The sequence below is a fragment of the Paenibacillus sp. FSL K6-2862 genome, from assembly GCF_038005125.1.
Lineage (GTDB): Bacteria > Bacillota > Bacilli > Paenibacillales > Paenibacillaceae > Paenibacillus > Paenibacillus illinoisensis_A.
Genome location: NZ_JBBOSN010000002.1, coordinates 173,014 through 230,684 on the forward strand (window position 1 = coordinate 173,014; position 57,671 = coordinate 230,684).

Consider the following 57,671-nt stretch of genomic DNA (forward strand, 5'->3'; position numbering starts at 1 on the left):
CACTTTATGGTGGGCAATGACAGTTTTAGTGAAAAGCAGCTTCCAACGCTTAATCGTATTCTGCAGGAACCGGAGAGTATTATGGTAACTGATTGATCTTGAAAGTATCGAGAATGGGGATCGGTTAATATGTAACAATGAAGGTGCTGACAAAATCAGCACCTTTCTTATCTTTGTCCAACCACACCTCCTAATTTACGTCATTTTGGATGTAGATGTAAAATACGAGTGTAACCAAAGCGTTAATCGTTTCAGATATACGGGAGGTAGTGAAGTATGCCAAGAGGAAGGAAAGTAAGACGTATTGATTATGGTAGAGAAGAAATGAGGAAAATAAGTGGAGATATTTCAAAACCGACATTCGATAGCTATATAAAGAAGTTTTACGATCTATATGGTTTTAAAGATACTGATTTCAGAGTAGGTAAATCAGAGAATGCGGACTACTACTTCCCTGCTGATTTTGCAGAGCTTCTTGCTTTGCTTTTAAGAAACAGCAGTAACCACCCTTTCAGTAGAGCGAATCATGTCAAAGGGAATGTGACAGCATCACAAATCCAGGAGTACTATCAACAGATATGCGACAGTATCGAAAATGAGTTACCTTCAGTATTCCGAGATTTGATCTACACCATACCTTCGCATCTTCAGTCAGTCATGCTTAGAGACTTAACTTCAGTTTTGGTGGAACGCCTGACGTTGTTTATTGTGAATATCACCAAATTGGATCATCAAGGTATGGGTGATGCTGTTAGTTGGCTATGTAGAGAATTAGATAGAGCGAATTTCAATTTATTCAGGGGTAACTATTTTAATAAATTAGCTCACGAATCTAATGAAGCCTACAGCAATGATCATCATAAAGAGCTTATAGAGAAACTATACGGACCTAAGAATGAGAAGGTCGATGACATAGATAGACGAATGGCAGCGACAAACAATAGTATCGACTATACAGTTTCTTTGCTAATAAAACGTATTTTGCAAGATTCAGATGACCTGTATGAAGGAGAGGGATCGGAATTTCTAGACCTTGGAAATAAACCATTGCTCCACCTATTAGGGTTAGAGGTAGTTCCAGTAGATAAAAGCAACTTGGATGGTCAGGAAAGTCTTTTAACAGAGCGAACTCTTTTTTATCACAAGTTGTCCAAAGAGGTAAACCAAGGAAGAGTCGAAATTGCTGAGTCAGTATTAGAGGGGTATAAAGAAAAACTACTGACAAGAAAATCAATTGTTGAACAGATTAAGGATAAAAGTTTTCGTGAGCCAGGCAATATGAGCGTTGAGAAGAAGAAGGAAATACTAGAAAGTCAGATAAAATTAATGCAAGCTGAATTAGCCAAATTAGAGGAAGAAGTCAGAGAACCACAGGATGACTCCGTAGACAGTTTCGTGGCTGAGATGCAAAGAGAGTATGTGGCGTACTATGAGAAGGCAAATCAAGATTCAAAAGAGTTGAAACCGATAGTGGATCACTTTGTAGGGCAAGTCCTTATAAACTTCATGAACACCAGTGGAATAAAGTAAAGGGAATTTTTATTTGCTTTACTTTATGCGCACTGCCCTATTCATCGTAATACAATTGGGACATCCCCAGTAAAGGAAGGTGCATCAAATGAGTTTAGAGTTGCCGATTAGTCATAAAGACCAATTCAGGTGTGGAAGTTGTGGCGCTAAAATCAGCCATACTTTCACTATCCAAGATCTCGAGTACGAGAGCAGCGATGAAAGAGGTATGGGCGATGAGACTCAGTACAGCTTTACGGAAGAGGTACCTTGCCCCCATTGTTGTCACCCAAATGAAGTCACCTGGGAAGTATGGGAATATCCCGAAGGAGCGGTAAATCTCGTTCAGTTAACCTAATTACGAGCAAATGGAGATGGTGTTCATAATTGGCACCATCTTTATCATTCATATTGCTCCTAAGCAAATGCAACTCATTTTCTCTGAGAGGGGTTATACGATTTGCTTTTATTTTTCGTTTGTGAAGTCTGTGGTCAAAAAGAAACTCTAACTCCCGACCAAGCGTTTTCCAAGGGCTGGGACTATCCACCAAAGATCGGTTCTTACGGTGTAGTATCTCCCCGCACCTGCGGCTCCTGCCCGATAACCGGAAGTTTATGGTGGGCAATGACTATGGAGGGTAAGCAGATCGCTGATCTCTCGGATCGGCAGCTCGAAACGCTCCATCGTATCTTGAACGAGCCACATTCTATTGCAGCACCTAATTGACCGAAGGAGATGACAGTCCATGTTTAAAGATGTGCAACTCGCTAACTCGTTACAATCCGCAAAGTATGTAATTCAAAATGCGAGAGGGTTCGATACCTTTGTCTTTAGGATGGGGTTCAAAGAAGAGACCTCTCTCTCGGATGCTAAGAAGGATCAGATTCTGTCCTACTTAGAGGAACACGTAAGCAGGAATGATCCTCTCTACATTAAAGCCAAGGCATATATCGACCAAAGCGAGATGTCGAGCGACTACTTTCATAACCATCCAAGGAAGTTTCGAGGCGCTTATTATCCTGTCGTAATGCAGTTCATCGCAGGTCTTATGGCTAACTCCATGATTTTATGAATTACCCTCTGATATCCGGTAATCTTAGTAAACAAGTTTCCTGTAGATTATTGCTTAAAAACAGGCTATGGTAGGTTTGAAAGAAGATGTGTGAGAAAGGGTAAGGAATCGTGATATAAGGATTTCAAAGGGTGCTTGGTCAGCCTATGTGTTGATCCTTGCAACGAACTGATTAGAAAAAATTGCATTTAACTTTATGCTACCCAGTAATTTACCCGCTCACCCAACCTTGGAACCTGATTTTCTCGCCCTCGTATTGACTTGTGAACCCCTCCCGAGCTACGGTATCATCATTATTCAAACTGCTAAGCGAGGTGAGGTGAAATGTCGCAAAACTACTGCAGCAGGACATAAAGAGTCAACTGTAGAATAATTTAGAAAACTGGGGTATCGATGGTAATACACCGATCCAATCGCTCCTTGAGAAGCGATGGAGCGACTTGCTTATCCTATGCTAATTTTTGTTGGTCAAATTAGAATATACTTCAAGGAGGGAAAGCATGAACATCATCGACCTACAGATAGATCCGAGTTATTTGGAAAAAGCCATGGTAGAATTGAACTTATCTGATTTTCCTTCAACCGAAATTATCGGTAAAATGTTTGATGCTATGGGTGGGACATTAGGGCATACGCAGAAGATGCAGTCCATGATCAATTGGATTGATCTTCTCGAAAAGAAATATCGGGAGGCCATAACGAGTATCATTTATGGACTAGCGCACCAGTATAAGCAACAAGAAGATAGGGCGTACTCGCCAAACCAACCGTTTTTTAATCCTCCAACATCATACTTTACGGAGAATGCGGTCTCTCGAGCATTCTCTTTGGTCGAGAAGCTCGCACAATTACTCAACGTGTTTGAGGACCTGGGGATTAAGGAACAAGGGTCTTCGAGGGAAGCTGTTTCTTTTGGAAAGATTCAAGCCTTGTCTAAAACAACTGATCTAGCGGCCTTGGAAAGAAGTCTTAAAACCCTTAGTCCAGAACGTCATGCACACACTCACGGTATGACGCCTGAGATGACTCGCCATAATATTTCCTCGGTATCCGCAGGAAGTATTAATGGCGAACGTCCAATGGAAGTGATAGTGCACTCTATCGATGAATCGAAATTACCAGTAACACCGTATCAGCAGTTATTACGTTGTAAAAATGTAATGGAGAACTTCACTGTCGTTATTTCGAAGGTATTCGAAGTGATAGATAATGATTTGGATATTTAGAATTAACGGGCGCAAGTTCTAAGCATTGAACTGGTATCTTCGTAACACGAGAGGAATTGGTCATAAGTGTAGCCGCTTGTTGCCTTCCGGGGTATCGAGCGGTTTTTCTGTTTCCAGATATATGACAAAGAAGGAATGCCTCGATCTCTAGGCTTTCTTTCCTTCTCAAGAGTACTGTAAAAGACATTACGATTATATTGGACAAAATCGGCACCTTTCTGCATGCCGTAGGATCATTCCCCATGCCTGAAAGTACAAATCCGATTTTTCTCCTACTTCAAGAATCTCCAGACGAAACGGGTTATAGAATTAATTTTCAACTGTAGAATATGCCGCCCTGATAGAAAAGCTGTCTAAATCACCGCTCCTTCTTTCATGGATAGATCGACTATTCATATTGTCAAAACTTATCTGCAAATGTTTGCAACAATCTGGCTAATTGCCGCTATAGTTAGCGTGCAAGTCAACGATTCTCATTTTTTATATTGGGCTGTCGATGACATAAGTAGGTAACAAAGAAGTGGAGAGCCAAGATTGGCATGTAAAAATCAAAGCAACCCGCAGCGAAGGTATTCGCGGGGCTGCTTTTTCTATTCTGGTTACAAGTTATAATCAATGCCTTCGCCAGCACCTGTGCGGGCGTTAATGTATACTTGAGAAACGCCTTCGATCCCAGTGATGGGAAATGCATATATGAGCTTGTCGTTGTGGATTTTCAGTTTTGGCTTACCCGAGACGTTTACGTTTGGACCGAGCTTCTCGGAGGCTTGCTCTGCTGTCAGCTTCGGGTGAAGGGGGAAGGTTTTATTGTAATTAGAAAAATAATTAAACGCATTAAAGCTCTTCAATGCACCGGTACGGCGATCAAATTTCCATACGACTTTCATCTGCGGAATAGGAACTTGCTCACGAACCGGAATATACGTGAGATAAATGGATGTTTCTTTTATCTCTTTTGCTACTAATGTCAGACGTTCGTCAGACCAGCGAGCCATCCAGATGTCTGCAACCGCGATAGCCTGCTTTAAGTCCATAGATTGCTCTTCAGCTTCTTTTTCGGAGATCGAGCCCTTGTGTGTTACTTGGAGTACGTGTCCGCTTTTACTTAGCGTTGCAACATAGGAGCTGTTCGATTTTCCTTCGGTGTCCGATAACTTGAAATCCATGACTTCTCCGAACTCGGCACTGCTCCCGCCTGAGATGTGGATGATTTGCTTACCAGCTCCTTTATTCCAAGCCTCGCCCATGAAAATTTCTGCTTTGGCCGCAAGCTCCGTAGCCGTATACTTGGTTTCACCGGCGAAAACGGTTCCTGGCTTCGGAGGTATGTAAGGATTCAGGTTGTACAGGAACTCGTTAAAGGCTTTATTACCATACGTGGAGACCGAGTCAAGTTCAGACAAAGCTTTTTCCATTTCAGTTAATATCTGTTGTATATCTGATGTAGAGGAAATAGCAGCTTTCTTTTTCATCTGATCAAGATACGGTAGGGCGGTCTTTGAGAATATTCTCAAACGCTCAATTTGTTCTAATTGGTCTGGGTTAAGCGAGTTATCTTTCTCATTGGCAGGATAGGCCAAGTAGCGGCTGCCGTCTGAGATAAACGTCTCATATGACCAAGTTTGAAAGTTCATTGTAACGGATCCGATCCTTACATATTCCAAGATGAGATTAGCATTTTCTATCGCAGATTGAAGTGCTGCTTGGCGATCTGCAATCGTAGAGGCCGCAAGGGACTCCGCAAGCGCATAGTCGAAATCGCGCAGGTAGAACGATTGCATATGCGACCAGTACTGCGTATTGCGCTGTTGTTGCTGCTCCCATTGTTGATTCTTCTGATGCTCCGTATAACTGAAATACGTGCCCGCTAATGTTGTCACACAAAGCAAGCCAATGATGAATTTGGTGCGAACGTTCATGTCAATTAAAACTCCCGTCTATGTCTTCATAATGTTTATCCACTTTAACAAAGACGAGAACTTAGTTTAATGAGTAAATATTACCAATCCGAAGTCCATTGCACCAACTCTGCATGCATGAGGCTGATGAAAAGTACATAAGAGGTGGGAATAGTAACATTAAGTTAATAAATTTCTATTTTTAAATGATCTCTTCAGGAACGCCTACAGTGATGACTTCAAGTGTCTCATAGTTAATGAGGAGGAACACTTCTGTATCCTTATCTTCTACTAAATGTCCGTATAGCCCAACGTCCGTCCCGAGATCGGGAGGATTTAACTTGTGGCGAGTAAATTCAACATTGAGACCGTATTTTTCTTTAAAGTGTGTTATCCCTGCTTCTATAGCCTTGCTGAACACTTGATTATTTTCGCGTGAATCAGACAAGAAGCTACAGCCTCCTAAGATTAGGACAAAACAAACAAAAATGAATGCATTAAAAGACTTACTTTTACGTATCATGTCCACCCCTTAGATCTATCTTGATATGGGTATATTACTATATTTTGTGTTTATGCGTACATAGAGGAGACGGATGCGACCCCTTACACGTCTGCAATGATTCACCGGCGGTATGACCTAACATCTTCTGCGTCACGAACAATTCGCTTTAAACGTTCGATTAGAACAATAAAGGTCTCTGCGGACCCAATACATTTATGGGGATCGGAGTCTTTTAGAATCAACATGTGAAGGGTTTTAATTCATAGGGCTTGTGGATGTGAAGAAACTTCCTCCTCGCATTGTTATCATTCATTTTGTGCAGAAGCTTCATAAAGATTGTACCTGAAGACGAGTAGACTCATCTCGTGACGCGACGGGGCAATCGCAAACCAACACTCCTAACATTTTACAAAAAAGATAATTTATTTTGGTATAATAGAGACTTGCTTGTTCATTACCATGTTCAAAGGAGAGTAATAATGAAGTTACAATGGAAAGTTGCCTTTTATGTCGCCGTGTTCCTGCTTGTCATATTTATGAGCTTAAATGGGTATTCGAAAATCCTGACTATAGGGGTTGGTATGGGTGTAGCTCTTATTGCGTTTATCATCCACTATTTTTATCCGTTAGCCCTTGAAAAGCGTTTGGATCGTGTGGAGTCCTTTTTACTTATTCAGAAAAGTACGCCTGAACTTTATATGAATTATGTGCTTGCGAATAGATTCGAGGATGAATCAAGAATGGTTATGGAGCAGATTATGAGTAAGCATAGGAGTGAAAAGGCACAAGCAGTGTACAAAGCAGCTTATGGGGTTTATCGCAAGGATATGAATGATGTTCGGAAAGCCGTGCCGCATATCCGCTTTTCGGATTACCGTACCTATTACGAAACCATATTGTTGTCGGAAGATGAGAAAAGTACTGAGGCAAGAGAACGTCTGAAGTCAATCAAAAAGCGTTGGATGAGATCTGCGTTACTCGCCGAAATAGAAATCAAAGCAGGATACCGTGAAAAGGCCATCCAGCATGCTAGGAAAGCAATTGATGCTTCAAGAGGTGTCCATCGTTATGTCTTACATAAAGAATACGAGAGAATATTGCCGGAAGCTGTTGAGTCTATATGATAAACGCAAAACGTTTAGCCAGCACTATTATGTGCTTCGATGATTTAACCATGCAAAATAGAAATTACTTTCTGGAGGGCCTTATAATGACCAAAGAAAAAGTAATACAACAGCTTGAACAAGTGGGTCTAAAAGAATACAGCAATGCTATCGCTAACTGGATTTTCCCGACGGCTCAATTATTCCTGGATCCTATGTCTGATTCCGATATTTCATTGGGAAAAAGTAAGGTAGGCGGTAATCCAGATCTTCCAGAAGACCTAGCATGGCCAAAATGGAAAGACTATGATATGACTTTTATCTCGCAAATTAATTTGTCAGATTGCCCACAACACATGTCTCTTCCTACGAGTGGACTCCTATCCTTTTTCTACGCTGTAAAACCTATGTATGAAGATATGGAATTTCATCATGATCCTACCACATGCCGAGTGTTCTACTTCGACTCTGACCGTCTCGAAAAATTAGTACGAAGAGACACGCCCGATGGTTTAACTGACCTCGAAAAAATGAAGCCGAACCAAATTGTATTTGAGCCCAATTTCTCAGTACCAGCCTCTGAGTCAGCTTATCTGGAGAGCTTGGGGCTCGGTTGGAACGGGAACATCGAGGATTTTGAGAAGTATTGGAGATTATTTTTACCGAATTGGAGTACTAAAGGATACATTAACCGACTTATGGGCCATCCGGATCAAATTCAGGGAGACATGCAAGTTAGCTGTGAGTTAACTTATGGACCACATAAGTGGATTGAAAGCAATAACCCAGAGATTCGAAATCAGGTTACACATTCTGCACTTAAGTGGCGTTTACTTCTCCAAATTGATTCGGAAGAAGAAAAGACGGGGATGATGTGGGGAGATGTTGGTAGAATTTATTTTTGGATCCATGAAGATGATCTTGCGAATTTATGTTTCGAACGAGTAATTTGTGTGATGCAATGTACGTAAGGATATTAAAGCTCAATATTATAATGGGGTAGTCGTGTAACTCGATCGGTGTTTTTTATGCGGCAAACATGGGGAGGAGAAGCATATGAATGAACGAATTCTACTGTTCTTGAATAAAACATATCCTATTCATTTTTATGCAGTAGAAACCATTACTAATGAAATGTACCGTTGCCAATCAAACAAGGGGAATTTCTTTCTTCGAATAACGAACTATAAGACATTTCAAGAACAATTGGAAGAAGTGACGTGGACCCATTTTTTATTTACCCAAGGTGTAGGGGTACCAGAGGTCATATCATCTAACAACGATCTACTAATTGAAAAGATAACAATAGATGAAGAGAAGTTGGCCGTTTTATTTCAGTCTGCATCGGGAATTCACCTGCCACGCTCAAAATGGGACCAAACTGCATTTAGACTTCTTGGACAACAAATGGGGAAAATGCACCGAGTGAGTAAAGGATATTTAATGTCTGAAAAGGCAGTACATATAAATCATTGGTACGAAAGTGATGAATATGATTTTCTTAAGTATATTCCAGCAGAAGAGAAGTCCATACAGGAGATTGCACATGACGTGGTAAAGCGTGTAAAGGAACTACCACAGGGTCATTCAACTTATGGTTTGATACATGGAGACCTTTGGCTAGAAAATATCCTAATAGACAATGAATCTAAACTAACTATGATTGATTTTCAAGATTGTGAGAAGCATTTTTATGCATACGATTTAGCCGTTCCAATCTATTCAGCACTTGAGTTCTCGTACTCTGGGGGAGGGAACATACGAGATTATGAACAATCCATTACCAAAGCGCTAATCGAAGGATATAAGGAAGAGAATGATCTCTCTTCTGAAGTGCTCATGCAATTACCACTATTTCTAAAACTTAAAGAATTATTTGAATATAACTTAATGCATATGTATTGGAATTTTGAAGAGCTCAGCGAGGAACAAGTTCGAATCTTGAATTTATATAGAATTAGGATTGAAAACATGCATGCTTGAGCTAACGGTGGATAATTCTCAAAAAACTGTATTTGAACAATTTCAGAGACAGTTGGCTGTTGTAGCAGCTACTCCTTTCTTATTAAACCTATTAGGCAGTACATTTCTATAATCAAAAATGGGGTGCTCCGAACTTGCTACACGCAATACAACGGCAACACACTTACTAAAAAAATGCATAACAGTTAACGAAGAGGAAAGAAGGTAAAACCATGTTTCCCGATCGCATCACCGGTCCCCGGAAGATATGCAGACAGGCAATACCGAACGGCTCCTTTTGACCGGAATTCATATTCACGGGAATATGGAAATCTTGGTAGCACAAATTGACAGCAACATGGGTATCGATATCACATTTGAGGGTACGGCTACCGATTTAGAATTCGTAGAACAGTTCCCGGAGTACAGGGCTTGATTCTAACCGGCTTGATCAGAAAACCAATCAAAGGAATTTTAATGAGAAAAAAATTTCCTATTATAGATGAAATATAACTTATAGGAGTGGAAAAATGACTAGAAAGCTTTTAAAGAACACACCGATATGGTATCTAATTACCTGTATAGTGGTATTCATTCTTCTCGTTATCAACTTCTTTAAACTGGATACTGGTATTAATGCGGTTGCACTTATCATCCTTAGTATCGCCAATGCAATTAGAAATTGGAAGAACCAGCGTTCTCTAGCAATGCTATTTTTAATTTCAGCAGCTTTATGTTTATTTGTATTACTGCAATATTTGTATAGGTTCTATTCTTGACCGTCATTATTCGGCGGTCGTTTTCATTTCCAAAAAGTGAGCAAAAATTTCAAGATATCTGGCCTGCTGGTATGACGACTGCTAAGCCGGAACAAATGAGTGGACCTAAACGGAGAGAAATGTTTTGTTCGCCAGCTGACTATCATCGACATGCGTCGTTGCTACAATAATTAAGGAAATTGAATTAGGTTGAGAAGTACCATTTTACAGACTAAAAATCTAAAGGAGGGGATCGTGATCAAAAGAAAGATTCCAATTTGGTCCTGGTGTATCTGGATAGTGGTATTGATTATGATTGGAATCAGCCTGTTTAAAGTAGATTCTAATATAAGTTTGATTGGATTAGTCATCCTTAATGTCGCTAATGCTATTAGGATCTGGAAGGATCAACGTAATCTAGCGATATTATTTTTATTTGTTGCTGTGCTGGCCTTGGCCTCATTAATAATGAATTCACTTTAATAGTCTACCTTATGACCGTCATTATCGGCGGTAGTTACTGTTATGAATAGCACAAATATTACAAGGGGTGATCTTATAAACTGGACAGTATTTGTAGGCTTAGGTTTATATTTTTACATTGTTATATTAGTGAGTTTCCGGTTGATAAAAAAAGAGACAACAAAACACCATATATCGAACATATCATTACTAATAGTCTCTATTATTTGCATAAACGCGATAGATTCTGTAAATATAATTAGACCGATAATTATGCTGGTTACGTTTGTGATTTTAGTTATATATGTATCTATTTTAATTTTAAAAATTATTAAGAAGAGGTCGGATTAATAAATCGGTCTCTTTTGTTATCTGAAAAAGAATCTTTCTAATCAGTCATAAATGTTTTGTTTCTTCTTTGGCTCGTCAGATCCGCGAAAAGTTACTGTTGTGGTTGGATGGAATTTTAAGTACCAAATGGGACACGATGCCCTCACCTCGATTCTCAAAACCTGCTCAGTGAGAGGGTTTTTAATTATAATAAAAATTATAAACCAAATGTAGACATCAGATTTTTATAATAAATTTATGAGATGCTTTGTAGACATAATGTCTACAATTAATTTTACTATAGAAGCAAGGTCACTTAGGTATATGGTTAAAAAGAATGAAGCCTTCATTTCGGTTTTAGGATCTGAGGAAACGTAACGGAAGTCACACACAAGATGCTTAAATCTATCGCAATCCTATTCGCAGTAGCTAAAGCATCCCTTATTCTTACGCAACATTAGGTGATTCACAAGAAGATTTAATTAATACCTGAATATTATTGCTCCTTAACGCCCGCCTTCTCGGCCTACTTTATTCAGCTTCACCCAGCATCGAGGGGGCAAAACAAAAGTCATATTATCGTGAAATTGCCGCACAGGATTTGATGATATTACCGTATTGAAATCGGATTCGGAAAGCCGCTTGAAGTTTTTCTAAACGAAGCTTTGGTTTTATATACGGATAACACTGTTAAAAAGTAAATTTCTTGTAATAATTTCGCTTCCCTCTTACAATAAACAAAATAGCATTTGAAGTTTATATATTTGGGGAGGGATTTTTGATGAAACGAACCGGAATGAAGAGATCTTTAGACCGCCTTGGACGTATTGTTCTTCCAAAAGAGATGCGAGATACCATGGGTATTCATATCGGTGATCCGCTTGAGTTTTTCACAGAAGGAAAAGAGTTGATTTTAAGAAAGTATAAGTCAACGTTATGTGTGTTCTGCGGAGATCTGAATACAGAGACGTATTTTAAAGAGCAGTTCATTTGCCGAACCTGTGCAAAAGATTTAAAAAATCAAGATGACATTCCTCAAGAGTTCGTTCCTCCAATCATCGAAACTCCCGCATCCTCGGAGCGTACGATTATTCCTGCCTCTAAACAAGATACTTCTAACGAGACTATTAAGAGAGCCAGTAGTGAATATCCGCAGGTAAGGCAAAAAACGGCCATTAAACTTCAACAGTTGAAAGAACTTATGGAACAGCAGCCGGATCTGGCTCAGCAGCAAATTGCAGTTCAATTGGGAATTAGTCAAGGTCGGATCTCTCAATTAAAGAAACTTCTATAATATACGTAAGAAAGGCAGGCCATGTGAAGCAATCATGATTACGAAGGATCAGCGCAATCAGGTGCAGCAGTTCTATGCGGAGGGCTCATTTACCCAACTGACGAAACTATTTGATTCCTATACGGCGGTAGAATGGCTGGATTTTGCCGATCAAGCAGGTAGGGTCATTCATATGGAAGTACTTTCTCTATACATAGAAGCGTCTTTGCATATCGGTAACATCCACAGAGTAGAGTGTGACCTGATTCCCTGTTTGAAGAGGATATTCACGACACAGACGGAATCTAGTGAAAATGAAAGCTTCGTTCGGCAGTTGCTTGATATCACCGAAGGAATGGTTTTGGTATTTCAAGAACCCTGTGATAGTTATGCAGTTATAGGGAAAATTGGCTCGTGGCTAGACAGAGGACAACTTGTAACGGAATTACGCTTTAAAGCACTCTACACAGTGGCTCTTGCTAATCTACGTGAAGGCAACCTGCTTGATGCGCAAGCTAAATTACATGAGTGGCCAACTTATGGTAGCTCATACTGGGATACAAAGCTGAAGGAGATGGAGACATCCTTAGGTGAGTGTAGTTTGCTCTACACAGATGCGGTGCAGTCTCCTTCCCGGAAACGTGCGGCTTTATTGGAATTAACTCGAATGGACTCCTGGATAGGAGATCTAGCAATTAGCCCAGATGGATCCATGGGAGCGATCATGGGTTACTCAGGACAGTTGAAATTGATCCGAATACAGGATGGCACGGAACTAAAGGTATTGACTGATTATAAATCGCTCTTTTCCGAAGAAAAGGCGATGGAGGTCCGGTTAGTATTCAGTCCAGATGGGAGTTCCATTGCTGTAGGGATGGCTGTGGGGCTTGTGGCTGTTGTGGATCTGCAGCGCCTGGAGTTCGTCAGAGAGTTTAAATATCCGGGCCTGGATTGGGAGGAGTTGGTCCGTAATGCTTATTACGAAGAATACACTCATGTTTTGTTTAGTACTTCGGGCAAGTATCTTCTGATCATACCTACAGCAAAACAATATGATCCTCAGGGTGATAACGGATATTCCATACCAGCTGAATACGGAACCTTCTATATTCTGGATTTTGTTACTGGTGAAGTAATCCTTAAACATACCTATGTGGATCGAAAGATTATCGCTAGCGTCATCAGTCCGGATGAACGATTTCTCGCTATCGGCATGGAAGGCAAGGAAATGGAAATCTGGGATCTAGTAAAAAACCAGCCGGTGACTTCGCGTAATGATTTTGTGTGGCTTGCACGGGCTGACCGTGTGGGATCGACTCAAACCATGGCCTTCACAGCTAACAGTGAATGGTTGTTGTATGCAGCACAGAATAGTGAGGTACATGCTGTCCATGTGGAGAGCCACCATCCGGACAGGTTATGTCATTTGGAAAAGCCGCATACTTGCTGTGCAGTTGCAATCGACTCGAAAGATCGAGTCCTCATTGCGGTGCTTGATTCTAAGGAGTCTCTTATGTATCAATGGAAGATCACTGACGGTCGGGCTAAGGCCATATTTGATACACAATATTTAAACGATGTCCATCAGATCATGATTGATGAAGAGAGGGATCGTTTATGGCTGATCGATCGCACTGTAGCAGAGTTGTATCACTATTCAAGTGGTAAGAGAGTTCAGTCATGGAATCCGCACAGCTGGTCATATTCCTATGGTGTAGTCTATAACCGGTATGCGATACATAACCCAAATGGTCAAATACTTATTGGGTACGAAGATCAGGTAAGAATTGGGTTTCTAGAACAGCGACAAGAATGGAATGAATGACTTGGAGTAAACTACATATTTTCGACCTTTAAAGAGTGGCATTTTAATATTGCTCGATTTGTTAGTGATCATCATAAATTTTCCATGAGAGTCGCTAAATTAGCGGCTTTTTTTGTATTAATTCTAAATCAACAAATACACAAGATGTGTATACGTCGAAAAGGATTTAAAACGAATACATTCAACAACACGACATGAAATGTTTCCTGTCTGAGATTTTGACGCAAATTTATAAGAAGAATTAATAAGATGCAATGTACTGTATTTGCTTTAATTAACTATGAAATCTTAGCCAAGGACAAAAATGTCTTAGAAGGTCGATGCCTCTTAGTTTTAGGTGGAGTCTAACACTGTTAGTATCTGAGACTCTTAGAAGACTTTATATACTAACAGTACTATTTTTACAATATACATAGTTGTTATTCTGGGCATAATATCTATAGTACGAGAAATAAGTAATAAAAATCGGAGTTAGGCATCTAATAGAATGGTGGGGTTGATATTTTATGAAGAATCTTGAAGGGTAAGATTCATTTGAACTTGAGGACTTACCCCTTCTTTAGCTTAGTGACCCTTGATATCTTTAAACTATAGAGTTGAGTTAGAGCTAGACAATTGAGATAAAACAGTACTTTCTGAGAGTGTCAATAAGTTTGTTAGAGAAACGCTATCTCCAACTGAAACCTCAGCGTATATAGTCGCTGCAGATAAGAGAGAAGCGCAAATGTAATGCTTAGTGCTAGTATTGTAGTAGCAATCCTTGTTCTCATTTTAATCCGCCAACTTTAGCTAAGTATGACTACAGTATGTATATGTAAGTTTGTTAAACGCCTTTCTAACGAGAGCGGAGGCAAACCAAGAAATATATAGGATAGAATTTATATTTACATAAGGATAAATGTGAGAAAATTAATGAGCTGTAGGCGATGATTGTAACTTTTTTTCTATCGATTGTTGAAATTGAATAAATTGTCGATATAACAGTATGGGACATTTTCCCTATAACATACATAAAGGAGTTGCAAAGAATTGAAAAGATTTAAAGGTGTGCTTTTCCTGATTCTTACAGTAGCCATTGGATTCATGTTGACTGCTAATGAGACTCATGCTGCATCAAAGAAGGTGTCTTTAAAGCTTTCGAGCGGAGCTATATATTATGGGGAAGTAAAGAATGGCAAGCCTCATGGAAAAGGGACAGCTCGATGGGGCAAGAACAAAACCTATTCAGGAGATTGGGTAAATGGTAAACGATCAGGATCAGGTAAGTATGTATTGAAAGATGATGTAACTTATGGAGACGTAGTGGAAATCATTACTTATACTGGGTCATGGAAGAATGATAAACAAAACGGACAAGGTACTTTGACTCGTAAAATTGATGAATCGGAGACCATCACGGGAAGATCTTCTATAGAGAAAGGAACTTTTGCTAATAACCAGTTCAAAAAGGGGACTAGCTTAAGTGTTATTTATGATTATTATATGTTTTCGTATGAAGACGACACAAAGTATGTTCATTTAATAACCTTTGAAGAGAATCTAAATAAAGTACTGAGTGGTAAAACTGGGAAGGACCTAATCACATCTGTTTCGTATTATAAGAAGAAATCAAATGGCTTGTATGAAGGGTATAGTTATGGTTATGAACCTGAATCATCAGGCGCAAACTACTCAACCGGAACATATAGAAAGTTAGTTGAGCCTGAGTACAGCTATTATACTCTGTATGATGGAGTATATAATACGGCATCTGAAGGGGACTATTACACTCAAGAAAAATATACTAGTGGAAAGGTGTCAAAATCAGATTCAATCTATGACCCTGATAAATTTTATAATACGTTAAATAATAATCTGGCTAAGCGCCTACCGGATATAAAACCATTTCTAAAAACATTTGCTACAGTGAAAAAGGAGATTAAGTAGTTTGATAAATTACGAGATCTGAGTTTATAGGAAATTGAAAATAATTCATCATATTTTCATATTGAAAAGAAGGGAGAGAATGGAACGAATATCCGCAAATGTGTCGGAATTCTGCGTTTCTTCTTCTCGCTTTTGTATTTCTATTGAAAAATAATAACTTGCCGATATAATACTGTGGGGGATATTTTTCCTGTAACATACATAAAGGAGATGTAGTGATTTGAAAGGATTACGGAAATTATTTTGCTTAGCTTTAACTATGGCCATTGGATTTACGATGGTAAATGAGGCACACGCAGCAACCAAAAAAGTTTCTATGAAACTTTCAAGCGGAGCAACATACTACGGAGAAGTCAAAAATGGCAAGCCTCATGGAAAAGGGACTGCCCGTTGGGGCAAGGAGAAAACTTATTCCGGGGATTGGGTTACTGGTAAAAGAAGTGGTCAAGGAAAGTATGTATATTACACGCACTCCAAAGAAGATTTAAGTGAGGATATGATATATGAGCAAGCTACTTCCTTAACTTATACAGGATCATGGGAAAATGATAAGTATCATGGCGAGGGTAAAGAGTTTTATCAATCTATTATTAAAGAGTCATTATATGAAAATGGGTCGTATAGAGAGACGTTCAGTGATCCAATTAACAGAATAACAGAAGGATACTTTTCAAATGGAAAGTTCAAATCAGGATATTCGGCTACGACCAGTAGGGAATTCAATAATTTAAGTTTTGTTAGTGATAAAGTCGAAATTCAGTTAAACGACTTTGGACATGGATCAAAGATAAAAGAGTTGGGAACCTATTCGATACCTGATGTTGAATACAAGATTAAGAAGAATAATGTAATTAATGTTGTGGGAATCAGCCAAAGTTACACATACAAAGGCACGACTCAAGGTGATAAATTTACAGGAGTTAAGTATGTTAAGGATAAATTTAATTGGGATACGAGAATGGACGATTTTAGTGAAATAAGAGTAGTTAAAGATTTAGAAACCAGTTCAAAGAATATTGACTACAATAATTTTGAGAAAAAAAGCCGAGAAATGCTAAAATCTATTCTAAAATCAATAGATCCTCATATCCCTCGATTGGAGAAAATTTCGAAGGAATTACTACAACTTCGTGCTATTATTTAAAGGTTAATTTAACAAGGAAAAGACAGGAATGGTTATAGGAAATCTTCCTTTACAGAGGAGACTATGGAAGCTCTTGAAGAAGAAATAGAAGAATATAATACTTTTTTAAAAGAGAAAACAATCAATGTTAGACCATTTGAATAAGAAAGAACCCATTGAAGTAGGCATGAAGTTGAGACATCCTAGGTGGGATATTGGTGAAGTAATTTCGGTTAAAGGTGGGGCTTTGGAAAAAGAAAAAAATTTAGAATTTCCCAGACCAGCCGGAAGAAAACGCGAGTTGCTCCATTAGAAAGAGTCGAATAACTTGTTGTAAAGGAAGCGCCAAACTTGGCGCTTTTTCTTTGCTCTTATATGACAGAATATGAGCAGTTCTGAGCGTTTGCATGTGTCAGTCCGTTGACTAACAGAGAACAGCAACTGAATGAGACTGAGTATGCATAGGATGAAGTCCAAAACGTGGAAGCCAGATTAACTTAATTTGAAGAAGTAGACGACAATCCTTAGAATCTGAACCATAAGGAACATGTGATTATCAATGCACTCATAGTGATTATTTATTAGCTCCTATGTGCGAGGGCTATCTCGTCGCTGCTCAACGACCAAATTTGCTTCAACAGTGCATTGCTCCTAAATTGTGGTAGCCATTCAAGTAGTGCAATGGTATGATTATTGGGTTATTTAGGACTAATAGTCTATGAGAGAGGTGCCGAAAAAGATGTACTGTACAAACTGTGGGAAGAAATTAAACCCTAAAAACATGTTTTGTAGCGAATGTGGACAAAAGAAAAACCTATCTGAACCTGCAGATCCTCAACAGCAAAGTGGAATTGAATTATCCAATGCTCAAAAGGAATTGGTCCCAACCAGTGATAAGAAAGGATTAAGACTTAAGGTATCAAAGAGATTATTATTATCCATTGCAACAGTACTTCTTATTGGAGGAGCAGCAGGGCTATGGTATTGGAACTCGGTAAACGGGCCTTTCAATATACAGGTGACTGTTAACTCAAATGGAGGGTCAAATACAAAAATGGATCAAGGTGTCTCTGTATCTCCTGAACCAATAAGTACAGCAAATGAGTCATCTAACCCTGCAATAAAACCTGCATATATCCAAGTGAATCAAGTGGATTCCTCTAATTATGACGATGGAGAGGTCGATATTTACTTTTCTCTATTTTCCGATGCTGAATTTCTGGATCCAATAGATTCTGCAAGCTTGACCCAAGACATGTTCAAAGTTAATGGCTCACCTGTTAACTATGTTTCACAAGTGAATGAAGTTGATACCGTAAGTGTTGATCTTGTGTTAGACAAAAGCGGTAGTATGATGGATCCGCCAAATGGTCTGATGAATCAATCAAAAATGGAATTAGTTCGAAATGCAGCGATAGAGTTTCTTGAGAATGTCCCCTATGATGCGAAAGGGAAATTTGGATTGTTAACCTTCTCTAGCTTTGCACCTGAGGTTGCAGACATTGCATTTAACTCAGATCGACAACACATTGCCTCTTATTTAAGCACCTTGGAGTCCGACAATGGAAGAACGGCATTATACGATTCATTAACTAAAGCGCTGTACGATACAAATGTGCAAATTGGACCTAAATACATTATCGCTTTTACGGATGGAATAGACTCAGAAGATTCAGACTATGGATCGTCTGCACAATCTGTGATAGACCTATCAAAACAACTGGGTATACCCATCTATACGATTGGCTTTGGAGATGCTTCAACAGAGTTGCAATGGATTTCTGAGGAAACAGGTGGAAACTACTTTTCAATTCATGAAGAGGATGACTTGCAACTAGAGTTACAAACTATATATGAGAATGTTTTTCAAAAATACGTCAAGCAATACAAATTAACATATCGTCCAGAGCAAAATGTCAGTCCCGGAGAGGAATTCCCAATTGCGCTCAAAATGGAATCCGACGATTATTCAGCTCAAACATCATCACTGGAATTTACCCGTAAGATTGAAACTACTTCTATCCAAGCTATGAACGGACTGTTTGAATACCAAGTCAATTATGCTAATGCAGTAAATAATCTTGATTTCAGTCTTGTCAGCAACAATGTGAATAGGGATTCAGACTTCTATAATAATCTGAAAATTCGAATAGAAAAAGACTACGTTAGTTCAAATAAGCAGGGGAATCCCAAGATAATAGATCCGTTAGAAAATTATCGTACTGAATCTATCGTGCAACAAGCAGATGGAAGTTACAAAATTGAATTTTTCAAACTGTTTCCTTTAGAGCTGAATCAGGAAAAGGTATTCGAAGCAGACTTAAACACGTACACTTTAAAGGAAGATCCATATTCCGGAAAATGGCAGGTCAGCAATTTTGGGAGAAGTGAATGTTCAATTTACAAAAGTGAATCTGATCCAGGATCTTCATGCAAAAATGTAAATGGAACAACCAAATTGTACAGTCAAAATCCATGGGCAAGATATTAAATATGAAGTACTCATACAAAAATAGAGAATTTTCAGGGTGATTTGTTGATATGAAATTAGTAGCACTAGGTTTTCTGTTGAGTTTTATTATACTTACAACCGCCTGTAGCTCAGACGATTACAAGCCAGTTAGTGTAACTCCTGAGGTAGTGAAGAGTAAAGAAACGATCTCTTCTGAAGTGACAGGTACGGAGATATCCAGTAATCAGGTTCCGTTAGGCAATGAGAAATTTGCAGAGGAGATGGACAAAGTTAAAAGACCTCTCATTTGCATTGAAGCAGGTCATCAAGAAAAAGCAAATTTGAACATGGAGCCAACTGCACCTGGCAGCAAAGCAATGAAGGAAAAAGTAAGAGGCGGAACACAAGGGGTTCAAACAAAAAAGCCAGAGTATCAATTAAACTTAGAAGTTGCAAGTAAACTGGAAAATGCTCTCGCAGAAGATTTTGATGTCGTAATGGTGCGTGAAACTAACGATGTCGATATTTCAAACAGCGAACGAGCAATGATATGCAATGATGCACAAGCAGATGTGATGATTCGCTTACATGCGGACGGAAATGAGAATAGTCAAGTAAAAGGAATGACTTTTTTCTATCCATCCATTGAAAACAAGTACACAACGTCTATTGCAGAGAAAAGCAAAGATATTTTAGAGGCTGTTGCCGAAAACACTATTAGTGAAACTGGTGCAAAGTCACGTGGTATTATCCCCCGGGGTGACTTAACTGGGTTCAACTGGTTAAAAGTACCGTCGATTCTTATTGAAATGGGATTTATGACAAATAAAGAAGAAGACGTTTTACTTAGTAACCCTGATTATCAAGAGAAAATTGTCACCGGCATAAAAAAAGGATTAACTGCTTACTACTTTCAGAACTAATTATCTACATTAAATACTTGCCTTCAAATTAATAAAAAAGGATGGTAGCTATGTCTAATAATTTTCAAAATATAATAGGAGAAGGCTTATCCAAGCTTCAAGGAGGTATTGAGCAAGGAAAGCAGAAACTACAAACTGCTCAAGAAATAAATGAATTGAACAAGCATGCTAATGATCTTAATCAGAAAAAAAGTAAAATTTTATTGGATCTTGGCCAGTTGGCTTATTACAAGATAAGAACCGGTCAGATTTCCGATATAGAGATGACCGAATTAACAAAAGATGTACTTCAATTAGATCAACAAATATATGGTTCTCTTAGACAACTTTCTCAGTTGAATAACTCAAAACAACAGGGTACTACATGCGAAAAATGTGGGAATTTGACTGATGGAATTGATAAATATTGTGGAAGCTGTGGTTCGAAAGTAGAAGTTCAACAAGTCATCGTTAACCAAGGTGATTTGGAATGTCTGAGTTGTGGTGAACTTGCTCCCCTAAATGCAAATCATTGTCCTTGCTGCGGCATGAGAATGAGTAACTAAACAACCGAGAAAGAGGAAGTGAGAGGATGTATTGCAAGCATTGTGGTACTAAAACAGTGGACGGTGCATTATACTGTCAAAATGATGGAAGCCCCTTAACACCATTATATGAAGGGTTCCGATTAAAAAAAGATTCAAGTACTCTGTTCTGTAGTCATTGTAGTTGTGAGAATAGTAAGGAAAGCTTATATTGCATATCTTGCGGAGCTGCTATGGAGAAATTAACGGAGAAGTCTAATCGGATTCAAAACTTAGGGCCTGTGGAAGCTGCGTCGAATAAAGAAATTAGACCCGCTCTATATACAAAACAAAAGACAGACAGCCAATTTAAACTAAGTACTTCATTGATATTTGCCTTGGTTCCACTATTTGTTTCCTTTATTCTGTCTTGGTCTATCAGTGCTGGATTAAATAATAAGATTAAGAGTTTGATTTGGGCAGAAACCAACTTTGACTTCACTGACTTTTCAGCCAGAATTGTTGACAAGATTAATCTTATTTCATCTACAGATGTATTCATGCTTTCGCACTTGGTTAGCTTAAAATTAAATGCAGATACTTCTTTCTTTGGGGTGAATGTAGGGACTAGTGGTGGGGTGCTTCTACTCATGACTATACCAATGATCACCTTAATCAGCGCTGGATACTGGTTTGGACGGAAAACACCTACCAAATCTGCTAATGAACGACTAGCTTCTTCTGTCCCTATAGCTATCATCTACTCTATTGTATTTGCATGTATTTCTCTTTTCTCGGGCCAGACAACGGATGAGCCTGGATTGAGGGGGTCAATCTCAATAGAAACAACCTATAGTTTTGGTAATGCATTCCTACATAGTCTTATAATCAGCTTTGTTTTCACTTCCGTAGGCTCTTTACTAAGTTTGCCTAGAGCATTAAAAGGGCCTGGTTCTAACCGAATGTACGGAATCTCTATCAAAAGAGCGCTTACAACAACTATTTCAGGCATGATTATTTGTATAGCTATTGTTTGTGGATATCTATTCTCAGAGAAAGAATTCGCTAGTGAAGACTGGTCTGGTTCGACTAAACTTGCTATTGCAACTCAAATTGGTGGTTATACTTGGAACTTATCAAACTTAAATAGTATCCACGCAAACTTAGCTATCCAAGAATATGATACAGATAATTATGGTCGCTTAAGTTATTCCTTTATTACTGGGATAAAGGCCATAAGTCTGTTTGGGTACTCGTCGTCAGGTGCAGCTTCTTCTGGAGAGCAATGGATAGATAATAAATATAATATTGATTCCACCTGGATAATACTCTTTGTAGCAGTAGCTTTAATTCTGCACGCTTGGTCAGGAAATGTACTAAGAAGAGCAAGTAGTGCGAACATCTTATACGAATTGATTGCTTACGGGGTAGCGTTTGGCATTGCAAATGTTATGCTTGGCTACATTTTGAAAATATCTTTTGAGACTGATTTAATGGAAATTATGAGTATTAGTCTAAAATTTCCAATCTTACAAACATTTATTGTGAGTGCGCTTATTGCTCTTGTTGGTGCATCTATAGGATGGATCTTATCAAATAAATTCACTAAAACAAGCAATAAAGTATCTATCTGATAAGTACTCTTAGTGAAATAGAAGAAGTATGTAATCAGATAACAACAATATTCAAATTAAAGTCGCTACTATAGCGACTTTTTTTGTAAGCTTTTAATGAGTGTTATGAGTCGTGACCTGACTAAAAAGGCAGCAGCACACTTCAAACCAGGCTGCACTACACAAGGCCTCTGTTGTAGTAGACACCTAACGAACTATCTAGACCATATACATGCAGGATCAGAAGATCTTTTATCGAAATATAGTGGTTAGTAGCTGAGTACTCAATAGCCCTAGTGCCAATTTATTCATTTTTTTGGAGGATAACTATGAAATTTGAACGTGTTACAGATGCAGTTTGGACCGCAGTGGCCATTATGACGTATAACCAATACTATCGCATTATGGGTAACTGTTTACTCCATAGTACAGATTTTTATTTTAATCAGACAGATATCATAAAAGAGGCACAATTTATCTGTAACAAAGATGTTCAAAACGCACGGGTATCGCAATGGTACACGGCTGACCATCCTCAGCGTACATATAACTTTTTACGTGCTAAAGGATCACTCAGAAGGTTAACTTTTGGAAATGAGTATGACGGAGATAAGGAAATCCCCGATACCTTAGATCGCGAAGTTGAAGTAAGTACTGTTAAAGGAATGAAAACGATCTCCGAACTAATTGAGTTTGTTCATACTACCTATGCGGAGCTAATAAAGGGAAAGGACCATACAATGAAAACTAATATTCAAATCACAGAAATTCTGGACTTTCTTTGGTACCATGGAAAAGCATCCTACCAAGCACCAGAAAAATCAGAGAACGAAGAACAAAAAAACAAAATGCTTAAACTTCGGGATCTGGGAAAAAGAACTGGTATTGAATTTGCAACGATAGGAGAATATTTCACTTCAGTGGGTTATGTTTTTAATAAATCTTCTGCCAGTAAGTGGCTAGATGGTAGTGGGAACGGTATTCGTGATTATTTTTGGATAGAACTTAAGCTACCCGAAAAGGATATGTTCCCTACAAGTATTTCTATTTTTGCTGAGAAGAAAAATGATGAAGTCAATTATAGAATTTCACTAGAAATCAAGGACAGTAAAAGCGAAGTAGAAGACTACAACCGACATTTTAAATTCCTAAATAATCTCCAGCCAGAGGAAACTGATTTTGAGTATTTCTTAACCCCAAAAGGTGGTCTTGATCTAGAAGTGGTTTCAAAAGATAACATTCAATCTGCGATTGATAAGGTTAAAAACCGAGAATTCCATAAGTTACAAATCGGTAAGCGAATTACATATGAACAAGCTCGGGAGATGGATAGTGATCAATTTTTTAATTATATCTCTGACGTTGTAGGGGCACTGGATCCTTACTATCGAATCGCTGTAGAACAGGACAGTAAAGAAGAGCAAGTGAATTATTCCAATCCAGAACATACATCTGAAAATGGAGAGAATGCCATGAAAGATAAAAACGTTATTCTATACGGACCTCCAGGAACAGGTAAGACATATAATACGGTGAAATATGCTCTGGCCATCGTTGAGGGCAAAAGTTTGGAGCAGATAGAAGAAGAGGTAAATGAGAGTGGATACCAAGCTCTTTTCGCGAGGTATAAAAAGTTTAAAGAGCAAGGCCAAATTGCTTTTACAACCTTTCATCAATCCTACGGCTATGAGGAGTTCATTGAAGGGATTAAGCCTGTTATTAATGATGAACGAGAAAATACGATTGAATACACGTTAGAGTCTGGGGTGTTTAAGTCTTTTTGTGATACAGCCTCACAACTTAAGGTGGTTACAAATGATAATACGGAGTTACTCACTGGAAATCCAACCTTGTGGAAAATTTCATTAGAAGGCGCAGGAGAAAACCGTACCAAAAAAGAGTGTTTTAAAGATAACTGTATTCGAATCGGATGGGATCATCTCCCTGAGAATATAGATTACCAAACGGAATGTGATTCAACTACCGTTCGTGAAATGCTTATAGACTTTCAAGACACCATGAATGTAGGAGATATCGTTCTTTCGTTATTTAATAAATCCACGATTGACGGGATTGGAATTGTTACAGGAGATTATGTGTATGACGATGATCTACCTGAGTATAAGAGAAAGCGCCCTGTACGATGGCTTGCAACTAATATCAGGGAAAACATATATGCACTAAACGGAAACACCAACTTAACGACTCGAACGTTATATAAGTTAAGCCGAATGGCTTCTTCAGATCTTATTGAAATCATTAAGAGAAATCAGGGCGCTCAGAACGAATACGTTAACGTCGAGCAAGAACTTAAAAATTATGTTTTTATTATTGATGAAATTAACAGGGGAAATATATCTAAAATATTCGGTGAGCTTATTACACTCATTGAACCATCTAAACGACTTGGTAAAAGTGAGGAATTAACGGCTCTTCTACCTTACTCTAAGAAGAAATTTGGTGTACCGGAGAACGTTTATATTCTTGGAACGATGAACACTGCTGACAGATCTATTGCACTGTTGGATACAGCTCTTCGGAGACGCTTTCACTTTATCGAAATGATGCCACAAAGTGAAGTTCTTCAAGAAGTTTGGGTTCAAGGTATCGAAGTAAGGGAATTGCTCGAGACCATGAATAACCGAATTGAAGTTCTCTATGACAGGGAACATATGATAGGGCATGCCTACTTTATTGAGCTACTGCAAGAACCAACCATGGATCGGTTAGCACGGATATTTAAGAATTCGATTATTCCGTTACTGCAAGAATACTTTTATGAGGATTACACGAAAATACAGCTTGTACTAGGGGACCATTACAAAGAGAACGAATTAAGGTTCATTCAAACCGTACAACTTGACCCAAGACTTTTTGGTACGAATTTGGATGTTGATCTGGATGAAAAAGAAGTTTACCAGGTCAATGAGGATGCATTTTATCATATTGATTCTTACAAGCAAGTCTATGACTTTTAAATCATGGTGAGGACATTGAAAAATTACGTTGTCATAAAAGAATATGATTCCCTGGTCAGAGGAGAACATGCTTCACTTCCTGCTAACTATGTCTCACTTCCAGAGAAAACTTTTGACGAGCTCGAAAATTTTGTCATCACTCATAAGAGTGAATCAGGAGTTGAGGCTCTTGAACTTCTTTCGATTTCAAGCAAAAGAGGAATTGGGAAAGTTATTAGTGCCAAGAATTATGTAGGCTTGATTCAAATGAAAGATGGCACACAGATTGAGATACTTCCCAAGATATACACTCGGGAGAATGACCATTCGGTAACTGAGACGAGAAAGATATTTCTTAAAATGCTTAAGTCGTTAAAAGATTCACCATTTAAATCTTTTAATCATTCAAGTCTGGGTACGACCCCCAATAACTTGTTTGAGATTTTTATTCGAATGTTTATTGACGAGACACGTGAGTTGATTAAGAAGGGGTTACGCTCGAATTATATCGGAGTTGAGGAAAACGAGAAGTTTTTTAAGGGGAAGTTGTTGATCAACGAACAAATCAAAAGAAATATAGTTCACAAGGAACTTTTTTTTGTGAGCTATGATTTGTTTCATTTGAATCGGCCTGAGAACAAACTTATAAAAGCTACTCTTATAAAGCTGCTTAAGACCTCTACGAATTCAAAAAACTTAAAAGATATAGAGAAGTTGTTAGTTGCTTTTGAAATGGTGGACGTCTCTGTTCATTACGAAAAGGATTTCATGAGCATTAAGACGGATAGAAGTACAAAAGGTTACGAGTTCGTACTACTATGGTCAAAAATCTTTCTAATGAATAAGAGTTTCACAACATTTGCAGGCGCGAATGTCGCATACGCTCTTTTATTTCCTATGGAAAAGATATTTGAAGCTTATATGGGAAATGTCATCAGAAAACACTTTGGAGCGAGTAACAAAGTTATTCTTCAAGATAGATCCTTTTATCTATTTGATGAACCTAGAAAATTTAATTTGCAACCCGATATAGTTCTTAAGAGTAAGGAGTCTACCATCATTATGGACACTAAATGGAAGTTGTTAAGTCCATCGTATACTAACCATGCCATTACACAGGCTGATATGTATCAAATGTATGTATATTCCAAGAAGTACAATGCTCGAAAAACCTGTATGCTATATCCTTTACACGAAGGTTTAACTGCAAATGATACTTCAGGTTTATCCTATTTAAGCGATGATGGAGTTGAAGTTGAGATCATTTTTGTTGATCTTCAACAGATGGCCAGATCCATTGAGCGTATTGCACACTTTGTTTGATTTCTAAATAAAAGCCTCTGTTTAGCGGCTTTGTTACGTAATGGTAAAAGTCTTTGCTTTGGCATTAAAATAGGGTGTTTTCGATAACAGGCGGTTGCGGTTAGAGAGATTTTAATATTTAATAGCGCTTCACTTTATACAAGATGAAGCTTTTATTCAACAATAAGTTGGATTGTTTAAACCAAACTGGATGGTGATATAGGGATGAGAGTGATCATTGGAGCTGGGCAGTCAAGGTATGATGGTTGGCTGAGTACTCAAGAAGATGATTTGGATTTTCTTACTTTAGAAAGTTGGAATCAATTAACTAAACCAGATAGTATCGATGCACTTTTGGCTGAACATGTATGGGAGCATTTGACCTATAATGAAGGAGCTGTGGCTGCGAAACATTGTTATCAGTATTTAAAACCTGGTGGGTACATTCGTTGTGCAGTTCCCGATAAAAATTTTCGTAACGATTGGTATCAACAAATGGTTCAAGTTGGAGGTCCTGGACCTGCGGATCAGCCTGCAGCATCACATAAAGTAGTTTATGATGCAAAAACCTTTGTATCCGTATTTGAAGGAGCGGGATTTGAAGTAACTCTACTGGAATACTGCAAAGAGAATGGAGATTTTCAATATACATACTGGAATGAAATGGACGGTATGATAGGAAGATCACTTCGGTTTGACACAAGAAATTCCACAAATAAATTAGGGATGTTATCTATTATAATTGATGCCAAAAAGCCGTTGCTTATAAGAAATAATAGTTAAATCGGTCGTTAATTATAATGAGGATACCTTAAAGTTATACCGTTTTCGGATTGATGAACGAATAGGATGTAGCTTATAAAAACAATCCTTTTTTAAGGAGATGAAGGAGATGGGACTCGATTGAAGTCCCATCCTTATTTTAAAACATTGACGTTATTTTTCCAGTATCTTTGTTAACGTAGTACCAGCCGTAAGTCATTGTATGTCCTTCTCCTGTTTTTTTGTCTACGATAGCTATGTCATAGGCATGAACTACATAGTTGTTACCTTCAATGTAATCCACCTCAACAATTTGAGGGTAAGTTGTAAATCCATATTTCTCCTTAACCATCTTGACTGCCTGGCTTTCTGTAATATTTAATTTTGGAACCTTTCCGATATAAAGATCATACCCACGTAATGTGACGTTTTCACCAATAGCCTTGCCAATACTCCGAACGGGTACATATGTGGTGTTATTGTAGGTAATTGCATTTGCAGTTGATTTTTCTGTTCCATCTACATATAGACTAATCTTCTGAATTACCGCCTTAATTGGTGTTCCCGTTGCTGCAAATGCTGTTGCGCCTGTAATGGTTGAACCAATCAGGATACCCATAACTAAGCCTTTTAATTTGTCCTTCATCTTTAATATACTCCCCCTCAGTATGTAGTTCGCTTCTCATGGTAGATTATACCTTATGGTAATTAAATTCAATTGAAATAATCTAATATTTTATTTCGGAACATTTGTTCTGGACATATAGAGTCCATGTTAAAATGTTACTGTATTATCATCAAATAAAACCAAAGGGATCTTATGATGAACAAAAAACGTACTATCAATATTAAATCAATACTTGAACAACTTGGCTTATCCTCTAAGATCTTAGAACAATTGAATATTAAAAATTCAAAATAATGGTGATATCATGTTTTAAAACTGTCTCTAAAGGTAATTTATGGAGGGAAAAACTAGGAAATTAGGCGTATAATGAACAAAGGACTAAATGCCTAAATATAGATGGAATACGCACAATAACTGAAAAATGAATTAGCGAACTTAGGAGGGAATATGGAATTAGATGAAGATGAGAAAAAAGACAAAGGTGAAAAACAGGCTATACGTATATTAAAACTAAATCAACATTTATTAGATAACACATATATCAAAAAACAAGAAGTTGCTGAGATATTCAATGTTAGTGAAAAAGCGATACAAAGAGACTTAGAGATATTGAGGGATTTTTTATCTGAAACACATGGTGAACAGACAAGGATTGCGTATAAAAGTAGAAAAGGTTACTCGCTAATAAGTCAAAAAAACAATCAGTTAACGCGTGAAGAAGCCATGCTTCTAACCAAAATTCTATTAGAAAGTCGAGCTTTTCCGAAAGCAGAAATGGAGCAATTAATTGAAAAGGTGATAAGTCAATGTAAAATTGATGAACAAAAGCCAATTTTAGATGCTATACGCAATGAAATTTTCCTTTATCAACCGTTGACCCACAACAAACCGCTTTCTAAGTTGCTCGGAGAAATAAATAATGCAATAACACAAAAAAGGTTGTTAACGATCGATTACATGCGAATTGGATCCGTTGAGCCAGTGACCAGAACATTGGAACCTTTAGGAATTCTTTTTTCTGAGTTCTACTTTTATCTAATCGCTAATATTAGTGGGAGAAATAAAGAGTATCCAGCTATATATCGACTGGATCGTATAGAAAAACATAGAGTTGAAAATAAACACTTCCGCATAGAGGAACGTGCACGCTTTCAAGAAGGAGAGTTTCGTAAACAAGTTCAGTTTATGCAAATGGGTAGGTTGATGCATGTAAGATTCCGGTTTTGGGGTTCCTCTATTGAAGCTGTTAAAGATCGTTTTCCTAATGCTCTCATTAAGGAACAATCCGAGGGTTCTTACCTTGTTGAGGCAAAAGTGTTCGGTAAGGGCGTTAAAATGTGGTTAATGAGCCAAGCTGAATATGTCGAGGTACTCGCTCCAGATGATCTGAGACAGGACATGGAAGCCTCAATAAGAGCAATGTGCAACATTTACGGATTACATACGAAATAAACTCTTTAATGTAATCGTTATAAATTATTTACGGAGATGGTCAGTTGACTACACACATGACAGAAAAATATTTAGACATGCATCCTGTGTCACAATCTGAGACATCAATCAAACAAGCTTACACCCAGGTTCTAGCACACTCGCTTCAAAAACTAGGCTGCCAAGACGAAGTTTGTTCTTATCTTTACAAGGCATACTGCGATGCTTTCTTACTTGAAGCCGCCGAAGTGAAGACACTTCGTGATTCTCCCGAACAGTTGGACCAAATTGTGAATAGCGGTTACCATGATCTACTTTTGTTAGATTTGTTGTTTTTGATTCAGCACTTCACTAGTTCAATGGTTCACAGTTCGTATTTTGTTACACTGGCAAAGAAAATGGGCTTTAACAACCGTCAGTACAATTCCATCCGGAAAATTGCAGCACTCCCAAGCTCAAATTTGCATCCCAGTGTAGCGGTAGTTGCCACGATGAGTGCCGGGAAATCAACTCTTTTAAATGCAATCATCGGTAAAAGCGTGTTCCCATCGGCGAATCGTGCGTGTACTGCAAAAATAGTAACCTTACAAAATGAACCTCATTTAAATTGGATCATTGGTAATAGTGAAAAGAACCGCAAGACGCTAAGTTCGTGGGAATTCATTTCAAACCAAGTTCAGCAGTGGAATGAAGATCCCTCAGTAGCCTCAATTACAATCCAAGGTAAACTGAATCATAATTCGTCCTTAGTGGAGAAACCGTTCCGACTCGTTGATACGCCTGGGGTTAATTATGCACGGGATGTCACACATGGATTGATTACTGAGAGCTTTGTAAGTGAAGGACAATTCCAAGCCGTCATTGTTGTTCTTAATTCATCGCTCTTAGCAACGAATGATGAAGCAACACTGTTGAAACAAGTTATTAGTAACACTAATGACAAGCCGGTCTTATTTGTTCTTAATAAGGCGGATCAACTTGATCCCGAGTCAGGTGAGACAACCGCTACTCATATCAAATTGGCCGTCGCTTTTCTTAAAGAGCATGGAGTAGAGAGACCTATCGTTATTCCTGCTTCAGCCCGAGCTGCTTTACTAATTAAAGCAGCATTGCTAGGTACCAAGTTATCAAGAAAAGAAGAAAGGGACCTTGCCTTTTATATGGATTGGTTCGGCCTGCAAGAGAATGATCTAACGAAGCATGCTATTGGAATATCATCCAGGCGTCCAAAGAATAGCCCAATAGCAAACCATATGATGTCAAATTCCAAACTTAACTCCGCACTTGAACGTACGGGAATTCTTCTTATCGAACACTGGATTGTTCAGCATACTAAACGAAAAAAGGTGAAGATTACTTGATCTCTATACAACTAAAATATAACCCTTACACCATTGAAACAGATATCACTATAGACGGTGAGCCACTACCCAACATAAGTCAGTTATACAAATACAAAAGAGAGCGACTTCAGGTATGGTTGCACGAGCTTATCGATAAATTAACTGAAGAATTAAATGAAAACCGTCTTGATATCACATTTTATGGCACGCTCTTGGATTTTGAAGATATTTCTGAGCTATGCGAACGTTATAACAACGCTAAACAAGCGGAAATTCATCTAACTCACCAGCCTGCAAGGGAAACATTGGACAAGATCAGTGAGCTACGTGAGCTTGCAGAAGATATGTTAAATGGCCCCTTCGAGGAGTTCAAAACGGAAACTATTCGTCGGAACTTTGAAAAAGCACTGAGTTCAGATTTTGAAATCGCGGTCATTGCTACGATGAGCTCCGGCAAATCGACTTTAATCAATGCTTTGTTAGGGCAAGAACTCATGCCATCTAAACACGCTGCGTGTACTGCAACGATCGCAAGTATTCGTAACAATCATGAATTACAACAATTCACAGGCAGCTGCTACGACTTGGAAGGAAAAGAGCTTACCCCTGTCCGGGAAATTGATTTAAATACCATGCGGGAATATAACGATAACCCCGAAGTTGCAGAGATTAAGATCGAAGGAAAAATCCCTCATATCTCCGACAAAAATATGAATCTAGTGCTGCTGGATACGCCTGGGCCAAACAATTCCCGGACAAGAGCTCACGAAGATCATACCAATCGTGTGATAAAAAACGAAGAAACGAAGCCAATGGTCCTTTACGTTCTAAACTCAACTGCACTTAGTACAACGGACGACAGCCACCTGTTATCAACAGTTGCGGAGCAAATGCGATCAGGAGGAAAGCAATCAAAGGACCGATTTATTTTTGCGGTAAACAAAATTGACGAGTTTGATCCAGAGATCGAAAATGTCCCAGAAACGTTAAATCAGGTTCGTGACTATCTTCAGGAAAAAGGGATCGAGAATCCAAATATCTATCCTGTTTCTGCAGAGATGGGAAAACTGATTCGTATGTATCAAGCAGATGCCCCACTTAGTCGTAAGCAGCAAATGACGTTACGAGATCACGAACACTTTATAGAAGAGTCCCAGCTACATCTTGTTAAGTATGCACCACTTAGTCATTCTGCGAAGGTACGACTGCAAGATCGGATAAATATAGCTAGACAAGATGAGGACTCATTGGCAGAAGCATTGATACATTCCGGTATCCCTTCCATAGAGGAAGCTATCAACATGTATTTGGACAAATATGCTGTCACTCAGAAAATTGCTACAGCTGTAAATTCCTTTAAGGATGTTGTTGAAGGTAAGAAAATGGAACAACAGCTCCAGTCTTCGATGGCTGCCAATGAAGAGTTGCGTCAGAGCATTTATGAACAAATGGTTCAAATTGAAGAAGCATTAAACAATGGTCAAAAAGCAACATTGCTCAAAGAACGTCTTGAACAGAAAAAATATGATCACCGTAAAGTGATTCGTCCTATTGAAGGTAAGATTGAGACTAAAATAGATGATTTTTGTAGCGTCTTTATTAATGAGGAGCGGGTCGAGGAAGATCGTGCTAGGAAAATTGTTGAGAAATTCAGCGGACAGATCGCTTCTTTGCAGAGTGATATCAAAACTGATATTGAGCAGGTTATTCTATCGACGATTCGGAATGATACGAACGCATTGTTGGCTGAATACCGTTATTATGTAGAAGGACTTATTGAAGAAAGTGGAAATGCACTGGTGAGTAATGAACTGCAAATATTCACTGCTATCATTCCAAATGCAGAAGATATTGTCAACAAATTCAAATACATTACGGAAGTTGAAGATACAACATCCGGTGGAGTTTTCAGAAAGATATTTCGCTTTTTGAAGTTAGCTAAACCAAAATATAAGACAGTACACTATGTGAATATCGACGATATAGCTAATCAGGTTGTCTACCCAGCCAAAATGGAACTTTTTAAAGCCATAAAGCATGCACATCAGTACCTTAAAGAAGAGGAAGGAAAGTTAAAACAATTCTTCTACGAAGAAATGGATCGATTAGAGTCCGTTCTTGAGATTAAAGTAGCAGAGATTAGAAAATTAGCCGAAAGTGGAGAAAACATAGATCAGAAACTAGAAGAAGACCAAGAAAAGAAAATGTGGCTAGCACAATTTGTTGGACGTTTAGATCAATTACTAGAGTTATAGAAGAGGAGAGATTCAGTTGCACATATATCAAGGTCCATTAGCAGATGCAGTAAGAGAGGGTCATGTTGAAAAGGCAAGAGTTGCTTTAAGCACTTATCTATCCAAGAATCCAAGTAATTCTGGTAACGAAGTGATGGACGCGGTTAACTATGCAGAAATGACTTTAACCAATCTATGGGAAGAACATGATGGGGAAAATTTGATAGGTGATCGTGCGTCATGGACTACCGATTACCTCGGGTTACTCAAAAGCGACCTACGTAGTAATTTTTCGAGGGAACGTTTTGAATTTATTATTGAAGTAGGTAAGGTCGTTCGTCCCCAAAGAGGGGCAGCAACTACAGAAACGAGGTTGCAGCCATCCGTTGCTCCTGTATCGTCTCATTTACATTCACAGATACCTACAGAACCTATAGGGGGAAAGTCCAACAAAATATGGCTGATAGCAGCGGGAATAGGGGGACTAGCAATATTAGCATTGCTCATAGCAAAAGGAGCAAAATGAGTCAGCTTAAGAACAATCTAAAAGAAGTGAAACAGTTAATTAAACCTAAACCAAAACAGTATGCCTCGATTTCAAATTATGATAGAAATAAAACGAACTCTAATAGCAGTGCCGCAGCTTACCGAGAACAACGTAACAAAAACTCTAACCAAGACCTTTAACAATCGGGAGCGTGATCATAATGAGTAATCCTACTGAGATGACTGAGCTAGATGGACGCGATTTTGAAGATTTGGAGCGTTCTATTAAGCTCTCAGAAGATTTCGTATATAAAAAATACTTGGATAAACTTAGCGACGCCAAAGTTGTACCTGTGCCTGATCGGATTAAAGAGATAGCAACTAGAAACCACATTCGTCTTCTAAAAATGAACAAGCTAACGTTCGATAGGTATGAAAATGTTATAGATAAATTATCTAGCGTTTATAACGCACTAGGGAGTACAGCAGATTCATTAATTATGATTATGGATTCTGATGGTAAAAAAACGGATCTTTACCTAGGTACACGAACTATGGGGAACATACAAGTGGCCAAAGGAGCTCTAGAGAAAAGTTTTCAAAGTCATTTTCCAGGGAGCGAAATTGCAAACTTGAATAATCATGCGATTGAGGGCTTGATCCAGAACCTGTTCACTTCCGGAGTAACCGGAAGTGAACGTGTCATCTCCGCTGTATCGGGAATCCCATCTTTAAGAGAACGAGAAAATGAACGTTTCGTTCAAGGGATGGAAAAATTCATGGAATCCATGAAGAGTGAAATTTTTTCGGCTATCCTTATCGCTGATTCAGTTTCTCAATCTCAAATCGAACACATCAAGAACGGTTATGAGACGTTATATGCTCAACTAATGCCTTTTGCTGCATGCGATCTTAACTTTGCAGCAAATGAAAGTCTGGCCGTAACAGATACAGTTACACATGGCTTTTCCGAAGCTGTGAGCCAAAGTGTAACACAGACACAAAGCCATACTCAAAGTACGAGTGAAACTGAAAGTCGATCATCTTCCACATCCAAGAGCTCCAACTTCGGTGCATCAATTGTCCTACTAACAGGAGGAGTCTCTAGAGGAAGAAGCAAATCGGAAAGTAGTTCGAAATCATCTAGTTCTTCGAGTAGTACTGGTGAGTCCAACACCAATGGACGAGCTGAAACCCACTCGAGGCAAGAAGGTTCATCGAACATGTTACAAACGGGAAATTCTCGTTCGCTACAAATATCGTTTGAAAACAAAAAGGTAACGCAGCTTTTAAAATCAATCGATGCCCAGTTAGAACGTTTGCAGTCATCTGAAGATTTTGGACTGTGGAATTGCTCTGCTTATTTTATCTCACCTGATGTTCAGACTTCACAAGTTGCAGCTAGCACGTTTAAAGCTATTATGCGTGGTGATAACTCAGCGATAGAAACATCTTATATCCACATGTGGGATAATGAACACCCTGAACAACTGAATACAGTGAGTCAGTACCTTCAAAAGCTTAGCCATCCTCTATTTGATCTTAGCGAAAACAGCAATCTGGACGTGCCACATGTTTCAGCGGGCTCGCTGATCAGTGGTAGAGAACTGGCTATACAAATGGGTTTGCCTCGCAAATCATTGAATGGGTTAACCGTTGTAGAGACTGCCGGATTCGGGCGCAGTGTAATGACATATGATGGCCGATCCAATGAGAGGATCAATGTCGGTGACATTTTCCACATGGGACGTAGAGAAAATGAGAACGTACAGCTGGATTTGAACAGCCTGACCATGCATACGTTTGTAACGGGATCCACAGGATCCGGAAAATCAAATACGGTTTACAGCATTTTGGATGAATTATATAAGAAGAATATTCCTTTCCTTGTTATCGAACCAGCAAAAGGGGAGTACAAGAGTGTCTTTGGTGGAAGACGGCGAGTTAAGGTGTTTGGCACGAATCCGAGCTATACCGAACTTCTTCGTATTAATCCCTTCCGTTTTCCAGAAGGCATCCATGTCCTTGAACATATTGATCGTTTAGTAGAAATCTTTAATGCTTGCTGGCCAATGTATGCAGCAATGCCAGCGATATTAAAGGATGCTATTGAACGGTCCTATGAATACGCTGGATGGGATCTTGATATATCTGAATCATATGAAGAAGTGAAACGCTATCCTACTTTTAAGGATCTGCTACGAATACTCCCGATAGTTATCTCTGAATCTGGGTTTTCAGAAGAACTTAAAAGTAACTATATAGGCGCGCTTGTAACACGTATAAAATCTCTTACAAACGGTCTTATCGGTAGACTGATTGGTGAGGACGAGATAGACAACCGTGTACTGTTCGATGAAAACTGCATTATTGACCTCAGTCGGATCGGTTCAATGGAAACGAAGTCCTTATTAATGGGTATTTTGTTTATCCGACTGCAAGAGCATCGACTCGTGAGTGCAAAAGGTGCTAACGCAACGCTTCAACATGTAACTGTGCTTGAGGAAGCTCACCATCTGCTTCGTAGGACTTCTTTTGAACAAAGTGCAGAAGGCAGTAACCTCCAGGGGAAAGCGGTTGAAATGCTTGCTAATGCGATATCAGAGATGCGGACCTACGGAGAAGGGTTCATCATTGCTGATCAATCACCTTCACTTCTAGACGTCTCTGTTATACGGAACACGAATACAAAGATAATTCTACGTCTCCCGGAAGGTAATGACAGATTTGATATCGGACGAGCAGCCAGTTTGAACGAAAATCAAATGCTGGAACTCCCTAAATTAAAAACGGGGGTCGCTGTGATATACCAAAACAACTGGTTAGAGCCGGTACTTTGCCAGATCAATGCTTTTAAAGATTTTTCACCGTTGGAATATAAGCCCAACTTGAACACGGAAGAATCGCCAACGGGAAACATATCTATCCTACTCCAGTGGATGCTTTCAGAACGAGTACCACAATCTCAACGGAAAGCGTTTGAGAAAAGTGATCTAGAAGAACTTAAAAAGCTTGTACATGGATCGGAAAGAATTCGAGAAGAAGATCGACAATATATTTTAAAACAGATCGATGCAGAGATAGTTAATGACTCCGTAGAATTATGGAATCAAGACAGTTTTCCAAAGTTGTCTCGTTTAGTTAATAACTTACTGAACGGCAAAAAATTCATTCGTTATGCTGCCGGCAGTGAACGTCTAACAGAATGGGAGCAACGCTTTACTTCTGCATTACGCAAAACAGGATCTTCAGTGGGGATTGAGTACGAACAAGCAATTATCCAGTGTATACTGCATGACATGGCAAAGGCGAATAAAGAATTTGAAGCATTATATTTTCACTGGGTAGAGGAACAAGTAGAGAGGGCGTATATCGGATGATTGAAATTGCAAAGGCTGTTCAAGAAACTTCCTCATCTGAGGTCGGAAAGGCAACATTAGATGTACCAGAGTTCGCTAGAGAATTAAATAATGAAAAAGTAGTCAATTTCGAACAAGCTGACCGCCCTATTTACAAACAAATCCAAGAAGTCCAATCTGAACCAGAAGACGTTCGGGAGAAAACTCAAATCGATATTAACCGCGAACAGGGTGACCAGCGAGAAGCAGCTGTTTTAGAAGAACTAACTCATCAGTATCCAGTTGAAGAAGGCTATGAAGTTACTGCAGAACAATATTTGAGAGACAGTGACGGACGGATTGTGAAGGATTTAGAGACTGGAGAAGCTCGTAGAGTAGATTTTGTTGTTCTAAAAGATGGGGAAGTCGTACAATCTATTGAAGTAACCTCAGAAACAGCGCCGAAAGACGCCCAATTAGCGAAAGAAGATCGAATTCGCGAACAAGGCGGGGAATGGATTAGACATCCTGAGACGCATGAATTGTATCGATATAATGATGAAGTGAAAACAGAAGTGTGGAGGCGAGCATAATGGGGAAAATAGTTGTTTATGATAAAGCTTCGTGGCATTTGGAAAGTGATTCACCGACTGGTTTAGAACACCTTCAAGCGATCATGGACTGGCTCAATCAGCAAAAATTACTCTCTGAAGAAGGACTAGAAATTTTTGAACTGGGGGTCGACCAAGAATTCTCGCTAACTTCTGAGATGGTAACTGAGGAAGGTAAAGATTTATTAGACTCGTATTATACTAACTGGACGAAAGCAATAACTCCATCAGAGATCTCATTAGAAATACTTAATCGCGGGTTGAGCTCAATTAGAAAATAATCAAAGAGTCTGTATTAACGAGCTATTACTGTTTCAGAATACGCTCAACCTGATTGCAATGAGCATTAGGTTGAGCATATTTTACACTCTAAAGCAAAGCAATGATACCATCACTTTAGTATATGGTATCATTGCTTTGCTGGTAGCTCGTGAAGATTGCCCCATCTAGTCATACTGGATCAACCATAATGATTTAAAGTTAGTTAAATTGCACTAGCGAGTACTCTTATATCAATATTCCGCTGCTCAATGATCCGCCACGGGGGAATTACGTACTTTCACCGTTATAATTTATTTATACTTCATATATTTAGTTTTGGTATGAAAATACCAAAACTAAATATTGATTGACTCTATAAGATCCAGCGTGCTATATTTTATGCATATCAGTACGCGGTTTTGTAAGGGGGGAATATAAAAATGCGTAACAACAAGCGGATGGACCAAATTTGGAATCGTTATAATGCATTGAGGGGATTTACCGCTCAGTCAGAGTTGCCTGGTGCATTGTTTCTTTTGAAAAAAACAAAAGAGGCGTTATCAAATTCAAAAAGGATTACTGAGCAGAAAGCTTATGAGATGATGGTCTCAATATCTAATAGTTACGATATAGAAAATCCATACCCAAATACAAAGGCGTTTTTTGGTGCTCTTATGGCTATGGATGATGAAGATATTGATTGGGAAATGTCTCTTGCATCAGCAGATCATAAAGAGATGTTTTACATACCGAAAGTGCTAGTTGACGAATTTGAAAAATACTTCAATCCAAACATTAAGACGGTATTAATTCCTGAAGCTGAAAAATTTGTACCTCACCTTACGGGGTTAGTTACCCAACATGATGATTGCGATTTTTTTATAACTACCATGAATAGTGTGAGTAAAGTTATTCTCGATGAAATGTTTAAAGGTCATATGAATGTGATTGTCGAACAGACTAGCATTTATGATTATGAGTTTTCCGCGAAAAAGTTTGATTTAATTCTGGCGGTACCGGTTTTTGGGGCAAGAGAACGCGGAGAAGATAATGGAGAATTCATTTGTAGGGAATATGAAATGATCGCTGTAGAGAACTTGCTCTTACATTTGAATAGTTCGGGTGTATTAGTTATTGTTCTTCCAGCTAGGATAACATTTGCTGCGGGCTCGATTAAAGACTTAAGAGATTTTATACAAAGCATGTATAAACTAGAAGAAATAGCTGAGCTACCAACTGGGATATTTCCATCTACCGCTATTAAGACCTTTATGTTTACAATCACAACTGGCAGAACAGAAGATGTAATAATTAAAAGGTATGATGCTACTACAAGCAACATCAAAAAGAATGGAATCAACGAACTGGTTCTCATTGATGATACGTTTGTTATGTTGGAAGAGTTGGTAGAAATGGGTTATTGGAATGTCGGTCATATCTTTGCAATGGTGGATGAGGATTGGCAACGTTATCAGAACTCAAACATTAAGAAAGAGGAATTGGGAAATATTTCCGAAGTTTTCCGCGGAAAAGCGATCAACAAAAAAAATGCTAATGGTAGCATTGGAGTCGTAAATATATCGAATCTAAATGATTATGACATTGATTACGAGGGTCTTGATCATATTGAAGAGGAAGAACGTAAAGTAGCGAATTACTTACTTAAAGACGGGGATTTATTGTTGCCAGCACGGGGAACAGTGATTAGAATAGCCGTTTTTCAAGAACAGAAGTACCCTTGCATCGCGTCATCAAACATTATTGTTATAAGACCAAATGAACAATTGCTTTTAGGTACGTATTTAAAAGTTTTCTTAGATAGTCCGATGGGGAGCAAAGTCTTAGCAGGAAAGCAGCAAGGAACCATCGTCATCAATACAAGCTATAAAGACTTGAAAACGTTAGAAATACCGTTGCTTAGGCTTGAAGAACAAAAAATGATTGCAGAAGAATATGAACAGGAACGTTCCAGGTATGTAGAAAGCATTCGTCTTGCAGAAAATAGATGGAATGAAGTAATGGATCGTCTTCAAAATACTATTATAAAGGTGAAACTATAAAATGTTTAACTTTGATGACTGCGGTAAGGTGGATGAGTTAAAGTTAGAGTTCATAAAGATAATTGTATGCTGATACTAGTATTCTAAAAAGTGTAAGCACGGCACCAGAGGAGATAACTACATGATCGGAGCTATAATTGGCGATATTGTCGGTTCTAGATTTGAATCGGATAATCATCGTTCGAAAGAGTTTGATTTTTTGATATATAAGTGTTTTTTTACTGATAACTCGGTGATGTCACTAGCTATATGTGAAGCACTTATGAACTGTAAACATGATTATAAAGAATTGAGTGATCAAGCGGTTAAATCTATGCAAGGTATTGGAAGGTCCTATCCGAATTGCGGGTACGGAGGGAGCTTCTTTAAATGGATGTACAGTGATTCTCCTAAACCATACAATAGTTTTGGTAACGGAGCAGCAATGAGAGTTAGCGCCTGTGGGTTTGTAGCCAATTCCATAGAAGAAACTAAATTGCTTGCGCACATGGTAACAGCCGTAACACATAACCACCCGGAGGGGATAAAGGGCGCTGAGGCTATTGCGGTTGCAGTCTTTCTTGCTCGTAGTGGAAAAAACATCCTGGAAATTCGCGATTACATTGATAAGCACTACTATCCCATGGATTTCTCGCTTGATGGAATCAGGGAAACGTATCAATCTAACGAGACTTGCCAAGAAACAGTTCCGCAAGCACTTGTTGCATTCTTCGAGTCTTCAAATTTTGAAGACGCAATCCGAAATGCTGTCTCTATTGGTGGAGATAGTGATACGTTAGCTGCAATTACTGGAAGTGTGGCAGAAGCCTATTACGGAGTGCCGACACATTTCAGAAAGCATGCAATGACTTTTCTTGATGAGCCGCTTCTAAAGATACTACTTGAATTCGAAAACGTTTATCCCGGAAAGGTCGAAAAGATACAATCTTCATGGAGTGTCAGCATTAAAGAAAAGTCTGCCAGAGCTAAGATAAAAACTGGAGGTAGAGAAGAAATGATCCGATCTGCAATGAATGTTGCTGATGAAGTACTTAAACATAGTACTTCAGAGCTTGAAGAAACAACAAGTCAAAAACTCTTTTCTCATCTTTTTGAAGCCTGCAATATATTACGTGGTCCAATAAATCAGGATGAGTATAAAAGCTATGTAACGCCAATTCTCTTTTTTAAACGATTATCAGATGTGTATGACGAAGAAACGCAAGCTGCGTTAGAAGAATCTGGCGGTGATGAGGAATTTGCTAGTTTTCCAGAAAACCATCGTTTCATTATTCCTGATGGGTGCCATTGGCAGGACGTTCGCGAAGTTAGTGAGAACGTCGGTGTAGCAATAGTCAAAGCAATGAATGGAATAGAACGTGCCAACCCTGATACGCTTAATGGCGTATTTAGCAGCTTTGACGATGCAAACTGGACAGATAAAACAAAGCTTTCGGATGAACGATTGAAAGATCTTGTTGAACATATGTCAAAAATCAAGGTCGGAAATGGTAACTATTCTGCTGATGTTATGGGCGATAGCTATGAGTTCTTAATTAAGAAATTCGCGGACTTGTCAAAGAAGAATGCAGGCGAATTTTATACCCCGCGCTCAATTGTAAAGCTTCTGGTTATGCTCCTGGCACCACAAATTGGTGAATCTGTATATGATCCTGCAGCTGGAACTGGTGGTATGCTCATTGAAGCTATCAGTTTTATGAAGGGTGATAAACTTACTTATGGCCGTATCTACGGTCAAGAAAAGAACCTTGCAACTTCGGCCATTGCTAGAATGAATCTTTTTCTTCATGGTGCAAAAGAATTTAAAGTTACTCAAGGAGATACGCTGCGGTCACCAAATTACTTACAAGACGGTAAGATGAAGACCTTCGATTGTGTCATTGCGAATCCTCCATTTTCTTTAAAGAACTGGGGGGCACAGCAGTTTAGTTCTGACATCTACGGTCGCAATATATGGGGATGCCCTACGGATTCTAATGGTGACTTCGCTTGGTTACAGCACATGGTTAAATCCATGAATCCAAATACCGGGCGATGTGCAGTTGTGCTTTCTCAAGGTGTACTGTTCCGTGGTGGTAAAGAAGGCGAGATTCGAAAACTGCTCGTCGAATCTGACATATTGGAATGTGTTATTACATTAGTTGGCGGTGTTTTTTATTCAACAGGTGTTTCGGCTTGTATCCTCCTTCTGAATAATAACAAACCAAATAAAGGTCGAATATGCATGATTGATGCTTCAAACCTTTATACTCCTCAGCGTGCACAGAACATTATGACTGATGATGACATCCAGAATGTGTTTAATTACTACACTAACTACGAGGATGTAATCGAACACGTGAAGATCGTCAATATAGATGATATTCGAGGTAAGGACTATACACTGGCAGTCAACAATTATGTTGAAAAGAAAAAAAAAGAGACTGTGTCGCCAGTTGAGGTTCGCAAAAAGTACTATGATGCTTTTGATGAGATGGTTAAATCCGAAGATAAAATGATGAAACTTCTCCTGAAAGGAGGCTATGTCAATGAGTAAGCGTATCACAGTTGAAGAATTACAGTCCTACCTTTGGAATTCTGCTGTTCTATTAAGGACAAATATCGATGCTGGAGCTTATAAGCAGTATATATTCCCACTGTTGTTTTTCAAGCGTATCAGTGATGTCTATGACGAGGAATGCGAACAAATTCTTGAAGAATACGGTGGAGATGAAGAAGCTCTAGAGTGGGAAGAAAATCACCGTTTCATCGTGCCGGGAGGCGCTCACTGGCGTGATGTTCGAGCAGTTTCAGAGAATGTTGGTGTTGCAATTGTAAATGCTTTCCGAAAAATCGAAAATGCAAACTCTGACAAACTGCAAGGCGTCTTTGGCGATGGTGCCTGGACAAATAAAAATCGTCTCCCTGATCGGTTATTGAAAGAATTAATCGAACATTTCAGCACAAAAACACTCTCTATTAAGAACTGTCCAGAGGACGAACTCGGGCAGGGATATGAGTATCTGATAAAAAAGTTTGCTGATGACAGCGGCCACACCGCACAGGAATTTTATACGAACCGTACGGTGGTACACTTGATGACGGAAATGCTAAAACCCGAGTCCGGCGAAACGATATATGATCCCACATGTGGCAGTGCAGGGATGTTGATTTCATCGATTGCATACTTGAAGGAGCAGAAAAAAGAATGGCGTAATGTTTCGGTCTTTGGTCAAGAGATTAACGCACTTACATCCGCAATTGGCAAAATGAATCTTTTTCTTCATGGTGTGAAAGACTTTGAAATCGTCAATGGTGATACATTAAAGGCACCGGCTTTTATTAATAAAGGTCGGCTGACACAATTTGATTTAATCCTAGCCAATCCTCCCTACTCTATTACACAGTGGGATCGCGAAGCATTTGCTAGCGATAAATACGGTCGGAATTTTCTTGGGGTACCGCCACAAGGGCGTGCTGATTATGCTTTCTTACAGCATATTATTAAGAGTCTTAATGAGAAAACCGGTCGCTGTGCAATTCTGTTCCCGCACGGAGTGCTATTTAGAAATGAAGAGCGCGCGATGCGTGAAAACCTTGTTCGCAATGACATGCTTGAATGCATTATAGGACTAGGACCAAATCTATTCTATAACTCTACAATGGAAGCTTGTATCGTCATTTGTCGTATGAATAAGAGGACGGAACGGCGTGGTAAAATTCTTTTTATCAATGCAATCAAGGAATTTGACCGTAAAAGTGCACAGAGCTTCTTGGAGGAGAGGCACATCTTGAAAATAACTAAAGCTTACGAAGGGTATGAAACAGACGGAGATTTCGCACGAGTTGTTACAATTCAAGACATAGAAGATAATAGCTTCTCGCTAAGTATTCCGCTGTATGTTAAGCATCCTGGTCAAGCGAACGATGTGGATGAAAGATTGCTACAGGAGCGATATGAAGATTGGAGAACAGCCTCTGAAATTATGAAACTTCGTTACATGAAATTAAACAATATGCTTATAAATGAGGTCGAAGGTGATGAGTAAAGTCAAATTTGGTGATGTAGTTAAGGACATTAAGAACACTGTTGACCGAAATAATAACCCTTACGAGTTCTATGTCGCAGGTAATCACATGGATACAGAGGATTTAAAGATACACCGAAAAGGGAAATTTGCTACTGACGATGTGGGGCCAGCATTTATTAGAGAATTTAAAGAAGGACAGGTATTATACGGTTCTAGGAGAACGTATCTCAAGAAGGTCGCTGTAACTGATTTTGATGGTGTCACAGCCAATACGACTTTTGTACTAGAAACCAGAGATAAATCAAAGTTTCTTCAAGAATTATTGCCCTTTGTAATGCTCTCAGATAGCTTTACTCAATGGTCTATTATGAAGTCAAAAGGATCAACAAATCCATATGTGCTATTTTCAGACCTTGCTGAGTTCGAATTTGAACTACCTGATTTCGAAAAACAACGTGAGTTGGCGAAGTTACTGTGGTCAATAGACGCTACAAAAAAAGCATATCAGACAATGTTAAAGAAGACGGATGAGTTGGTGAAATCTCAATTTAACGAGGAAGTAGAGCGGTGTTACAATGAAGGACGTCAAAAGCCTTTGAACGACTTGATTCAGCTAGACCGCCCGATAACGTATGGGATTTTAAAACCTGGAACAGGCTTTGCTGGTGGTGTGCCAGTCGTGAAAGTCAAAGACTTCCCAAAAGGCTACATTAACGAAATGGACTTATTGCTAACCTCGCCTGAGATAGATGCGAATTACAAGCGTTCTAAGCTGATCTCGGGAGATTTGCTAATCTCCATCAGAGGGACGGTAGGACGATTGGCTGAAGTCCCCGAAACACTTGAAGGTGCAAACATTACTCAAGATACGGCGAGGCTCTCAATAAAACCTGAGTATAACAGGGTTTTTATACGAGGGGTTTTAGAAACGCCAATATTGCAACAAATAGTGCAGGAGTTGATTAGAGGGGTTGCCGTAAAAGGCATTAACATTGGAGATGTCCGAAAACTCCCTATCCCCTGTCCAACGATTGCAACACAAGATCGCCTTGCTGAGATATACAAACAGGCTGATAAATCAAAATTAGAACTAGAACATGCTCTTGCAAAACTGGATGCAATCTGCAAAAGAATTATCTTGGAAAACCTTGGATAGACTGATTTGTTTGCATTTTCTTAATTTTGTTGAAGATAGGGGTGACACTTGATGTTTAACGAAGATAATACAATTGAACAAATGGTAATAACAACGCTTAACAGCAATGGGTGGAGGTATGTATCTTCCGAAGAATTGCCACGTAGTTACTCTGATGTCCTGGTTGAATCTATGGTTAAGGAGGCACTCATACGACTTAATCCAGAAATTGCTGAAGAACCAGCTCGCGCTGATGAAGTTATCTATAAACTGCGTACGTTAATATTGACTGTTCAGCCGCACAATCTAGTAACTCAGAATGAACAATTCAAGAAGATGATTTTTGAAGAGAATTCCTACCCATTCGGCAAGGATGGACGCATGATTCCTATTCGATTTTTTGGAACGATGACCAAAGAAGACTTAGCACTGAACGAATATGTTGTTACAAACCAATGGGTATATTCACAAAAAGAAAATGGTAAAAGGCTAGATATTGTTCTTCTGATTAATGGATTTCCAGTTGCGATTGGTGAACTGAAAACTCCTGTCCGTAATTCTATAACCTGGTTAGATGCTGCTGGAGACATAGCGGCTTATGAAAAGAGTATACCAGGCATGTTTGTAGCAAACATATTTAATTTTGCTACAGAAGGCAAATGTTATAGATATGGTTCGGTTTGCATGCCAATTGGAATGTGGGGTCCATGGCATACTCCGAACCATAAAAATGAAGGAAGTCTTGCGGATGTAAAGATCAGTGTTGAAGATATGATTACTCCTGAAAAGGTCATGGACATTTTTCAGTTCTTTACAGTATTTGCGACAGATAAAAAATATCGTAAATATAAAGTCATATGTCGTTATCAACAATTTGAGGGTGCGAATCTTATCGTGGAAAGGGTAAAGACAGGTTACCCCAAACAAGGCCTCATATGGCATTTCCAGGGTTCTGGTAAATCATTGCTAATGGTTTTTGCAGCACAGAAACTTAGAATGATCCCTGAATTAAACAATCCAACAGTAGTTATTGTTGACGACCGAATTGACCTAGAAACACAGATAACTGCAACATTCAACGCATCGGATATCCCAAATCTTGTCGGTCTTGGCTCAAAGGATGAATTAGAATCCTTCTTTTTAGGGGACCAAAGAAAGATTGCAATTACAACCATCTTTAGGTTTGGAGATGTAATAAATGAACTTAATCCTAGAGACAATATTATTCTTATGGTTGATGAAGCTCATAGGACTCAGGAAGGTGATCTTGGTAGTAAGATGCGTCTTGCTCTTCCGAATGCGTTTTTCTTTGGTCTTACAGGTACACCAATTAATCGTATTGACAAAAATACGTTTAATACATTCGGTGCAATTGAGGACAAGAGTGGATATATGAGCAAATATTCCTTTTCGGACTCAATCCGTGACAATGCAACACTACCTTTGAATTTTGAACCGGTACCAGTTGATTTGCATGTTGATAGAGAGAAGCTTGATGCTGAGTTTGAAGTATTAACAGCGAATTTATCAAAAGAAGATAGGGCAGAGTTATCACGAAGAGTCAATATGAAAGCTATTATGTATGACCGCAAGCGTATTCGAAAGGTATGCGAACATATAGCTAAACACTACCAAGATAAAATTGAACCGAATGGATACAAGGGTCAAGTTGTGTGCTATGACAGACAGTGCTGTCTTATGTATAAAGAAGAACTTGATAAATTGTTAGGCCCTGATGCAACTACAATCGTTATGGACACCAACAATGACAAGGAAGATAAATATAAAGCGTATAGACGTGATAGAGACGCAGAAGGAAAGATATTAGATAAATTTAGAGAACCTAATGATCCACTGAAACTTGTTATAGTAACGTCAAAGCTTCTTACTGGTTTTGATGCACCTATATTACAAGCTATGTACCTGGATAAGCCAATGAAAGATCATAACTTGCTGCAAGCCATTTGTCGAACTAATAGAACCTACAATGAAGGTAAGACACACGGTTTGATAGTTGACTACATAGGTATTTTTGATAATGTAGCTTCAGCTTTGGACTTTGATGAATCGAGCATGAAAAAAGTCATTTCAAATATTGAAGAGGTCAAAAAACAGATTCCTGCACTAATGCGTAAGTGCTTGAGTTATTTCATGGGTGTAGACCGTACGATTGATGGTTGGGAAGGTTTGATTGCTGCACAAGAATGTTTGCCTAACAATAAAATTAAAGACGAATTCGGGGCCGATTACAAAGTGCTCAATAGAGCATGGGATGCACTATCTCCAGATCCGTTTCTGAATACAATGAAATACGATTTCCAATGGTTAACAAGAGTATTCGAATCGGTAAAACCTACTGATGGAAGAGGAGGATTGATTTGGGCTTCCCTCGGGGCAAAGACAATGGAAATGGTCCATGAGAATCTGCTAGTGGGAGAAGTACATGATGATATGGAAATTCTTACAATGGATGCAGATTTAATCGACGAATTCATTGAAAGACAAAAAGATCCTAGAAAGACAACGATTAAAGTTGAAATTGATTTAGTCGCGAAAATCCGAAAAAACAATAAGGATATCAAATTCGTTAAGTTAGGAGAAAAACTTGAAAATCTCCGTGAAAAACACGAACAAGGGTTGGTAACCAGTATTGAGTTTCTCAAACTATTATTAGAACTAGCGCGTGAAGCTGCGGAAGCTGAAAAAGAGGTAGTGCCTGAGGAAGAAGTAGACAAAGGTAAGGCAGCATTGACAGAGTTATTCAATGGAGTGAGGAATTCAAAGACACCAATTATTGTTGAACGAATTGTTAACGATATAGATGATATCGTTAAGATTATCCGTTTCGATGGTTGGCAAGGGACAACTGCAGGAAAACAGGAAGTAAAAAAAGCTCTTAGGAGTGTAGTTTGGGTCAAATACAAAATTAAGGACAAAGAAGTCTTTGATAAAGCCTATCAGTACATTGAGCAATATTACTAAGTGGAGATATCTACCTACAACCCGAGGTAGTATGTAGTATATTGTGGTTTGCAGAGACGTGTACAGGAATCCCTGATCGTTGCGAACGAACGGTTCCGTCACGTCTTTGTTCTTATCGTAGGCGTTGTCAAAAATGCATAACATCAGTTCGTTTTCGTTAAGTTTAGACTGGGGTATATTTACAGCACAAATCCTAAATGGTCGAAAGATATAAGAAATCCTCTCTGTTAAAATCCTAAAGCTGAATGCACAGTTCACGTAAGAAGAGTATGGATGACATTAAGGTGCGTTATAGACAAAACCTTTTCAGATGGAGGTATAGGATTCAATAGATTACATTACATATAGTTGCTGCAAGTATCCTTAGTAAACTCATAACAGCTGTTAGTCTGTTACGGGTTTTAGGGAAAGCCATCAATCGACCTCTCATACAGACCTTAAGAGACGAAAACCAGATCATTTTATAAATGGCTCAAAGGATATCTATTGTATCTTGTTTGAATGTCATAATCCGATACAGACAAAATTAAAATCTAATGCAGACTAAAAAAATTAAGCAATTGGTGTATCGACTTGCAGTTGGCCTAGACACGTTTAACAACAAGCAGTGAACGCTGGCCACGTGTGGTAAAACCTAAACTATAAAATAGATTCACCAACAAGGGGGAACGTACATTCTCCAGACAACCTCGTATCTTAAAGAGTTAATATTCTATCTTTATGGTCTAATGTGGAACAATTTGTTTCTTTAATGAATGGATATTTAAGGCGTTTGTTATACAACGTCATTCTTAGGAATGGTATAAAAAATGAGAAAGGATTGTAGTAATTTGTTGTATAATAAGGTATCTGAGATGCTGATTTCCCCAATTAAGGTAGGTGATAAAACGAAGCATGGACACATTAGAAGTTATTTATGAAGAAGCATTGTTCTATGACAACCGAGGATACCAGGATAAAGCAAAGGAATACTACGATGCCTTATATCAACAAGAAAAGATTTCAATAGAAATGATAGAGCGTATGACTGCCTTTTATGCTTCTATTCAAAATTATTCAATCTCCTATGAATTAGCAAATTTAGGAATTGAGAGGAAGGGATCACTTCAATATTTTCTGCCTTTTTATTTATTTTCATTTCAGCAAGAAGGTAAGATAGATGATTTAGACAAGTTGCTTTTACAAGAAGGTATGGAACACTTTATTTCAGAGAAACATCGCATAGCACAGTTCTATTATTTAGCAGGTGAGCAATATAAGGCATATGCTTTATCAGTAAAGCTCTCCAATAAGATTGACCGCCTTTTTTTTGAGAATCCTAGTGAGGTAAACTTATATATTCACCATTACCTATTGATGGTGAAAATGGAGGTTGGTAATCAAAATCTTAATCAGGCACGATTTCACTTGCGTAAGTTGATGTATCTTGAACTTTCGAAAATGCAAGAGTGGGATTCTATTGCATATTGGACTATTGTGCTTGATGAAGTGGGGGAATGGGTGAAACGATCTGATTTTATAGATTGTTTAGCTCATATTTCAGACAATCTCAAATTAATTGTCACTTTTTATTACGATTTAATGCAGAGTAAATTAAGTAGATCCGTTGTGGACGAGTTAAATAGTCAAGTATTTGATGATGATTTTTTAGATCATAAACGAAGAATGTGCTTAAGGTTAATCCATCGCCTACAAAAGAAGGATGGTTGGCTGATTGGGATCAAGGATGACTACAACGCTTATCCTCATGACTTGCTTACAGGGATCCTGTATAGTACATATCTTGAACAGACGGACCGAGGACATTGGCAACAACATGTTGAATCGTTATTCAAATATCATTCTGACAAGGCTGAGGCGATTTCTGCTTATTGGAAAATGTCAAAGACGAAGAAGGCAGTAAAATCTTCTGCATCACCTGATACCCAAATCACTTTTTTAGGTGGTGGGGAAAAAATAGGCGGGATGTCCATTCTGGTTACTATAAAAGGACATTCGATTTTATTAGATGCAGGGATGCATTTAAAAGAAGAATATTATCATCCAGATTATACGCCTATGCTCGAACAGGGGATTACCTTTGATGACTTAGATGCTCTATTAATTACACACGCTCATCTGGATCATACTGGGGCTGTTCCTTATGTATATAAGCAGAATAAGCAACTAAAGATGTATGCTACGGAAGCAACTAGACGATTAATGAAAGTACTATTACTAGATTCGGTAGGACATAACAAAGATCTCCAAGGATTTGATGAAGAGGATGTTCGGATTGCATTGATCGAAATGAATACAGTTCAAGAAGAAGAAACGTTCATTATTCCCTCAAAAGATTCAGCCTGGAAAGTTACGTATTATCATTCGGGTCATATTTTAGGAGCCTGTGCGATTCATCTTGAAATCGATGGTGTGACAGTATTATTTACAGGTGATTATTCGATAGATGATCAAAAAACTGTAGAAGGTTTGAAACTACCCAAAGATATACAAGTGGATATATTAATCACTGAATCCACGTATGGATTTCTGCCGACTAATGCCAGTATTGATCGAGCTAAACAAGAGAAACTGTTTATCGATTCACTCTCGCAAACCCTTAATAATGGTGGGAACTTGTTGATTCCCGCTTTCGCTGTGGGCCGTAGTCAAGAGATACTCATGATTATACGGGAAGCCTTTAATGATAATGAGTTTTTGCCGTTTGACATCTATATTGATGGGCGAGTGGTAGAGGTATGTCAAATCTACGAAGATATGTATGAGCTGCAGGAGAAAAAAAGTACATTATTAGGTAAAGAAGTTATTGTAGGTAAACATGTGTATTCAGCACATGGAAGTAGCAGCACTACTTTTGATGATTTTTATGAAGATTACCTTGCTAAGGGTGGAAATTGTATCATAGCAAGTTCAGGTATGCTTACAGATCAAAGTGCATCATCTTTATATGCAGAGAAGATGATAGATCAACCACATCATGCAATTTCTTTTACTGGGTATATGGATGAGGAATCACCGGGTCATAATATCTTAGAGATGGATCGTCGTTCAGATGATGCTAGCATTAGTATTAATGGAAAAAGAAAAAAGGTAAAAGCAAAAGTTGATACATTCCGACTATCAGCCCATGCCAGTCGTGAACAAATCTTGAAGTTGATCATGGATATACAACCTAAGCAGGTGTTTCTTGTACATGGTGAACATCAAAAGTCATATACAAGTAATCAAACTGTGGTAAGTGGGCATGTGATTTACCCTACTTTGCTAGATTTACTAGCTCATTTATCAAGTGATATGAAGATAATCCCTGCTTTTAATGGATCATCTTATACACTTTAATACTAGGAGGAATTATGAATAATAAGGAGAAACTTATTGACTTTTGTTTGAAACAATATGGAAGTTCTCAAAATCAGTTTTTAGATCAATTTAAAGCTAACTTTTCAGAGGAAGATATTGAAACTCTTAGAGAAGTTGGATTAGATGAGCCAGCAAAACGAAATAATTTATATTGGAAATTACAAGTATTATGTGAGAAAAGTCTTCTCGAGCACTCAGATGTAGTTGATGATGAATATTTAGCGTCATTAATTCAATTAGAATGGAACGGACAAGAACAAACTCTTCCATTATCCGTAGAGATTTGTCGTCAGCTTATTCAACAATTGGACATGAAGTTTTCTAATAAACGAAAAGCATTTGAAGCGATATGTCGTGGCGACATTGTCGGAAGCAAAATTTTTCAGTCAAACTCCAAAATGTTTTCAGAGCTATTGATTCGGTATTTTATTTGCTGCCTACCATTTAAGCATGAGCGTGAAGTTGTAGAAACAGTAGATGAAGTTACAAAGTGGTTTTTTAAGGGGGAACAATGGGAGACCTCAAAAAAACACTTGAGATCCATGGGTTTTCCTTCATCTAAAAATACAACAGGTCGAATGAAGGCCTACCGTAGAGTTGTCGGCTTAAGTGGTCTTTGTTTTGCGGATGGGTTAAAAGAAATAATTTCTGAGGGACAAGAGAATAAGACTTTATCTCCCGCTTTAGAAGAACACATTTATTACCTTAATCAGAAAGATGATGCAATCAGCGTATCCGTTTTAAATGCGGAGGAGGAATTGGGAGATCCAACCTTTTCACATGACTCTACAGCGATCCGTCAAAATCGCTTGGAGATTATGTCTGATCCAAACGTTCAAGTGAAAGTAGAGATGGGGAGAGAAACAAAAAATCCAGCGATGTCTCATATGAAAGAAGCCATAGAACATCTTGTGGAATCTTTTCATAAACTTGAAATTAATGAAATTGATAAGGTGGAATCTTTTGATCCTTTAGTCGAGAAGGAACAAGAATCTAAATTGAAGATTGCAGAGGAAGAAATTGAACGTTTAACTCAAGCCTTAGAACTTGAAAGAATACGTGCGAAGCAAGCTGAGGAAAAAACACTGGTTCATTTGCTTAATTCGATTGGAGGAAGTAAAAGTAAGTATTTGTTATCTGATCTATTCGAAGAAAGCAAAGGGATAACACCCTCCAATCCAAATGTGAGTAAAGGTCGATTAATTAACTTATTTTCAAATTTTAATTTAGCGATTGGACTTGAGGAATACAGTTATAATCGAGAAGTTAATGAATTATTTGAAGTTAGTCGGACTGATTTAGTAAAACATTTCGAGACAACTGCTCCGATACAATCGGAAAATAACCAAATTACCGTTAAAATCGTGAAGTATGGGTGGATGTTGAATAACATCGTTGTCATTCCACCATTGGTCATGGAAGTAATTTCTGAAATAGGAGAGGAATAATATGTCACGATATATTGGTATTGATCTAGGAACAACGAATTCAACTATTAGCGTAGCTCATTTAACAACAAGAAATGATATTGAAACGAAGACTCTGGAGGTTCTACAGACGGATGACCGAGGAACTTCCCTTATTTCGGACCAAATTCTGCCTTCTGTCTTGTATATAGATGCATCAGACACCCCTTATGTTGGTCGATATGCAAAACATATGAATGGATTTTTCCCCAACTCCGTGTTCAAGGAAGCCAAACGAATCATAGGTACAGACAAAGGATGGACGATTAATGGAAAAAAATTAAGGCCAGAAGAGGTTTCCTCAGCAGTATTGTCTACTTTGCGGGCATCTGCAGGAGATTACTATGGTGATAAAAACATAAATAGTGTTGTGATTACAATACCAGCAAACTTTGATTTCCAACAACAAAAAGCTACCAAGACAGCTGCAATCTTAAGCGGTTTCGATGAAGATAAAATTCATATGATACCGGAACCAACAGCTGCATTAATCGACTTCTTGAATGATGAAGAAAAACTTGATCCTTCGGAAAGACGCATCAAGTTTGACACAGGTAAAAAGAATCTCATGGTTTTTGACCTTGGAGGGGGGACGTGCGATGTTTCCATTCTTCAAGTCTCAAATAATTCAAATGGAAAACTAGATATACAAGAAGTATCCATTTCTCAATATACCGAATTAGGCGGAGTAGATTTTGATAATGAGATTGTAAAAGAACTCTTTAAAATTTTTGCTAAGCAGACTAATTTGAATGCGAAGCAAATACAAACAAAATATGGAAAAGAAGTGGTTACTCAGTTACTTGCAAATCTGTTGGATATCGCAGAAAAAGCAAAAATGAAGTTTTCTACAACGATTGAATCTCGCTTACGTACTGAAGGAGAAGATTACTTTGATGTCAAAGGGAAATTCGACAACATTTCCTTTGACGGGGCAGTAACATCCGAGTTACCTGAGGAACTGGCTGCAACTTTTAAAATCACAAAAAAAGAATACGACATGATGATTAATAAGTTGTTGTATGCCAATGAAACGAATGCAAAGAACATCGAATCACCAATTAAAACTGCGCTGGATAGCAGTATTATTGGAAAACTAAGTATTGACGATATTGATGCTGTATTTCTGGTGGGTGGAATGACCTTATATCCAACGATTCAAGAACGAATTTATGAAATATTTAATCGCCGTATCAAACCAATACGCTCTGTGAATCCGATGGCGTCCGTTAGCCGTGGTGCTGCCGTTTATCATTACCGCATCAATGAAATCAGCTTGAAAAGCAACAAAAATTATGTTGCAGATTCGCCAAAACAAGATCGTGGAATTATTGTTAACACTGTTCCGAGCAATATTTATGTGGATGTTATAGGTTCAGATCCAGTAACTCTACTAGAAAAAGGTACGAAACTTCCATTTGAGCGGATTATACAAGATTCTTTTATTGTAAACGGACAAGACAATCATAAAGAAGTTACAGGAATGAAGTTAGAGTTGTTCTCTGCTCCCTATGCAAAATCATTACATGTTAGGAAATTGAAATCAGCAAAAATTGATTTTAGAAGACCTGTACAAGCGGGTTCGAAATTGGTTCTCAAAATCTATTGTAATGAGGAACGTGAAGTTTCTGTAAAAGCATGGCTTGAAAATGATGAAACCGAAGTGATTGATGTAAATATTGGTTCTCATGAGTTTACGAAAGAGGAAATTCAAGAACTGCAAGAACGTCATAAAGCATTGAATAAAATTAAATAATGGAGTGTGAATTATGGCTATATTGGATCGTATGAGTGGCGATACCTTGGAAAAGTTAAAACAGCTCAAGTTAGATAACCCAAACCAAACGCAAGATGAAAAACAAGTCATGAATGAAGAGGAAGAACAAGCATTAAGAGAGGAAATTTTAAGACAGATTGATGAGGAGCAAGAGAATGATGAAATTAATTTAGACCTATTTTCCACTTCTGTTTCTCTAGACGGAAGTGAGAGCATAGTTGAAGTTGATTATTATGGAAGAATTGGTTATGTAGATATTTCATTTGAATCATTAGATGAAGATATAACTGAATTGGAATATCAAGAAATTATACAAGCTATAGAAACGGTGTCCTATAAAAATGATGAGAATGTATGGAGACAATCAATTAAGACGATTGAACGTTTTGGAGATCGTGCAATAGTTATTCTATTTAGAGAATGTAGAAAGTTTGATCTCTCTGATGAAAAAAGAATATCTATGATAATTCAACTACTGAATCGATTAACGAACCGCAGTTTGAAGGGGCGACGAACCATCAAAGCGATCTTGGAAAACGCTAATATTCAACAACATGTAAAATTCGCCTTGCTTGCAGCGGGTTCCATTCGTGATAAAGAAGCTGTTGATGGAATTATTCACCGGTTAGAAGATCCTGAATATTTTAAGTATGCCTTAGATGCTTTATTTAAACTTGCTCCGAAAGATAAGATTGAAAAAATCATGAAGACAATAAGTGAAATTGATCTAAGACGAACGGATTTGATTGAGTATGCGATCATTCAGGCTCATCAGTTTGTTCAGTTTGGACCTCAATCTGTGAGAACCATTTTTGATTTATATCTTAAAAATGATAAGAAACAACTACAACCGATTTACTCAAGAGCCTTACAAGCGTTTAAAGAAGATGCAATCCCTATGTTGAGAGAAGTGTTATATGAAACGAAAGACGATAAAATCCTTGTTTCTATTTGTAAAACGTTAGGTTCTTTGCGTATGACACACTCTACCAACATTCTATTAGATGCATTAGAAAAATTTCCGGAAAATCAACGGGCAGTGATTAAGGGGTTAGGGTTTACTAGAGACCAAGCAGTATCGCCTTATATCATCGAAGTATTAAAAGAATCCAATAGTATTCACATTAAGCAAGAATGCTTACTTACCCTTGCTTTTGTAGGTCATCGGAGCGAACAAGTAAAGGCCCAAGTGCGCCATTACTTAAAGGACCGTTCTTCTTCTTTATATTTAGATGCTTTAAATTGTCTTGTCATTCTTGGGGACATAGATTCGATGCATGAATATATTAATTTGCTAGTTAAAGGAACGGAAAGTGAGCAATATGCTATTCAAAAGCATATGGGTAAGTTGCAAGCATTTCAACAAATCAAACTTGGAGAGGCTCTCTTGAGACATACTGATGAAGAATCAGTGCTCATTGTAATGGGACTTCAAAAGTCAAACGTGTTAGATCAACGTTTAGGTCTTATCTTAGAAAAACGTTTAGAAACTGCCAGTCTTCCTTCATTACGTATCGAAATATATAAGTTGATCGGTAAACATGTGAATAAGAAAAAAGAATTATTACCACAAAAATTTTTGTATGATGCGAAATATAAAGAAACGAATCCGAGAGTAGTAAGAGAATTGGAACAGATCATAAGTTCGATGAAAAAAACATCGGGTCATCTATCTGTTTTAAGGGGGTAATCAGAGATGACAACAAGAAAGAGACCATTAAAACGGTATGCCTATATAACACTAGACAATATAGGTGAGTTAGGTAATGATTATCTAGATTTCATACTACTCGAACAGTTTTCTGACAAAGAATTGCAAGTCATAATTGCTACTAATCCGACTTTACTGAAAGCATTGAAACTAACCAAGACCAAAGTTCTTAAGGGACAAGTAAATATAGCGGATTTGCGTGTGGAACTATCTAACAATATGAAATATCACTATGAGTTCTTTAATAAGATAGTTACGACATTTATGAATAATTCTGAAGGGGAAATTAAAAATTTATTGACCCAATCGGATGCACCAGAAGCGACTGTATTTGCAAGTTTCCCTAAAATGTGTGAAAAAGAGGAGATAGACCTAAGTCTTGCAATTAACACCTTACGTTTTTACAAAAACGGTCAATATAAAGAGTATATTCATCCGATATATCAGTTTGTTTCCCGTCATGGTCATGAAGAGAAGGAAGTGGACGAAGTAGCAGCTGCAAATGAAAACATATCACTTACTAGAGAAGAACACAGCACAGTAGAAACAGAAATCCAATCATTAACAAGTGGAGATAAAGATGATGATTTTGAGGATGTCATTCCTATCGTTAATTCGCTTGAGAACTTACTTCATGACTTAAAACAGAAAGTGAATCAAGCGAATTCCTCATATAAGCGAATGGATGTATCTTATTATGAAAATTTAGAGGAATTATCTAATTTTGATGACTTAGTGATAAAGAAAGACAAAGAAATAGAAGAATACAAGAAGCAAATGAAAAATTGGAATAAACAAACAATAGGGTATACTACAGAAATTAGTCAGCTCAAAAAAACTAATGTAATATTGCAAGAGAAAATCGATAATCAATTAAAAGAACATGGCAAAACGTCTCAATCCTTGGGGGAATTACGCAAAGAAAAAGAAGCGCTACAAGCAGACAATGATACATTAAAGCGTAAATTGGTAACCTATGAGAAGAATCAAGAGAAGCAGCAAAATTTGATTACTGCCCAGCTCCAGAAAGAATTCAATCAAAAACACATAGCCAATCAGCTCGTTCAAGATCAACTCAGTCATCAGGTTGAAGTGTTGTCTAGACAATTTGAGGAAAGCTCTCTGGCGAATCAGGCTCTTCAAAAAGAAGTGGTTGAATTAGAGCTGGTACTTAAAAAAATTAGAATAGAAAATGAATTGATAATTTCTGAGCGCGATGATCTATCCCAAAAGCTTAATGAAAAAGAAGGTTTGAAGAGCTCATCAGTATTGGAAGGCGAGAATGATGATGTCAAACATGTTGAAGTCGATGACTTGTTTGAATTTGTAAATTTCAATAACCAACCAAGTTAA

The 57,671-nt window shown here is 38.2% G+C and carries 40 protein-coding genes; 36 read left to right on the plus strand and 4 right to left on the minus strand.

All coding sequences use genetic code 11. The features are described from left to right. The first annotated feature begins 276 nt into the window (after positions 1-276). Positions 277-1,530: a hypothetical protein gene (locus tag MHB82_RS30680; RefSeq protein ID WP_341176877.1), complete on the plus strand. Its 1,254-nt coding sequence runs from the start codon at positions 277-279 to the stop codon at positions 1,528-1,530. Positions 1,531-1,624: 94 nt separating this feature from the next. Here MHB82_RS30680 and MHB82_RS30685 read toward each other — a convergent pair whose 3' ends face one another. After that, positions 1,625-1,798 (minus strand): hypothetical protein, encoded by a 174-nt coding sequence (locus tag MHB82_RS30685; protein WP_341176878.1) that lies wholly within the window; start codon positions 1,796-1,798, stop codon positions 1,625-1,627. A gap of 457 nt (positions 1,799-2,255) precedes the next feature. Here MHB82_RS30685 and MHB82_RS30690 point away from each other — a divergent pair, with 457 nt between their 5' ends. Then, on the plus strand, positions 2,256-2,582 hold the full coding sequence (locus MHB82_RS30690) for a hypothetical protein (protein ID WP_341176879.1): 327 nt from the start codon (positions 2,256-2,258) through the stop codon (positions 2,580-2,582). A gap of 500 nt (positions 2,583-3,082) precedes the next feature. Then, entirely contained in the window at positions 3,083-3,808 is a 726-nt protein-coding gene (locus tag MHB82_RS30695) for a Cthe_2314 family HEPN domain-containing protein (protein ID WP_341176880.1), read from the plus strand. Positions 3,809-4,407: 599 nt separating this feature from the next. Here the strand turns inward: MHB82_RS30695 and MHB82_RS30700 are convergent. After that, positions 4,408-5,727 (minus strand): hypothetical protein, encoded by a 1,320-nt coding sequence (locus tag MHB82_RS30700; RefSeq protein ID WP_341176881.1) that lies wholly within the window; start codon positions 5,725-5,727, stop codon positions 4,408-4,410. A 181-nt stretch (positions 5,728-5,908) separates the two neighbouring features. Further along, entirely contained in the window at positions 5,909-6,154 is a 246-nt protein-coding gene (locus MHB82_RS30705; RefSeq protein ID WP_341176882.1) for a hypothetical protein, read from the minus strand. 536 nt (positions 6,155-6,690) lie between these two features. On the opposite strand from MHB82_RS30705, the gene MHB82_RS30710 reads away from it, so the two are divergent. The 16 genes from MHB82_RS30710 (at position 6,691) to MHB82_RS30785 (ending at position 27,506) form a co-directional block, all read left to right on the plus strand. Next, complete coding sequence (locus tag MHB82_RS30710; RefSeq protein ID WP_341176883.1) at positions 6,691-7,335, plus strand: hypothetical protein; 645 nt, start codon at positions 6,691-6,693, stop codon at positions 7,333-7,335. Between the two features lie 86 nt (positions 7,336-7,421). Then, on the plus strand, positions 7,422-8,285 hold the full coding sequence (locus tag MHB82_RS30715; protein ID WP_341176884.1) for a YwqG family protein: 864 nt from the start codon (positions 7,422-7,424) through the stop codon (positions 8,283-8,285). A gap of 85 nt (positions 8,286-8,370) precedes the next feature. Next, positions 8,371-9,297 (plus strand): phosphotransferase enzyme family protein, encoded by a 927-nt coding sequence (locus MHB82_RS30720; RefSeq protein WP_341176885.1) that lies wholly within the window; start codon positions 8,371-8,373, stop codon positions 9,295-9,297. Positions 9,298-9,544: 247 nt separating this feature from the next. Then, positions 9,545-9,712 (plus strand): hypothetical protein, encoded by a 168-nt coding sequence (locus MHB82_RS30725; RefSeq protein WP_341176886.1) that lies wholly within the window; start codon positions 9,545-9,547, stop codon positions 9,710-9,712. A gap of 1,895 nt (positions 9,713-11,607) precedes the next feature. Then, the gene (locus MHB82_RS30730) at positions 11,608-12,120 is read left to right on the plus strand and encodes an AbrB/MazE/SpoVT family DNA-binding domain-containing protein (RefSeq protein WP_341176887.1); all 513 of its coding nucleotides are present in this window, start codon (positions 11,608-11,610) and stop codon (positions 12,118-12,120) included. 34 nt (positions 12,121-12,154) lie between these two features. Continuing rightward, positions 12,155-13,924, plus strand: a complete 1,770-nt coding sequence (locus MHB82_RS30735) for a WD40 repeat domain-containing protein (protein ID WP_341176888.1) — start codon at positions 12,155-12,157, stop codon at positions 13,922-13,924. Between the two features lie 1,029 nt (positions 13,925-14,953). Further along, entirely contained in the window at positions 14,954-15,850 is an 897-nt protein-coding gene (locus MHB82_RS30740; protein WP_341176889.1) for a hypothetical protein, read from the plus strand. A 220-nt stretch (positions 15,851-16,070) separates the two neighbouring features. Continuing rightward, positions 16,071-16,994 carry a hypothetical protein gene (locus MHB82_RS30745; RefSeq protein ID WP_341176890.1) on the plus strand — a complete coding sequence of 308 codons (924 nt, stop codon included), beginning with the start codon at positions 16,071-16,073 and terminating at the stop codon, positions 16,992-16,994. Between the two features lie 124 nt (positions 16,995-17,118). Further along, positions 17,119-17,286, plus strand: coding sequence for a hypothetical protein (locus MHB82_RS30750; protein ID WP_341176891.1), 168 nt, complete (start codon positions 17,119-17,121; stop codon positions 17,284-17,286). A gap of 405 nt (positions 17,287-17,691) precedes the next feature. Further along, entirely contained in the window at positions 17,692-19,464 is a 1,773-nt protein-coding gene (locus MHB82_RS30755; RefSeq protein ID WP_341176892.1) for a VWA domain-containing protein, read from the plus strand. A gap of 50 nt (positions 19,465-19,514) precedes the next feature. Next, positions 19,515-20,348, plus strand: a complete 834-nt coding sequence (locus MHB82_RS30760) for an N-acetylmuramoyl-L-alanine amidase family protein (RefSeq protein WP_341176893.1) — start codon at positions 19,515-19,517, stop codon at positions 20,346-20,348. A gap of 50 nt (positions 20,349-20,398) precedes the next feature. Beyond that, complete coding sequence (locus tag MHB82_RS30765; protein ID WP_341176894.1) at positions 20,399-20,893, plus strand: zinc ribbon domain-containing protein; 495 nt, start codon at positions 20,399-20,401, stop codon at positions 20,891-20,893. A 212-nt stretch (positions 20,894-21,105) separates the two neighbouring features. Continuing rightward, entirely contained in the window at positions 21,106-22,485 is a 1,380-nt protein-coding gene (locus tag MHB82_RS30770) for a hypothetical protein (protein ID WP_341176895.1), read from the plus strand. Between the two features lie 308 nt (positions 22,486-22,793). Continuing rightward, complete coding sequence (locus MHB82_RS30775; protein WP_341176896.1) at positions 22,794-25,442, plus strand: AAA family ATPase; 2,649 nt, start codon at positions 22,794-22,796, stop codon at positions 25,440-25,442. Between the two features lie 6 nt (positions 25,443-25,448). Then, on the plus strand, positions 25,449-26,744 hold the full coding sequence (locus MHB82_RS30780) for an McrC family protein (protein ID WP_341176897.1): 1,296 nt from the start codon (positions 25,449-25,451) through the stop codon (positions 26,742-26,744). A 204-nt stretch (positions 26,745-26,948) separates the two neighbouring features. Next, positions 26,949-27,506 (plus strand): class I SAM-dependent methyltransferase, encoded by a 558-nt coding sequence (locus MHB82_RS30785; RefSeq protein ID WP_341176898.1) that lies wholly within the window; start codon positions 26,949-26,951, stop codon positions 27,504-27,506. A gap of 139 nt (positions 27,507-27,645) precedes the next feature. On the opposite strand, the gene MHB82_RS30790 is transcribed toward MHB82_RS30785, so the two are convergent. After that, on the minus strand, positions 27,646-28,131 hold the full coding sequence (locus tag MHB82_RS30790; protein ID WP_341176899.1) for a stalk domain-containing protein: 486 nt from the start codon (positions 28,129-28,131) through the stop codon (positions 27,646-27,648). 429 nt (positions 28,132-28,560) lie between these two features. Between MHB82_RS30790 and MHB82_RS30795 the strand changes: the two genes are divergently transcribed. The 17 genes from MHB82_RS30795 to MHB82_RS30875 all read left to right on the plus strand — a co-directional run bounded on the left by MHB82_RS30795 (position 28,561) and on the right by MHB82_RS30875 (position 57,671). Beyond that, positions 28,561-29,565, plus strand: a complete 1,005-nt coding sequence (locus tag MHB82_RS30795; protein ID WP_341176900.1) for a helix-turn-helix transcriptional regulator — start codon at positions 28,561-28,563, stop codon at positions 29,563-29,565. A gap of 56 nt (positions 29,566-29,621) precedes the next feature. Then, complete coding sequence (locus MHB82_RS30800) at positions 29,622-30,905, plus strand: dynamin family protein (RefSeq protein WP_341176901.1); 1,284 nt, start codon at positions 29,622-29,624, stop codon at positions 30,903-30,905. Beyond that, positions 30,902-33,142, plus strand: a complete 2,241-nt coding sequence (locus MHB82_RS30805) for a dynamin family protein (RefSeq protein ID WP_341176902.1) — start codon at positions 30,902-30,904, stop codon at positions 33,140-33,142. Before MHB82_RS30800 ends, MHB82_RS30805 begins: the two co-directional genes overlap by 4 nt. A 16-nt stretch (positions 33,143-33,158) precedes the next feature. After that, entirely contained in the window at positions 33,159-33,647 is a 489-nt protein-coding gene (locus MHB82_RS30810) for a hypothetical protein (protein WP_341176903.1), read from the plus strand. Positions 33,648-33,828: 181 nt separating this feature from the next. Further along, positions 33,829-36,987, plus strand: a complete 3,159-nt coding sequence (locus MHB82_RS30815) for an ATP-binding protein (RefSeq protein WP_341176904.1) — start codon at positions 33,829-33,831, stop codon at positions 36,985-36,987. After that, complete coding sequence (locus tag MHB82_RS30820; RefSeq protein WP_341176905.1) at positions 36,984-37,538, plus strand: hypothetical protein; 555 nt, start codon at positions 36,984-36,986, stop codon at positions 37,536-37,538. Before MHB82_RS30815 ends, MHB82_RS30820 begins: the two co-directional genes overlap by 4 nt. Then, complete coding sequence (locus tag MHB82_RS30825; RefSeq protein ID WP_341176906.1) at positions 37,538-37,837, plus strand: hypothetical protein; 300 nt, start codon at positions 37,538-37,540, stop codon at positions 37,835-37,837. Before MHB82_RS30820 ends, MHB82_RS30825 begins: the two co-directional genes overlap by 1 nt. Positions 37,838-38,257: 420 nt before the next feature. Continuing rightward, a complete protein-coding gene (locus MHB82_RS30830) occupies positions 38,258-39,877 on the plus strand; it encodes a restriction endonuclease subunit S (RefSeq protein ID WP_341176907.1) in 1,620 nt (539 codons plus the stop codon). A gap of 121 nt (positions 39,878-39,998) precedes the next feature. After that, complete coding sequence (locus MHB82_RS30835) at positions 39,999-42,413, plus strand: N-6 DNA methylase (RefSeq protein ID WP_341176908.1); 2,415 nt, start codon at positions 39,999-40,001, stop codon at positions 42,411-42,413. Next, positions 42,406-43,905: a type I restriction-modification system subunit M gene (locus tag MHB82_RS30840; RefSeq protein WP_341176909.1), complete on the plus strand. Its 1,500-nt coding sequence runs from the start codon at positions 42,406-42,408 to the stop codon at positions 43,903-43,905. Before MHB82_RS30835 ends, MHB82_RS30840 begins: the two co-directional genes overlap by 8 nt. After that, positions 43,898-45,043 carry a restriction endonuclease subunit S gene (locus MHB82_RS30845; protein ID WP_341176910.1) on the plus strand — a complete coding sequence of 382 codons (1,146 nt, stop codon included), beginning with the start codon at positions 43,898-43,900 and terminating at the stop codon, positions 45,041-45,043. Before MHB82_RS30840 ends, MHB82_RS30845 begins: the two co-directional genes overlap by 8 nt. 51 nt (positions 45,044-45,094) lie before the next feature. Then, complete coding sequence (locus MHB82_RS30850; protein WP_341176911.1) at positions 45,095-48,004, plus strand: type I restriction endonuclease subunit R; 2,910 nt, start codon at positions 45,095-45,097, stop codon at positions 48,002-48,004. An 894-nt stretch (positions 48,005-48,898) separates the two neighbouring features. Continuing rightward, the gene (locus MHB82_RS30855) at positions 48,899-51,343 is read left to right on the plus strand and encodes an MBL fold metallo-hydrolase (RefSeq protein ID WP_341176912.1); all 2,445 of its coding nucleotides are present in this window, start codon (positions 48,899-48,901) and stop codon (positions 51,341-51,343) included. Between the two features lie 14 nt (positions 51,344-51,357). Next, complete coding sequence (locus MHB82_RS30860; RefSeq protein ID WP_341176913.1) at positions 51,358-52,812, plus strand: hypothetical protein; 1,455 nt, start codon at positions 51,358-51,360, stop codon at positions 52,810-52,812. 1 nt (position 52,813) lies between these two features. Beyond that, on the plus strand, positions 52,814-54,586 hold the full coding sequence (locus tag MHB82_RS30865) for an Hsp70 family protein (protein WP_341176914.1): 1,773 nt from the start codon (positions 52,814-52,816) through the stop codon (positions 54,584-54,586). Between the two features lie 13 nt (positions 54,587-54,599). Beyond that, positions 54,600-56,297, plus strand: coding sequence for a HEAT repeat domain-containing protein (locus MHB82_RS30870; RefSeq protein WP_341176915.1), 1,698 nt, complete (start codon positions 54,600-54,602; stop codon positions 56,295-56,297). Positions 56,298-56,303: 6 nt separating this feature from the next. After that, positions 56,304-57,671 carry a hypothetical protein gene (locus MHB82_RS30875; RefSeq protein ID WP_341176916.1) on the plus strand — a complete coding sequence of 456 codons (1,368 nt, stop codon included), beginning with the start codon at positions 56,304-56,306 and terminating at the stop codon, positions 57,669-57,671.

Coding starts and splice junctions, on each gene's coding strand:
- MHB82_RS30680 (WP_341176877.1), top strand. CDS start 277: ATGCCAAGAGGAAGGAAAGTAAGACGTATTGATTATGGTAGAGAAGAA.
- MHB82_RS30690 (WP_341176879.1), top strand. CDS start 2,256: ATGTTTAAAGATGTGCAACTCGCTAACTCGTTACAATCCGCAAAGTAT.
- MHB82_RS30695 (WP_341176880.1), top strand. CDS start 3,083: ATGAACATCATCGACCTACAGATAGATCCGAGTTATTTGGAAAAAGCC.
- MHB82_RS30700 (WP_341176881.1), bottom strand. CDS start 5,727: ATGAACGTTCGCACCAAATTCATCATTGGCTTGCTTTGTGTGACAACA.
- MHB82_RS30710 (WP_341176883.1), top strand. CDS start 6,691: ATGAAGTTACAATGGAAAGTTGCCTTTTATGTCGCCGTGTTCCTGCTT.
- MHB82_RS30715 (WP_341176884.1), top strand. CDS start 7,422: ATGACCAAAGAAAAAGTAATACAACAGCTTGAACAAGTGGGTCTAAAA.
- MHB82_RS30720 (WP_341176885.1), top strand. CDS start 8,371: ATGAATGAACGAATTCTACTGTTCTTGAATAAAACATATCCTATTCAT.
- MHB82_RS30725 (WP_341176886.1), top strand. CDS start 9,545: ATGCAGACAGGCAATACCGAACGGCTCCTTTTGACCGGAATTCATATT.
- MHB82_RS30730 (WP_341176887.1), top strand. CDS start 11,608: ATGAAACGAACCGGAATGAAGAGATCTTTAGACCGCCTTGGACGTATT.
- MHB82_RS30735 (WP_341176888.1), top strand. CDS start 12,155: ATGATTACGAAGGATCAGCGCAATCAGGTGCAGCAGTTCTATGCGGAG.
- MHB82_RS30750 (WP_341176891.1), top strand. CDS start 17,119: ATGTTAGACCATTTGAATAAGAAAGAACCCATTGAAGTAGGCATGAAG.
- MHB82_RS30755 (WP_341176892.1), top strand. CDS start 17,692: ATGAGAGAGGTGCCGAAAAAGATGTACTGTACAAACTGTGGGAAGAAA.
- MHB82_RS30760 (WP_341176893.1), top strand. CDS start 19,515: ATGAAATTAGTAGCACTAGGTTTTCTGTTGAGTTTTATTATACTTACA.
- MHB82_RS30765 (WP_341176894.1), top strand. CDS start 20,399: ATGTCTAATAATTTTCAAAATATAATAGGAGAAGGCTTATCCAAGCTT.
- MHB82_RS30770 (WP_341176895.1), top strand. CDS start 21,106: ATGGAGAAATTAACGGAGAAGTCTAATCGGATTCAAAACTTAGGGCCT.
- MHB82_RS30775 (WP_341176896.1), top strand. CDS start 22,794: ATGAAATTTGAACGTGTTACAGATGCAGTTTGGACCGCAGTGGCCATT.
- MHB82_RS30785 (WP_341176898.1), top strand. CDS start 26,949: ATGAGAGTGATCATTGGAGCTGGGCAGTCAAGGTATGATGGTTGGCTG.
- MHB82_RS30790 (WP_341176899.1), bottom strand. CDS start 28,131: ATGAAGGACAAATTAAAAGGCTTAGTTATGGGTATCCTGATTGGTTCA.
- MHB82_RS30795 (WP_341176900.1), top strand. CDS start 28,561: ATGGAATTAGATGAAGATGAGAAAAAAGACAAAGGTGAAAAACAGGCT.
- MHB82_RS30800 (WP_341176901.1), top strand. CDS start 29,622: ATGACAGAAAAATATTTAGACATGCATCCTGTGTCACAATCTGAGACA.
- MHB82_RS30815 (WP_341176904.1), top strand. CDS start 33,829: ATGAGTAATCCTACTGAGATGACTGAGCTAGATGGACGCGATTTTGAA.
- MHB82_RS30820 (WP_341176905.1), top strand. CDS start 36,984: ATGATTGAAATTGCAAAGGCTGTTCAAGAAACTTCCTCATCTGAGGTC.
- MHB82_RS30825 (WP_341176906.1), top strand. CDS start 37,538: ATGGGGAAAATAGTTGTTTATGATAAAGCTTCGTGGCATTTGGAAAGT.
- MHB82_RS30830 (WP_341176907.1), top strand. CDS start 38,258: ATGCGTAACAACAAGCGGATGGACCAAATTTGGAATCGTTATAATGCA.
- MHB82_RS30835 (WP_341176908.1), top strand. CDS start 39,999: ATGATCGGAGCTATAATTGGCGATATTGTCGGTTCTAGATTTGAATCG.
- MHB82_RS30840 (WP_341176909.1), top strand. CDS start 42,406: ATGAGTAAGCGTATCACAGTTGAAGAATTACAGTCCTACCTTTGGAAT.
- MHB82_RS30845 (WP_341176910.1), top strand. CDS start 43,898: ATGAGTAAAGTCAAATTTGGTGATGTAGTTAAGGACATTAAGAACACT.
- MHB82_RS30850 (WP_341176911.1), top strand. CDS start 45,095: ATGTTTAACGAAGATAATACAATTGAACAAATGGTAATAACAACGCTT.
- MHB82_RS30855 (WP_341176912.1), top strand. CDS start 48,899: ATGGACACATTAGAAGTTATTTATGAAGAAGCATTGTTCTATGACAAC.
- MHB82_RS30860 (WP_341176913.1), top strand. CDS start 51,358: ATGAATAATAAGGAGAAACTTATTGACTTTTGTTTGAAACAATATGGA.
- MHB82_RS30865 (WP_341176914.1), top strand. CDS start 52,814: ATGTCACGATATATTGGTATTGATCTAGGAACAACGAATTCAACTATT.
- MHB82_RS30870 (WP_341176915.1), top strand. CDS start 54,600: ATGGCTATATTGGATCGTATGAGTGGCGATACCTTGGAAAAGTTAAAA.
- MHB82_RS30875 (WP_341176916.1), top strand. CDS start 56,304: ATGACAACAAGAAAGAGACCATTAAAACGGTATGCCTATATAACACTA.